This window comes from Duganella sp. GW821-FHT01E12, assembly GCF_059422325.1.
In genome coordinates this window covers 1-56,347 of the sequence record NZ_JBWKWR010000011.1, presented here as the reverse complement: position 1 = coordinate 56,347, position 56,347 = coordinate 1, and the positions used below count along the sequence as shown (strand labels likewise).

Annotated in this window: 56 protein-coding genes (1 of these 56 cut by a window edge); 33 read left to right on the top strand and 23 right to left on the bottom strand. The window is 64.2% G+C overall.

The features are described from left to right. The 9 genes from dnaJ to AC07WS_RS24660 all read right to left on the bottom strand — a co-directional run. A protein-coding gene (gene dnaJ, locus AC07WS_RS24700; protein ID WP_494731621.1) for a molecular chaperone DnaJ crosses the window boundary here: on the bottom strand, positions 1-1,106 show its 5' portion. It extends 22 nt beyond the left edge of the window; 1,106 of the gene's 1,128 nt are visible here — the first part of the coding sequence; the start codon lies at positions 1,104-1,106; the stop codon falls past the left edge of the window. A 122-nt stretch (positions 1,107-1,228) separates the two neighbouring features. Continuing rightward, the gene (gene dnaK / locus AC07WS_RS24695; protein ID WP_117014048.1) at positions 1,229-3,181 is read right to left on the bottom strand and encodes a molecular chaperone DnaK; all 1,953 of its coding nucleotides are present in this window, start codon (positions 3,179-3,181) and stop codon (positions 1,229-1,231) included. 91 nt (positions 3,182-3,272) lie between these two features. Continuing rightward, positions 3,273-3,815: a nucleotide exchange factor GrpE gene (gene grpE / locus AC07WS_RS24690; protein WP_020700874.1), complete on the bottom strand. Its 543-nt coding sequence runs from the start codon at positions 3,813-3,815 to the stop codon at positions 3,273-3,275. A gap of 414 nt (positions 3,816-4,229) precedes the next feature. Next, positions 4,230-5,339, bottom strand: coding sequence for a ferrochelatase (hemH, locus tag AC07WS_RS24685; RefSeq protein WP_494731620.1), 1,110 nt, complete (start codon positions 5,337-5,339; stop codon positions 4,230-4,232). A 47-nt stretch (positions 5,340-5,386) separates the two neighbouring features. After that, positions 5,387-6,253, bottom strand: coding sequence for a polysaccharide deacetylase family protein (locus AC07WS_RS24680; protein ID WP_494731619.1), 867 nt, complete (start codon positions 6,251-6,253; stop codon positions 5,387-5,389). 13 nt (positions 6,254-6,266) lie between these two features. Beyond that, a complete protein-coding gene (locus AC07WS_RS24675) occupies positions 6,267-6,590 on the bottom strand; it encodes a DUF3592 domain-containing protein (RefSeq protein ID WP_494731618.1) in 324 nt (107 codons plus the stop codon). A gap of 2 nt (positions 6,591-6,592) precedes the next feature. Continuing rightward, on the bottom strand, positions 6,593-8,245 hold the full coding sequence (recN, locus tag AC07WS_RS24670; protein WP_494731617.1) for a DNA repair protein RecN: 1,653 nt from the start codon (positions 8,243-8,245) through the stop codon (positions 6,593-6,595). Positions 8,246-8,260: 15 nt separating this feature from the next. Further along, positions 8,261-9,169: an NAD kinase gene (locus AC07WS_RS24665; protein ID WP_494731616.1), complete on the bottom strand. Its 909-nt coding sequence runs from the start codon at positions 9,167-9,169 to the stop codon at positions 8,261-8,263. Between the two features lie 158 nt (positions 9,170-9,327). Beyond that, complete coding sequence (locus AC07WS_RS24660) at positions 9,328-10,371, bottom strand: DUF3667 domain-containing protein (RefSeq protein WP_494731615.1); 1,044 nt, start codon at positions 10,369-10,371, stop codon at positions 9,328-9,330. Positions 10,372-10,550: 179 nt separating this feature from the next. On the opposite strand from AC07WS_RS24660, the gene AC07WS_RS24655 reads away from it, so the two are divergent. From AC07WS_RS24655 to AC07WS_RS24540, 24 genes are all read left to right on the top strand, one after another. Further along, entirely contained in the window at positions 10,551-10,982 is a 432-nt protein-coding gene (locus AC07WS_RS24655) for an OsmC family protein (RefSeq protein WP_494731614.1), read from the top strand. A 58-nt stretch (positions 10,983-11,040) separates the two neighbouring features. Beyond that, the gene (gloA, locus tag AC07WS_RS24650) at positions 11,041-11,448 is read left to right on the top strand and encodes a lactoylglutathione lyase (protein ID WP_494731613.1); all 408 of its coding nucleotides are present in this window, start codon (positions 11,041-11,043) and stop codon (positions 11,446-11,448) included. Between the two features lie 195 nt (positions 11,449-11,643). Then, complete coding sequence (locus AC07WS_RS24645) at positions 11,644-12,036, top strand: DUF2141 domain-containing protein (protein WP_494731612.1); 393 nt, start codon at positions 11,644-11,646, stop codon at positions 12,034-12,036. Between the two features lie 6 nt (positions 12,037-12,042). Then, positions 12,043-13,512 (top strand): carotenoid oxygenase family protein, encoded by a 1,470-nt coding sequence (locus AC07WS_RS24640; protein WP_494731611.1) that lies wholly within the window; start codon positions 12,043-12,045, stop codon positions 13,510-13,512. Between the two features lie 54 nt (positions 13,513-13,566). Continuing rightward, complete coding sequence (locus AC07WS_RS24635) at positions 13,567-14,715, top strand: sensor histidine kinase (protein WP_494731610.1); 1,149 nt, start codon at positions 13,567-13,569, stop codon at positions 14,713-14,715. A 15-nt stretch (positions 14,716-14,730) separates the two neighbouring features. After that, positions 14,731-15,498 (top strand): LytR/AlgR family response regulator transcription factor, encoded by a 768-nt coding sequence (locus tag AC07WS_RS24630; RefSeq protein WP_494731609.1) that lies wholly within the window; start codon positions 14,731-14,733, stop codon positions 15,496-15,498. A gap of 549 nt (positions 15,499-16,047) precedes the next feature. Next, on the top strand, positions 16,048-17,313 hold the full coding sequence (locus AC07WS_RS24625; protein ID WP_494731608.1) for a hypothetical protein: 1,266 nt from the start codon (positions 16,048-16,050) through the stop codon (positions 17,311-17,313). Continuing rightward, positions 17,310-18,575: an arginase family protein gene (locus AC07WS_RS24620; RefSeq protein WP_494731607.1), complete on the top strand. Its 1,266-nt coding sequence runs from the start codon at positions 17,310-17,312 to the stop codon at positions 18,573-18,575. The genes AC07WS_RS24625 and AC07WS_RS24620 overlap by 4 nt, the downstream gene beginning before the upstream one ends. Position 18,576: 1 nt before the next feature. Further along, entirely contained in the window at positions 18,577-19,761 is a 1,185-nt protein-coding gene (locus AC07WS_RS24615; protein WP_494731606.1) for a lysophospholipid acyltransferase family protein, read from the top strand. Between the two features lie 124 nt (positions 19,762-19,885). Continuing rightward, complete coding sequence (locus AC07WS_RS24610; protein WP_494731605.1) at positions 19,886-20,029, top strand: hypothetical protein; 144 nt, start codon at positions 19,886-19,888, stop codon at positions 20,027-20,029. A 91-nt stretch (positions 20,030-20,120) separates the two neighbouring features. Then, positions 20,121-20,849, top strand: a complete 729-nt coding sequence (gene fabG, locus AC07WS_RS24605; RefSeq protein WP_494731604.1) for a 3-oxoacyl-ACP reductase FabG — start codon at positions 20,121-20,123, stop codon at positions 20,847-20,849. 18 nt (positions 20,850-20,867) lie between these two features. Continuing rightward, the gene (locus AC07WS_RS24600) at positions 20,868-21,131 is read left to right on the top strand and encodes an acyl carrier protein (protein ID WP_494731603.1); all 264 of its coding nucleotides are present in this window, start codon (positions 20,868-20,870) and stop codon (positions 21,129-21,131) included. Positions 21,132-21,136: 5 nt separating this feature from the next. Next, positions 21,137-21,631 (top strand): ApeP family dehydratase, encoded by a 495-nt coding sequence (locus AC07WS_RS24595; RefSeq protein ID WP_494731602.1) that lies wholly within the window; start codon positions 21,137-21,139, stop codon positions 21,629-21,631. 13 nt (positions 21,632-21,644) lie between these two features. Further along, a complete protein-coding gene (locus tag AC07WS_RS24590; RefSeq protein WP_494731601.1) occupies positions 21,645-22,856 on the top strand; it encodes a beta-ketoacyl synthase N-terminal-like domain-containing protein in 1,212 nt (403 codons plus the stop codon). Then, positions 22,853-23,794, top strand: a complete 942-nt coding sequence (locus AC07WS_RS24585; RefSeq protein WP_494731600.1) for a hypothetical protein — start codon at positions 22,853-22,855, stop codon at positions 23,792-23,794. Before AC07WS_RS24590 ends, AC07WS_RS24585 begins: the two co-directional genes overlap by 4 nt. Positions 23,795-23,811: 17 nt before the next feature. Next, positions 23,812-24,801 carry a tetratricopeptide repeat protein gene (locus AC07WS_RS24580; protein WP_494731599.1) on the top strand — a complete coding sequence of 330 codons (990 nt, stop codon included), beginning with the start codon at positions 23,812-23,814 and terminating at the stop codon, positions 24,799-24,801. A 58-nt stretch (positions 24,802-24,859) separates the two neighbouring features. Next, complete coding sequence (locus AC07WS_RS24575) at positions 24,860-26,638, top strand: non-ribosomal peptide synthetase (RefSeq protein ID WP_494731598.1); 1,779 nt, start codon at positions 24,860-24,862, stop codon at positions 26,636-26,638. Positions 26,639-26,658: 20 nt separating this feature from the next. After that, positions 26,659-27,864 carry an alpha/beta fold hydrolase gene (locus tag AC07WS_RS24570; RefSeq protein ID WP_494731597.1) on the top strand — a complete coding sequence of 402 codons (1,206 nt, stop codon included), beginning with the start codon at positions 26,659-26,661 and terminating at the stop codon, positions 27,862-27,864. A 4-nt stretch (positions 27,865-27,868) separates the two neighbouring features. Continuing rightward, a complete protein-coding gene (locus tag AC07WS_RS24565; protein ID WP_494731596.1) occupies positions 27,869-28,528 on the top strand; it encodes a hypothetical protein in 660 nt (219 codons plus the stop codon). Between the two features lies 1 nt (position 28,529). Next, complete coding sequence (locus AC07WS_RS24560; RefSeq protein WP_494731595.1) at positions 28,530-29,243, top strand: ABC transporter ATP-binding protein; 714 nt, start codon at positions 28,530-28,532, stop codon at positions 29,241-29,243. After that, positions 29,231-30,499, top strand: a complete 1,269-nt coding sequence (locus AC07WS_RS24555) for an ABC transporter permease (RefSeq protein ID WP_494731594.1) — start codon at positions 29,231-29,233, stop codon at positions 30,497-30,499. Before AC07WS_RS24560 ends, AC07WS_RS24555 begins: the two co-directional genes overlap by 13 nt. Positions 30,500-30,526: 27 nt before the next feature. Continuing rightward, on the top strand, positions 30,527-31,255 hold the full coding sequence (locus tag AC07WS_RS24550; protein WP_494731593.1) for an outer membrane lipoprotein-sorting protein: 729 nt from the start codon (positions 30,527-30,529) through the stop codon (positions 31,253-31,255). Position 31,256: 1 nt separating this feature from the next. Beyond that, positions 31,257-32,498, top strand: a complete 1,242-nt coding sequence (locus AC07WS_RS24545; protein ID WP_494731592.1) for a hypothetical protein — start codon at positions 31,257-31,259, stop codon at positions 32,496-32,498. 33 nt (positions 32,499-32,531) lie between these two features. Further along, a complete protein-coding gene (locus AC07WS_RS24540; protein WP_494731591.1) occupies positions 32,532-33,224 on the top strand; it encodes a 4'-phosphopantetheinyl transferase family protein in 693 nt (230 codons plus the stop codon). A gap of 17 nt (positions 33,225-33,241) precedes the next feature. Here the strand turns inward: AC07WS_RS24540 and AC07WS_RS24535 are convergent, their stop codons facing one another. From AC07WS_RS24535 to AC07WS_RS24510, 6 genes are all read right to left on the bottom strand, one after another. Beyond that, entirely contained in the window at positions 33,242-34,558 is a 1,317-nt protein-coding gene (locus AC07WS_RS24535; RefSeq protein WP_494731590.1) for a TolC family outer membrane protein, read from the bottom strand. An 87-nt stretch (positions 34,559-34,645) separates the two neighbouring features. Continuing rightward, positions 34,646-34,969: a rhodanese-like domain-containing protein gene (locus AC07WS_RS24530; RefSeq protein ID WP_008452670.1), complete on the bottom strand. Its 324-nt coding sequence runs from the start codon at positions 34,967-34,969 to the stop codon at positions 34,646-34,648. Between the two features lie 15 nt (positions 34,970-34,984). Continuing rightward, positions 34,985-35,638, bottom strand: a complete 654-nt coding sequence (locus AC07WS_RS24525; protein WP_494731589.1) for a protein-L-isoaspartate O-methyltransferase family protein — start codon at positions 35,636-35,638, stop codon at positions 34,985-34,987. Between the two features lie 170 nt (positions 35,639-35,808). Continuing rightward, positions 35,809-36,453 (bottom strand): TetR/AcrR family transcriptional regulator, encoded by a 645-nt coding sequence (locus AC07WS_RS24520; protein ID WP_494731588.1) that lies wholly within the window; start codon positions 36,451-36,453, stop codon positions 35,809-35,811. Positions 36,454-36,578: 125 nt separating this feature from the next. Continuing rightward, positions 36,579-38,864 carry a hypothetical protein gene (locus AC07WS_RS24515; protein WP_494731587.1) on the bottom strand — a complete coding sequence of 762 codons (2,286 nt, stop codon included), beginning with the start codon at positions 38,862-38,864 and terminating at the stop codon, positions 36,579-36,581. Continuing rightward, positions 38,861-40,099: a hypothetical protein gene (locus tag AC07WS_RS24510; protein WP_494731586.1), complete on the bottom strand. Its 1,239-nt coding sequence runs from the start codon at positions 40,097-40,099 to the stop codon at positions 38,861-38,863. The genes AC07WS_RS24515 and AC07WS_RS24510 overlap by 4 nt, the downstream gene beginning before the upstream one ends. A gap of 357 nt (positions 40,100-40,456) precedes the next feature. On the opposite strand from AC07WS_RS24510, the gene AC07WS_RS24505 reads away from it, so the two are divergent. Beyond that, positions 40,457-41,758, top strand: coding sequence for a hypothetical protein (locus AC07WS_RS24505; RefSeq protein ID WP_494731585.1), 1,302 nt, complete (start codon positions 40,457-40,459; stop codon positions 41,756-41,758). 368 nt (positions 41,759-42,126) lie between these two features. Here AC07WS_RS24505 and AC07WS_RS24500 read toward each other — a convergent pair whose 3' ends face one another. Beyond that, a complete protein-coding gene (locus AC07WS_RS24500; RefSeq protein ID WP_494731584.1) occupies positions 42,127-42,990 on the bottom strand; it encodes a restriction endonuclease in 864 nt (287 codons plus the stop codon). Between the two features lie 307 nt (positions 42,991-43,297). Here AC07WS_RS24500 and AC07WS_RS24495 point away from each other — a divergent pair, with 307 nt between their 5' ends. Together AC07WS_RS24495 and AC07WS_RS24490 are read left to right on the top strand one after the other, a co-directional pair. After that, positions 43,298-44,041 (top strand): substrate-binding periplasmic protein, encoded by a 744-nt coding sequence (locus AC07WS_RS24495; protein WP_494731583.1) that lies wholly within the window; start codon positions 43,298-43,300, stop codon positions 44,039-44,041. 103 nt (positions 44,042-44,144) lie between these two features. Beyond that, positions 44,145-44,615 (top strand): cache domain-containing protein, encoded by a 471-nt coding sequence (locus tag AC07WS_RS24490; RefSeq protein ID WP_494731582.1) that lies wholly within the window; start codon positions 44,145-44,147, stop codon positions 44,613-44,615. Between the two features lie 48 nt (positions 44,616-44,663). On the opposite strand, the gene AC07WS_RS24485 is transcribed toward AC07WS_RS24490, so the two are convergent. Both AC07WS_RS24485 and AC07WS_RS24480 read right to left on the bottom strand, forming a co-directional pair. Continuing rightward, positions 44,664-45,236 (bottom strand): flavodoxin family protein, encoded by a 573-nt coding sequence (locus AC07WS_RS24485; RefSeq protein ID WP_494731581.1) that lies wholly within the window; start codon positions 45,234-45,236, stop codon positions 44,664-44,666. 16 nt (positions 45,237-45,252) lie between these two features. Next, on the bottom strand, positions 45,253-45,690 hold the full coding sequence (locus AC07WS_RS24480) for an ester cyclase (protein WP_494731580.1): 438 nt from the start codon (positions 45,688-45,690) through the stop codon (positions 45,253-45,255). A gap of 95 nt (positions 45,691-45,785) precedes the next feature. Between AC07WS_RS24480 and AC07WS_RS24475 the strand changes: the two genes are divergently transcribed. Further along, positions 45,786-46,721 (top strand): LysR family transcriptional regulator, encoded by a 936-nt coding sequence (locus AC07WS_RS24475; protein WP_494731579.1) that lies wholly within the window; start codon positions 45,786-45,788, stop codon positions 46,719-46,721. Here the strand turns inward: AC07WS_RS24475 and AC07WS_RS24470 are convergent. Both AC07WS_RS24470 and AC07WS_RS24465 read right to left on the bottom strand, forming a co-directional pair. Continuing rightward, positions 46,705-47,508, bottom strand: coding sequence for a DUF2145 domain-containing protein (locus AC07WS_RS24470; RefSeq protein WP_494731578.1), 804 nt, complete (start codon positions 47,506-47,508; stop codon positions 46,705-46,707). The two genes, AC07WS_RS24475 and AC07WS_RS24470, sit on opposite strands and share 17 nt — an antisense overlap. Continuing rightward, positions 47,505-47,987: a hypothetical protein gene (locus AC07WS_RS24465; protein WP_494731577.1), complete on the bottom strand. Its 483-nt coding sequence runs from the start codon at positions 47,985-47,987 to the stop codon at positions 47,505-47,507. The genes AC07WS_RS24470 and AC07WS_RS24465 overlap by 4 nt, the downstream gene beginning before the upstream one ends. A gap of 135 nt (positions 47,988-48,122) precedes the next feature. Between AC07WS_RS24465 and AC07WS_RS24460 the strand changes: the two genes are divergently transcribed. The 3 genes from AC07WS_RS24460 to AC07WS_RS24450 are packed head-to-tail and all read left to right on the top strand — an operon-like array spanning position 48,123 to position 50,203. After that, complete coding sequence (locus tag AC07WS_RS24460) at positions 48,123-49,139, top strand: M14 family zinc carboxypeptidase (protein WP_494731576.1); 1,017 nt, start codon at positions 48,123-48,125, stop codon at positions 49,137-49,139. Beyond that, positions 49,136-49,900, top strand: a complete 765-nt coding sequence (locus tag AC07WS_RS24455) for an alpha/beta fold hydrolase (protein ID WP_494731575.1) — start codon at positions 49,136-49,138, stop codon at positions 49,898-49,900. Before AC07WS_RS24460 ends, AC07WS_RS24455 begins: the two co-directional genes overlap by 4 nt. A gap of 12 nt (positions 49,901-49,912) precedes the next feature. Then, complete coding sequence (locus AC07WS_RS24450) at positions 49,913-50,203, top strand: YkgJ family cysteine cluster protein (RefSeq protein WP_494731574.1); 291 nt, start codon at positions 49,913-49,915, stop codon at positions 50,201-50,203. Here the strand turns inward: AC07WS_RS24450 and AC07WS_RS24445 are convergent. Beyond that, positions 50,188-51,795: a M64 family metallopeptidase gene (locus AC07WS_RS24445; RefSeq protein WP_494731573.1), complete on the bottom strand. Its 1,608-nt coding sequence runs from the start codon at positions 51,793-51,795 to the stop codon at positions 50,188-50,190. The two genes, AC07WS_RS24450 and AC07WS_RS24445, sit on opposite strands and share 16 nt — an antisense overlap. A 136-nt stretch (positions 51,796-51,931) precedes the next feature. Then, entirely contained in the window at positions 51,932-52,057 is a 126-nt protein-coding gene (locus tag AC07WS_RS24440) for a hypothetical protein (protein WP_494731572.1), read from the bottom strand. 144 nt (positions 52,058-52,201) lie between these two features. Between AC07WS_RS24440 and AC07WS_RS24435 the strand changes: the two genes are divergently transcribed. After that, positions 52,202-53,098: a LysR substrate-binding domain-containing protein gene (locus tag AC07WS_RS24435; protein ID WP_494731571.1), complete on the top strand. Its 897-nt coding sequence runs from the start codon at positions 52,202-52,204 to the stop codon at positions 53,096-53,098. Between the two features lie 6 nt (positions 53,099-53,104). Here the strand turns inward: AC07WS_RS24435 and AC07WS_RS24430 are convergent, their stop codons facing one another. After that, complete coding sequence (locus tag AC07WS_RS24430) at positions 53,105-55,339, bottom strand: glycoside hydrolase family 3 N-terminal domain-containing protein (RefSeq protein WP_494731570.1); 2,235 nt, start codon at positions 55,337-55,339, stop codon at positions 53,105-53,107. Positions 55,340-55,433: 94 nt separating this feature from the next. Here AC07WS_RS24430 and AC07WS_RS24425 point away from each other — a divergent pair, with 94 nt between their 5' ends. Next, positions 55,434-56,255: an NAD-dependent epimerase/dehydratase family protein gene (locus AC07WS_RS24425; protein ID WP_494731569.1), complete on the top strand. Its 822-nt coding sequence runs from the start codon at positions 55,434-55,436 to the stop codon at positions 56,253-56,255. The last annotated feature ends 92 nt before the right edge of the window (positions 56,256-56,347 follow it).

Sequence of the window (56,347 nt, the reverse complement as noted above, 5' to 3'; positions counted from 1 at the left end):
TTGTCGCGCCAGGTCTTGCTTTGCGGGCTGTGCTTGGCGCCGCCCTCGGTGGTGAGCTTTTCGAAATCGCGCAGCATGTCCTTTTGCTTCTCGGTCAGCTTGACCGGGGTCTCGACCGCCACGTGGCAGAACAGGTCGCCAGCGAAGCCGGAACGCACGCCCTTGATGCCCTTGCCCTTGAGGCGGAAGGTCTTGCCCGACTGGGTGCCTTCGGGGATCGTGAACGACACTTTACCAGACAATGTCGGCACCTCGATGTCGCCGCCCAGCGCCGCCTTGGCGAAGGAGATCGGCATCTCGCAATGCAGGTCGTCGCCCTCGCGCTGGAACACCGAGTGCGGCTTGATGTGGATCTCCACATACAGATCGCCCGACGGCCCGCCGTTGGTGCCCGGCTCGCCGTTGCCGGACGAGCGGATGCGCATGCCGTTGTCGATGCCGACCGGGATCTTCACCTCCAGCGTCTTGTTGCGCTTGATGCGGCCCTGGCCCGAGCATGCCGCGCATGGCTCGGGAATGATCTTGCCGGTGCCGTGGCACTTCGGGCAGGTCTGCTGGATGCTGAAGAAGCCCTGCTGCATGCGCACCTGGCCGTGGCCGGCGCAGGTCGAGCACGTGACCGGCGACGTGCCGGGCTTGGCGCCCGAGCCGTGGCAGGTGTCGCACTTGTCCCAGGACGGCACGCGGATGGTGGTGTCGAAGCCGTGCGCGGCCTGTTCCAGCGTGATCTCCAGGTTGTAGCGCAGGTCGGCGCCGCGGTACACCTGCGGGCCCTGGCTGCGGCCGCGGCCGCCACCGAAGATGTCGCCGAAGATGTCGCCGAAGGCGTCGCCGAAACCGCCGGCGCCGCCGCCGAAGCCGCCACCGCCGCCCATGTTCGGATCGACGCCGGCGTGGCCGTAGCGGTCATACGCCTCGCGCTTCTCCGGATTGGTCAGCATCTCGTAGGCTTCTTTGACTTCCTTGAATTTTTCTTCCGACTCTTTGCTATCCGGATTGCGGTCCGGATGGTATTTCATCGCCAGTTTGCGATACGACTTCTTGATCTCGTCTTCCGACGCGTTTTTGGCGACACCAAGTGTCTCGTAGAAATCTCGCTTTGCCATATTGTCGGCACCTTGCTGTATTTATACTGATGTACTGTTTATGCTAAAAAGCCGAGCCGGTGCCGTTTGCACGGCCGCACGGCTCGGCTGGTCGTTCCCGCGCAAGCGGGAATGACGCCGGATTACTTGCTGTCTTTGACTTCTTTGAAGTCGGCGTCGACCACGTCGTCCTGCGGCTTGGCCTGCTCGGCGCCCGCGCCCTGGTGGCCTGCGCCGCCTTCGGCGCCGCCGCCGGCCGCAGCTTGCTGCGCCTGCATGTCAGCGTACATCTTCTCGCCCAGCTTCTGCGAAGCGGTCGACAGCGCGGCCACCTTGGCGTCGATCTCGGCCTTGTCGCCGGCCTTGATCGAACCTTCCAGGTCGGTGATCGCCGCTTCGATCTTTTCCTTCTCGCCCGCTTCCAGCTTGTCGCCGTATTCGGTCAGCGACTTGCGGGTCGAGTGCACCAGCGCGTCGGCCTGGTTGCGCGACTCGGCCAGCTCCTTCACTTTCTTGTCTTCCTCGGCGTTGACTTCGGCGTCCTTCACCATCTTCTGGATCTCGGCTTCGGTCAGGCCGGAGTTGGCCTTGATCGTGATCTTGTTCTCTTTGCCGGTGGCCTTGTCTTTCGCGCCGACGTGCAGAATGCCGTTGGCGTCGATGTCGAAGGTCACTTCGATCTGTGGCGTGCCGCGTGCTGCCGGCGGGATGCCTTCCAGATTGAATTCGCCCAGGCCCTTGTTGCCGGCCGCGATTTCACGCTCGCCCTGGTAGACCTTGATGGTCACCGCAGGCTGGTTGTCGTCGGCGGTCGAGAACACTTGCGAGAACTTGGTAGGAATCGTGGTGTTCTTGTGGATCATCTTGGTCATCACGCCACCCAGGGTTTCGATACCCAGCGACAGAGGGGTCACGTCCAGCAGCAGCAAGTCCTTGCGCTCGCCCGACAGCACGGAGCCCTGGATCGCGGCGCCGACAGCGACGGCTTCGTCCGGGTTCACGTCCTTGCGCGGGTCCTTGCCGAAGAACTCCTTGACCTTTTCCTGCACCTTGGGCATGCGGGTCATGCCGCCGACCAGGATGATGTCGTCGATGTCGGAGACCTTGACGCCGGCGTCCTTGATCGCGGTGCGGCATGGCTCGATGGTGGCGTTGATCAGCTCTTCCACCAGCGATTCCAGCTTGGCGCGGGTCATCTTCAGGGTCAGGTGGACCGGCGCGCCGTTCGCCATGGCGATGTACGGCTCGTTGATCTCGGTCTGCTGCGACGACGACAGTTCGATCTTCGCGCGCTCGGCCGAGGCCTTGATGCGCTGCAGGGCGATCGGATCTTTTTTCAGGTCCAGGCCGTTGATCTTCTTGAACTCGTCGATGATGTAATCGATGATGCGCTGGTCGAAGTCTTCGCCGCCCAGGAAGGTGTCGCCGTTGGTCGACAGCACTTCGAATTGTTTTTCGCCATCGACGTCGGCGATCTCGATGATCGACACGTCGAAGGTACCGCCGCCCAGGTCATACACGGCGATCTTGCGGTCGCCCTTGTCGGTCTTGTCCAGGCCGAAAGCCAGCGCGGCAGCGGTCGGTTCGTTGATGATGCGCTTGACGTCCAGGCCGGCGATGCGGCCGGCGTCCTTGGTGGCCTGACGCTGCGAGTCGTTGAAGTACGCAGGCACGGTGATGACCGCCTCGGTGACTTCCTCGCCGAGGTAGTCTTCCGCCGTCTTCTTCATCTTGCGCAGCACTTCGGCCGAGATTTGCGGCGGAGCCAGTTTCTTGTCGCGTACGCCGATCCATGCGTCGCCGTTGTCGGCTTTCATGATCGAGTAAGGCATCAGGCCGATGTCCTTCTGCACTTCTTTTTCGTCGAACTTGCGGCCGATGAGGCGCTTGACGGCGAACAGCGTGTTTTTCGGATTGGTCACCGCCTGGCGCTTGGCCGGCGAACCGACCAGGATTTCACCATCTTCTTGGTAAGCAATGATCGAGGGCGTCGTACGCGCGCCTTCGGCGTTTTCGATTACCTTTGGCTGACCGTTTTCCATGATGGAAACGCAGGAATTCGTGGTTCCCAGATCGATACCGATAATTCTACCCATGATTTTTCTTCCTTATTTGCTAAAGTTCAGATGGTACTAATATGTGGAAAAGCTTTATGTTTTCAAGTGCTTAGTTCGGCGAATCCGCAAATTACTTTGCCTGCGCCGCAGTCACGATGGCGGGACGCAGCAGGCGATCCGCGATCATATAGCCCTTTTGCAGTACGGAAACTACCGTATTGGCTTCCTGGTCGGCAGGCACCACGGCGACCGCCTGGTGCTTGTTCGGGTCCAGCTTCTCGCCTTGGGCCGGCAAGATTTCCAGCAGACGGTTCTTCTCGAACGCCGACGACAGCTGCTTGAGCGTCATTTCCACGCCCTCCTTCAGCGATTCGATCGACGGGGTTTCCACCTTGAGCGCCATTTCCAGGCTGTCCTTGACCGGCACCATGGCTTCGGCGAAGCTCTCGACGGCGAATTTGTGGGCCTTGGCCACATCTTCCTGGGCGCGGCGACGGATGTTTTCGCCGTCGGCCTTGGCGCGCATGAAGGCGTCGTGCATCTCGGCCAGTTTCGCTTCGGTGGCCGACAGCTGTTCCTCCAGCGTAGGCTGGTCAGGATTCGATGGCGGGGCCGACGCAGCGGCAGCTGCCGCCTCTGGATTAGGTACGGCTTGGTTTTCCTGATCTTGCATCTATAGACTCCTACTATCGTATTTGTTTGACATTACTTTTCATACTGCACCAGCAGCAAATGGGGCGATATCCTACGTTTTCAAGGGTTATTCCGAGCGCCATTTTCCGCCGCTGCCCCGCAAACGGCCTGATGTATCAAGCGTTACAAAACTTCGTCTGTGCAGGCTCTACAATTTTGCAGCGCAGCGTCTAAGATGAACTAAAGACAACCATCGCGGCAGGTTTTCAGGGAGCGCATTCATCATGAAGTTGCCACTGATCGCAGCATCCATCCTGGTGTACATCGTCCTGGCGACGGCATGGATATGCTACGCCGCGGATCCCTTCAGCCGGCTATTTTAACAGGCTGGCACTCGTCACCCGCAAGTGCTGATGACGACGTGGGGACGGAGTTGTGGCGAGATTGCCTCTTTTCAGTCGGCGGCGCCCAGTTTGAGGGCGGCTGCGCGGCCGGTTTCCGCGTCTTTCCTTAATTCATCGTGCTGGGCCGGCGCCAGCTGGGTCGGCCAGCCGATCATGTGCTGTTCGGCAATTTCCGCCAGCGCGGCGATCCAGGCCGGGGTTTCGTTCAGGCAGGGGATGTAGTGGAAATCCTTGCCGCCGGCCTGCTCGAAGTCGTGCCGCACCTCCATCGCGATTTCCTCCAGCGTCTCCAGGCAGTCGCTGGTGAAGCCGGGGCACAGCACGTCCACGCGCCGGACGCCGTCGCGCGCCAGCTGGGCCACGGTGGGCGCGGTGTAGGGCTGCAGCCACTCGGCCTTGCCGAAGCGCGACTGGAAGGTGACCACGTACTGGTCCGGCGTCAGCTTCAGCGCGGCGGCCAGCAGGCGCGCGGTCTTCAGGCATTCGCAGTGGTAGGGGTCGCCCAGCAGCAGCGTGCGCTTGGGCACGCCGTGAAAGCTCAGCACCAGCTTGTCCGGCCGGCCGTGGGCGTCCCAGTGCGCCTGCACCGACTGGCGCAGCGCGCGGATGTAGCCGTCGTGGTCGTGGTAGTTGCGCACGAAGCGCAGCTCGGGGATGTTGCGCACCGCGCGGTAGTGGTCGAACACGGCGTCGTAGATGGAGCCGGTGGTGGTGCCGGAATACTGCGGATAGGCGGGCAGCACGGCGATGCGCTCGACGCCGTCGGCCTTGAGCTTGGCCAGCACCTCGGGCAGCGACGGCGAGCCGTAGCGCATGGCCATGGCCACGGTCAGGTTCTGGTGGCCGCGTTCGCCGAGCGCGCCGAGCAGCAGCAGCGCCTGGGCGGCGGTGTGCACCTTCAGCGGCGAGCCGTCGCGGGTCCAGATCGACGCGTATTTTTTGGCCGACTGGCCGGAGCGGAACGGCAGGATGATCAGGTTGAGGATGAACCACCAGACTGCGCGCGGAATCTCCACCACGCGCGGATCGGACAGGAACTCCTTCAGGTAGCGCCGCACCGCCGGACGGGTGGGCGCGTCGGGCGTGCCCAGGTTGACCAGCACGATGGCGCTACGGCCAACGGTGCCGTGCTTGTGGGGAGGTTCTTTTAGGAAGGTCATGTCGGCCGATGGCAGCGTGTATAGGACAGCTTGCCATTATAGATAGCCTAGCGCAGCGATGGTTGGAAATCGGCGTCGGTGACCATGCCGAATTCGAAACCGCCCGCCAGCAGGCCGGCCACGATGGTGTCCAGGCTCTTGAGCGTGTTCGGGTGGATCTCGTGCATCAGGATGATGCCGCCCCGGCGCGCCCTGGCGGCGGCCAGCACGTGGCCCACGTAATCGCTCTGGAACTGATGCGGCACGCCGCAGGAAATCGCCTCGCGCGCGTCGATGGCGCCGGTGCGGTCGTAGGCCCAGTCGCAGGAATCGATATGCCAGCCGACGATCTTGTAGCCATGCTCGCGCACCAGCTGGTTGGTCTCGCAGGTCGAATTGCCGTAGGGGTAGCGGAACAACTTGGGGCCGTCCGCGCCGGTCAGGCTGTCGGTGCGCAGCACTTCGCCGGCCTGGCGGGCGGCGTCGATGTCGTGGAAGTTGGGATGGCTCCACGAATGGTTGGCCACCACGTCATGCCCGGCCGCGCGCACCTTGGCCACCAGCTCGGGATACTGCTGCGCCTTCTCGCCGATCATGAAGAAGGTCGCGTGGATCTTGTACTTCTTCAGCACCTCGAGGATGTATTCGGTGCCGGGCGCGGTGGGGCCGTCGTCGAAGGTCAGCGCGACGCGGTTCAGCGGCGGCGGCGTGGCGATGTCGGACTCGTAGCGGCAACGGCCTTCCAGCACCGCCGGCTCCACGGTCAGGCGCTCGTTGAGGCGCTTGAAATGATGGTGGCGTATCGCCGCCGCTTCGTCCTGTGGCGCGGCGGCCGCCGGCTGGATTGGTTCGGTCGCCAGCGCGCATTGGCTGGCTGCGGCCAGCAGGATGAACTGTCGCGCCGCGCGTTTGCAAGAGAGTTTGAAAGAGGTCATGCCGCTATTATAGTCAGGCCGGCGCCCAGGGAATGGTCAGGCATGCGGCGCGCGGCCGGGCGGGCAAATACAGGATCTTGACGCGGGAGCCGACGGCGGGACCGGGATCCGGATGATAGAACACGATGCTGTCGCTGCATTTGATCGCCTTCGCGGCGCCCGCCGGCGTGTAGCTGAAATCCACCATCCAGCCATCATCGGTCTGATACAGGCGCGTGACGGTTGCCTCCGCGGCGACGCCGTCCCGCTCCAAGCTGGCCCGTTTTAGCGCCAGCATCACGCCGTACCAGGCCAATCCCAGCGGCGCGGCGATGAACAATGGCAGCCACCAGGGCATCGTCAGGATGCCAGCAGCTCGCGCGCGTGCTTGCGGGTGGTGGCGGTGATTTCAAGGCCGCCCAGCATCCGCGCCACTTCCTCGACGCGGGCCTTGGCGTCCAGCACGTCAATGCGCGAGGCGGTCTTGCCGTTTTCCAGCGTGCCCTTGGCCACCTGGAAGTGCTGGCCGGCCTGGCTGGCCACCTGCGGCAGGTGCGTCACGCACAGCACCTGGCGCTCCTGACCCAGGCGGCGCAGCAGGCGCCCCACCACCTCGGCCACGCCGCCGCCGATGCCGCTGTCGACTTCATCGAAGATCAGCGTCGGCGTGGTGGTGGCGTTCGAGGTGATCACGGAAATGGCCAGCGAGATGCGCGCCAGCTCGCCGCCCGACGCCACCTTGGCCAGCGAGCGAGGCGCCACGCCGGCGTGGCCGGCCACCAGGAACTCGACCTGCTCCAGCCCATGCGCGCCAGGCTCGCCGGCGTTGAGCGCGACCTCGAAGCGGCCGCCCGTCATGTTCAGCTCCTGCATCGCCTTGGTGACGGCGTCGCTCAGCTGGCGGGCCGCCGTGGCGCGGGTGCCGGACAGGCGCCGCGCCTGCTCCATGTACGCGGCCTTGAGCTTTTCCTCCTGCTTGCGCAAGCCGTCGATGTCGCTGGCGTCGGCGATTTGCGACAGGCGCTCGGCCAGCTTGGCGTGTTCCTCCGGCAGCTGCTCCTCGGCGACGCGGAACTTGCGCGCCGCCGAATGGATCGCGTCCATGCGCGCCTCCACGCTGCGCAGCCGCGCGGGATCGAGGTCGACCCGGTCCAGGTAGTCGTTGAGCGCATACACGGCCTCCTGCAGCTGGATGCGCGCCGGCTCGATCAGATCGACGATGGCCTGCAGGCCGGTGTCGATGCCGGCCAGCTTGCCCAGCTTCTGGTTCAGCGACGACAGCTGCGACAGGATGGGATGCTCCTCCGCCTCCGAGATCACCGCCAGCGCCTCCTGCGCGCCCTCCAGCAGGCTGGCCGCGTGCGACAGGCGGCTCTGCTCATTGGTCACCTCGGCCCACTCGCCCGGCTTGACGGCCAGCTTTTCCAGCTCGTTGACCTGCCACTCCAGCCGCTCGCGCTCATACAGCACGTTGGCGGCGTTGGTCTCGAACTCCTCCAGCTGCCGCGCCAGCGCGCGCCAGGCCTTGTACGCCAGCGTCACCGCCTTGACGTCGCCGCCGGCGCCGGCCTGGCCGTCGAGCAGCACGCGCTGCGCCTCGGTCTTCATCAGCGACTGGTGCGCGTGCTGGCCGTGGATGTCGACCAGCATGTCGCCGATCTCGCGCAGCTGCGCCGCCGTCGCCGCGATGCCGTTGATGTAGGCTTTGCTGCGGCCGGCGTTGTCGATCACGCGGCGCAGCAGCGCGCCGCCCTCCTCCGCCGCGAACTCGTTGGCGGCCAGCCAGTCGCGCGCCTGCTCGCTGGGCGCGAAGTCCGCCGTGATGTCGGCCTTGGCCGCGCCCTCGCGCACCACGCTGGCGTCGCCGCGCCCGCCCAGCGCCAGCGTCAGCGCGTCGATCAGGATCGATTTGCCGGCGCCGGTCTCGCCGGTGAAGACGGTGAAGCCTGCGGAGAATTCCAGTTCGATGGTGTCGACGATGACGAAATCGCGGATGGACAGGGTGCGGAGCATGGAGGCCTGGTGAGGTTAATTGAGTTTGCCTTCAACGGAAGGATGTTCGTTCCAGTGCAGCTTTTCGCGCAGCGTGTTGTAGTAGCTCCAGCCTTCCGGGTGCAGGAAGGTGATCGAGTGCGGCGAACGCTGGATGATGATCCGGTCCTGCGCCGTCAGGCTGGCGAAGGTCTGCATGTCGAAGTTGACGCTGATGTCGCGCCCGCGCACGATCTCCACCACAATCTCGCTGGACTCGGGTAGCACGATGGGCCGGTTCGACAGCGCGTGCGGCGCGATCGGCACCAGCACCACGCCGCCCAGGCTGGGGTGCAGCAGCGGCCCGCCGGCCGACAGCGCGTACGCGGTGGAGCCGGTGGGTGTGGAGATGATCAAGCCGTCGGAGCGCTGGTTGTACATGAAGTGGCCGTCGACGTCGACCCGCAGCTCGGCCATGCCGGCGCCGGCGCCGCGCGAGACCACGACGTCGTTGACGGCCAGGCCGACGTGGATGGTGGCGCCGTCGCGCACCACGCGCCCTTCGAGCAGCGTGCGGCGCTCGGCCTTGCAGCGGCCGGCCAGGATCTTGGGCAGCACGTCGAGCATGGCGTCGAGCGGGATGTCGGTCATGAAGCCCAGGCGGCCCTGGTTGATGCCGATCAGCGGCACGTCGAACGGCGCCAGCTGGCGCGCGATGCCCAGCATGGTGCCGTCGCCGCCCATGACGATGGCGGCGTCGCAGTGGGCGCCGATGTCGGTGGCGCTCATCACCCGCACCCGGTCCAGCGCGAAGCCGAGATGGGCGGCGGTCTGCTCTTCGAACACCGCCGTGTAGCCGTCCCGCTGCAGCAGATCGACCACGCTGCGCACCGATTCGGCGATGCCGTCGGTGTTCTGGCGCACGACCAGTGCGATGGTTTGATATACGGCGTGCGTGGCGGTCATAAAAATCTCGGCTAAGGGGTGAGGTCGGCGACACGCAGCAGGGTAACCCATAACGCAGGCTTCTGCCATCACCCGCCCGCCTCACGACTGTACGTTTAAACAGTATTTTGCGCAGTATAGTGTGCGGGCCGCCAGACTGCAAGGACCCCGGTGGCCGCTCAGTGGCCGCCGACGCTCATGATCCCGGCCAGCATCGACAGGAACACCGCCACGCCGATCGCCACCGAATAAAAGGTCATCAGGGTGCCCCAGCGGAAGAACACGCCCCAGCGGCTGCCGCCGTACACGCGCCGCATGGCCCACGGCAGGTAGCCCAGCAGCCAGCACCACAGCACGAAGTTGACGACGCCGAGCGGTATCACCAGCATCACGCTGTAGATGAAAAAGGCGAAGGCGTTGGTGTGCAGCGCGAACAGCAGGTGCTCGCCGAAGCGCTTGCCCGAGCCCAGGTACAGCACCTTGAGCATCAGCGCGAACACCGGCATCAGGCAGAAGATCGCATACGGCGCGTAGTGATAGAAGCCCTCCGAGAAGACCTTGCCTTTTTCGTCGCCCGGCAGGTCTTCGAAGGCCTGCCATTTGTGCCTGAGCGTCGGCCAGCGCTTGAGGAAGTCGCCGTCCTTGTCCATCAGGCTGAAGTCGACATTGTTCTTGCTCTTGCTGCGCTCCGCGGCGACGGCGGCGTCCTCCTGCTTGAAGTCTTCCTGCATGGCGCCGATCGCCGCCTCGGCGGCGGCCTTGCCGCGCTGCTCTTCCGGCGTGAGCGGCTTGAGCGGCGCGGCCGCCTTGGCGGCCTGGCGCGCCGCGTCCGCCGCCGAGGTCGCCGCAAGCTCGGGCTTCTTTTCCTTGTCGTCCGCGACCGGATCGAAGCCGCTGGTGAACTTCATCAGCGCGAAGAACACCAGGCTCAGCGTGAGATACAGGCGCAGCGGCTGCACGAAGCGCACGCGGCGGCCCCGGATGTATTCCAGGGTCAGCGCGCCGGGCCGGAACAGCAGGCGCATCACCGTGCCCCACAGCTTGCCCTCGAGCGCGACGTAGTGGCCGACGAACTCGTGCAGGAACTCGCGCGTGCTGGCGTGGTGCAGGATGGCTTCCTGGCCGCAGTTCGCGCAGAAGTGGCCGCCGAGCGGCGCCTCGCAATTGGGGCAATGGTCCGGCGGCGCGTGGGCCTCGTGTTCCTGGGTGACGGCAGTGCTCATGCAAACATCCTGATCGTTAAGGGCATGGAAAAAGTGTCCAAATGATAAACGAGTTCATCCGATAGTTGTCGGAATTCAATGTAGCGCCCGTGAAAAAAACAACTGGTTAAGATGGTTGCAGCCACAGGATCGGCAAGCCTTCCGCCACCACAACCGCAGGCAAATAAGGAGTCAACATCATGAGCAGCAAACACACGGGTTCGGCAGTATGGAGCGGCGGCCTGAAAGACGGCGGCGGCAAGATTTCCACGCAGAGCGGCGCCATGGACAACGTCCAGTACGGATTCCACGCCCGCTTCGAAGACGGCCCCGGCACCAATCCGGAGGAACTGATCGGCGCCGCGCACGCGGGCTGCTTCACGATGGCCCTGTCCGGCATCCTGGCCGAGGCCGGCCTGACGGCGCAAAACCTCAGCACCACGGCCACCGTCACGCTCGACAAGGTGGACGGCAACTTCGCCATCACCGAGGTCCACCTGAACCTGGTGGCCAGGATCGCCGGCGCCGACCAGCAGAAATTCGAGGAGGCGGCCCTCAAGGCCAAGCAGAACTGCCCGGTGTCCAAACTGCTGAACACCCACATCACGCTGGACGCGCGGCTCGAGCGCTGAGCGCGGTTGCGGCAAAACGCATAGAATTCTGGTTTATCCGTTCCCACGAAAGACCACGATGCGTATTCTGCACACCATGCTGCGGGTCGGCGACCTCCAGCGCTCGATCGATTTCTACACCAAGGTGCTCGGCATGAAGCTGCTGCGCACCAGCGACAATCCCGAGTACCGGTACACGCTGGCCTTCCTCGGCTACGGCGCCAACCCGGAGCACGCCGAGCTGGAGCTGACCTACAACTACGGCCAGAGCAGCTACGAGCTGGGCACGGCCTACGGCCATATCGCCATCTCGGCCGACGACATCGTCAGCGCCTGCGACGCCGTCAAGGCCAACGGCGGCGCCGTCACCCGCGAACCGGGCCCGGTCAAGGGCGGCTCGACGGTGATCGCCTTCGTCACCGATCCGGACGGCTACAAGATCGAATTGATCGAACGGCGTTTCGACGGCCAGGGCGCGGGGCTTTAATAAGCCGCGCCGGGCGGCGCCGGCAAAACCGGCGGCGCCATCGGCCGTTCGCGCAGCGGAAAGCGCCATTCGCGCACCCAGGACGTCGCTTCGTCCGATACCCAAGCAGACCTCGGGCTGGTGGGGCAAGATGCGGCCATCGCAATCGGCGATCAACTGAGGGGACGCAGCATGACACGGTTTTTTCAATCTGTAATGGCCATCGCATTGGCCGCCGGCGGGCTGGCACAGGCGGCCGACCTGACCGTCGAGGTCGCCGGACTGAAGGATGGCAAGGGCCAGGTGCTGGTCGCCGTCTACGACAAGGCCGAGGACTTTCTCAAGCGCCCCATGCGCACGGCGGCGGTGGCGGCGCAACCGGACAAGGTGCGGCTGGTCATCGCCGGCCTGCCGCCCGGCGACTACGCGCTCAGCGTTTTCCAGGACAGGAACGGCAACGGCGACCTGGACGTGAACCCGGTGGGCATGCCGATCGAACCCTACGGCTTCAGCAACGATGCGGCGGGCCGCTACGGGCCGCCGGATTTCCAGCAGTCGCTCGCGCCCCTGGCGGCGGCCGGCGGCACCATCGCCATCACCCTGCGCTGAACCGCCATGCACCGGCGTGATTTCCTGCGCGGCGTGACCGCGGGCGGCGCGCTGCTGGCGTTGCCGGACTGGGCCAGGGCAGACGAGACCCGGGACAGCTATCTCAGCAAGCTGCCGGCCCACCCCCGGCTGGCTGCGCTGCGCAACTGCGCGGCCGAGCGCCTGGGCGGCAACGCGGTCGTGGAAGGCCGCTGGCCCGCCGAACTCAGCGGCACCTTCTACCGCAACGGCCCGGCGCGTTTCGAGCTGGGCGACGAGCGCTACCGCCACTGGTTCGATGGCGACGGCATGGTGCACGCGTGGCGCATCCAAGGCGGCAGCGTCCGGCACGAAGCGTGTTTTGTGCAGACCAACAAGTACGTGGAAGAATCGGCCGCCAGCCGGTTCCTGTATCCGGCCTTCGGCACCGATATCATGCGCCAGCCGGTGGGCAACAACGACACGGTCAACGCCGCCAACACCAACGCCGTGCCGCACGCGGGCAAGCTGTACGCGCTGTGGGAAGGGGGCTCGGCCACCGAACTCGACCCGTCCAGCCTGGCGACCCGCGGGATACGGACCTGGCGCGACGATCTGGCCGCCCTGCCCTTTTCCGCCCATCCCAAGATCACCCCCGACGGCACGCTGTGGAATTTCGGCGTGGTCCCGGGAGCGAATAAGCTGGTGCTGTGGCGCGTCGCCCCGGATGGCAGCCTGGGCAAATTCGGCCTGCTCGACGTGCCGCACCTGTCCATGGTGCACGATTTCGTGGTCACCGCACACTACATGGTCTTCCTGGTGCCGCCTTTCGACCGGCACGGCGCGCCGCACACCAGCTACCTGGGAACGCATGTGTGGAATGGCAAGCGACCCCTGCGCGCGCTGGTGATCGACCGCGCCGACTTCACGCTGCGGCGCGTATTCGAAATGCCGGCCAGCATGGCGCTTCACCTGGGCAATGGCTGGGATGAGGGCGAGGTGCTGCGTTTCGATGCGTGCATGGCCGCCGACGACAGCAATCTGCGCGCCCTCGGCGGTGTGATGCGCGGCGAGTCCTGGCACGAGACCAGCACCGACAGCGTGCTCATCACGCTGAACCTGGCCAGCGGCAGCGCCCGCAGCGAGCCGCTGTTGCGCGGCACCGAGTTTCCCCGTGTCGCCAGCGCCGACATCGGCGGCCGCTACCGCCAACTGTTCGTCACCACCAGCCACAGCACCTCGGAATTCGGCATGACCGGTCTGGCCTGCCTGGACGTGGAAAGCGGCAGGGTCGAGCGCTTCGAATATGGCCCGGGCTGGCTTGTGGAGGAGCACATCCCGGTGGCGAAAGCCTCGGGACGGGGCCAGTGGCTGCTGGGCGTGGCATACGACGTGCGCCGGCAGCAGAGCGTGCTGACGGTCTTCGATGGCGCCCATCTATCGCACGGGCCGCTGGCGCGGGCGCGCCTGCCCTACGCGGCGCCGCTCTGTTTCCACGGTAACTTCCTGGCGGCCTAAGGCGGTCGACGGCTTGTTTGGCGCCCCCCGCTCCCGCATAATCGGATATTCACCTTGGCACTGACCCACTTTATGTCGACCGACCACCCGCTTGACCTGATCCCGCTGTTCCGCCGCGTCCCGGCGGGACTGCTACGCGACCTGGCGTACACCTTCCTGCTCGGTATCGCGGGCTGGCTGCTGTTCTTCGGCCTGTTTGCGTACGACTTGCCGCGCGGGCGCCTGATGGAACAGCTGGGCAGCGACTTCGTCATCGCGATGGCGATCGCCTACACCGTGCATGGGCTTTACGCGCTCGGCAACATGGTGCTGACCCCATGGCAGCACCATATGCACGGCTGGCTGCGCGGGGGGTACAACGTGGCGCTCTCCACCTGCGGCGTGTTTGCCGGCTACTTCATCGGCCTCACGCTGCTGAACCCGGCGGCGGCCCACCACGAAATCTTCACACCCGGCATAGTCCTGAGCTTTGCCATTGTGTCGATGCTGGTCTCGTTCGCGCTCCTGTTCTCGTATCTGGCGCGCGAACGCGAAGTGCAGGCCAAGGAGCGCCTCGCGGCCGAGCAGCGCCGCGCGCTGGAGGCCGAACGCCGCGCGCTCGAAGCCCAGCTGCGGATGCTGCAGGCACAGATAGAACCGCATTTCCTGTATAACACGCTGGCCAATGCGGTCGGCCTGATCCAGCCGGCCCCCGAACGCGCCCGGCTGCTGCTGGAACGCCTGATCGACTACCTGCGCGTCACGCTGGTGGCCAGCCGGGCCAGCGCCGCCCCCTTGCAACGGGAAATCGACACCATCACCGCCTATCTGGAATTGATGAAATTGAGGATGGGCGAGCGCCTGCGCTACCGGATCGAGCTGGGCGGCGACGCCGCGCGCGTCCCGCTGCCGCCGATGCTGCTGCAACCGGTGGTGGAAAACGCCATCAGCCACGGACTGGAGCCGAAAGTGGCGGGCGGCGAAATCGTGCTGACCGCCGACATCGAGCGGCAGCATTTGCGCATCCTGATCCGGGACAGCGGCGTCGGTTTCCGCTCCACGGCTCCGGGCAAGGTCGCCGGCGGGGTGGGCTTGTCCAACCTGCGCGAGCGCATCGCCGCCCTGTACGGTGACGATGGCAGCCTGAGCATCACCGACAATGCGGCGGGCGGCGTCAGCGTGACCTTGCGCATTCCCCTACCGTCGTCCACCCCCACTGCCTGAAGCGCCACAACCGCCATGCCTACCGCACTGATTGCCGACGACGAGCCAGTTCTCGTCGACTTCCTCCAAGCCGAACTGGCCGCGCTGTGGCCTGAGCTGGCCATCGTGGCCACCGCCAGCAATGGCCTGGACGCCTTGCGGCTCATCGACGAGCTGTCGCCGTCCATCGCCTTCCTGGACATCCGCATGCCCGGGCTGACCGGACTCGAGGTGGCGAGCCGGCTGCAGGCCCTGCGCGCCGTGCCGCGCGTGGTCTTCGTCACCGCCCACGATCAGTATGCGGTCGACGCATTCGAGCGCGAAGCGGCCGATTATCTGCTCAAGCCGCCCACGCGCGAACGCCTGGGCCGCGCGGTGGAACGGCTCAAGCGGCAGCTGGCCGGCAGCGACAGCGCGCCGCCCGCCGCCGATGTGCTGGCCCGGCTGGTGGCGACCTTGGCGCAGCCGCCGGCCAGCTCCCCGCTGGAGTGGATACTGGCAGCGCACGGCAACGAGACGCGCATGATCGCCCTGGACGAAGTGATTTATTTTGAGGCCAACAACAAATATGTGTCGGTGTTTACCGAAGAGGGGGAATCGCTGATCCGCATGCCCCTCGCGGAAGTTATCGACGGCCTCGATGCCAGGCACTTCTGGCAGGTTCACCGCGGCACGGTGGTGGCAGTGAAACACATGGCCGGCACCAAGCGCGATTTCCGCGGCCGCACGCTGGTCAAATTGAAGAAGCGGCCAGAGGAGTTGCTGGTCAGCCGCGCCTACCTCCATCTGTTCCGGCAACTATAAGTCCGCGCCGTCCAGCGCCAGGTGGACGCAGAACTGTTGCATGGTCACAACGACAACGTTGTCTATTTTTCGCACCGGGCGCGCCGTCCGGAACGGCTGCAGGCTGGCGTTCCGGATCGCCATTCAGCCCCCCTGAGCGCGGCCGCCCGACCTGTGCGCCGCGGAAATAGCGCTTCAAATAAGACCTTTTTACCAGGAACACCCTATTTCTAGCAAAAAAGTACAATTGTTTTTTAAGAAACTCACACATTATTGCATACCATGCCGGCGCTCAGCCCTAACCCTCCTCTCCGATTCGCATCTGTCGCACATCTATATTCGGCAGAAATTTCTGCAAATAAGAGCTTGACATTCGTAAATTTCTAATTGTACTATCTTTTTTGGCAACTAATTAATGCACCGGATTCAAGCTGTGTACGGGAAGTGCCAAACGCCGATATGCCAGAATTATTTAAGCTAAAAATGGCTTGACAGGCGGCAATCGATGTTTGTAACATGTTTGAAACATTTGTCTTTTATTAATTCATCTCGAATAATATTGGTCCAGGCATGCCTCAAGATTATTGTTTAAACCCGACAGTCAGGCTCGAGCCAACCAATAATCCGGGGTCCGTCAAACGCCAGTATCTATTGAGCACGAATAGCCGCCAGTATTATGTGGATGCCGCGGTGGGCGATATTGTGGCGGGACTGCAAGCCAACCATGATGCGGATCAAATATTTGAAAATATCGCGAAAAAATTCAGCATCACACGGGAAGCCTTTGAAGAGCTCTTAAGCGTCAAGCTGCCGGCCATGGGCGTGCTGCTGCCCCGCCATGCCGAGGAGCAATCCGGCCCGGGGCTGGCCGATCCGGATTCCATCACCTTCCTGTTCCCACTGATGCCGCGCCTGGTGGCCAGCCATATCGCCGGCCGTGCAGCCATCATGTTTTCCCGGCCGGCGGTCGCCGTGACGCTGGTGCTGATGCTGAGCGTGCTGATGGGCGCCATCTTTTTCGGCAATTTCACCTACGTCACTCTGGAGCGCCTGATCCATGCCCCGGCCAGCTTCTCCGCGGCGCAATATGGCAAGCTATACCTGCTGACGTTTGCCGTGGCAGTGATCCACGAGCTGGGCCATTTAGCCGCAGCCAGACGCTTCAATTGCGAGATAGACCGTATCAACGTCGGCGCGTATCTTATTTTCCCGGTGTTTTATGTGAATATGTCCAACACATGGAAACTTTCCGCCTCGCAGCGCATCGTGGTAAATCTTGGCGGCGTGTATTTCCAGTTTATCGCGACTATTGGCTTATTGCTGATAGCACAGCTGAGGTCGTCTGAATTAATTCTGTACGCATTTTACGTATCGCTTTATATTATTTTCGCCAATTTGAACCCGTTCCTGAAATTTGACGGGTATTGGGTGTACGGCGACTATTTCGATATTATAAATTTACGCAAGCAGCATTTAAAACTGCTGGGCAGGATTTTACGCACTTCGCCGCTCAAATGGGCCACCGTATATGGCGCCGCCTGGCGGGAAAATGCCGGACTGGCCGCCTATGTCGTGGGCGCCACGATATTCCTGCTTTATTTCGGCTATCTACTGATTAAGTTATTAATTGAATTCGTCAAGATTTTGCCCGGCAAATTAAGCGAGCTGACCGATGCCATAGCGCATAGCGAAACTTTATGGGGCACCGTGGACATCTCCGCCCACATCGCCTATCAGTTCTTCCTGCTGTTTGCCTTTGTCATGATCGGCCGCCGCACGATTTCGTTCGGCATGTCCGCCTGGCGCTCCGGCCGGGCCGAGGCGGGCCAGGCATGAACACTACGGTCGACGGCGGCGCGCTCAGCATGGATGCGCTGTGCCAGTACAAACTGTCCGAGGCTGCGCGCCTGAGCCCGCAGCCCGATGGCGGCGTGGTGGTCAAACATCTGATCAGCAAACGCTCCTACAAACTGGGCAGCAAGGAGCACCAGGTCCTTCAGGCGCTGCAGGCTGGCGCCGGGTGCGGCCCGGACGGCAGCGACGGCATCGATACGCAGTTCGCGTCCAGTGTGCTGCACTTCTTGCGCGACAAGAACATCGTGGTCGGCAAGGATCACGCCATCGCCCGGGACTATCTGCTGATCGAGCCGGCCATGCCATTGTGGGGCCAGTTTGCCGCGCTCGCGGCCTGCCAGCGCGGCGACATATGCTATGTCGGCGTGCCATATGGCGCGGGCAATGGCGTGTCCAGCGCCACCAGGGACGCGCCGGGGGCGCTGCGCCAGTGGCTCGGGACGCATCGCATGAGCCGCGACAACATCCTGCGTGAAGCCAATATCGCCAGCTATTTTCCGGCGCAGTTGGCGCAGCGCGCGCAAGCCCTGCAGTCGCTGCACCGGCAAGAGCGGGTCAAAGACCTGGGCGACCTCTACATCTACCCCTACGAAAATCCGACCGCGATCTTCGAGCGGCTGGAAAAACTTGCCGCGGAGATGGCGCGGCGCGGCCTGGTCCCCATCTTCATCGGCGGCGACCACTCGATCACCTGCCCCGTGCTCAAGGGCTTGAGCGCGCAACTGCCGGAACTGTGCGTGCTGCACTTCGATGCCCACAACGACTGCTATCAGACCGCGGTGGACAAGCTGTTCAAGACAGTCGCCAACAACCATCACGGCAACTTCCTGTCCAGCGCCCTGGCCGAGTGCGCGGGCATACGCCACGCCTATCAATGGGGTGTGCGCGGCATCAACAACCTTGGCTCGGTCCTGCCGCCGCGGGTCATCAGCCGCAATGCCGCCGAGCTGATCCACGGCTTGCAGAGCGGGCAGCTGGCGGCGATTCCGGACGATCTGCCGATTTACGTGACGATCGACATCGACGTGCTGGACCCGGCCATCGCCCCCGGCACCGGCAGCCCTATCCCAGGCGGCATCAGCTGGGAGCAGCTGTTCCTGGCGCTGACGGCGCTGCTGCGCAACAAGCGCGTGGTCGGCATCGATGTGGTCGAGCTCGATCCAGGCGCCGACATCAAGGGGGTGACCATGCAAGGCGCCGCCCATCTTTTATCGCTACTTCCCGCTTTTGCTGAGGCGCTCTGACGTGCAACTATCCGACTACATCCAGCAGCGCGACGCCGCCGTGGCGCGCAAGACGCCGACCAAATACACGGCCGTGGCGGGCGATCCGCAGATGCGCACCAGGCTGGAGCGCCTGACCGGGCTGATGCTTGAACACTTTCTGCCGGAGCTGCGCGGGCGCGACCTGCGCAGTATCGTCGACGGCGTCTTCCGCAACCAGGAGTGTGCCGCCTACGAATCGTCGCCCGAGCTGGGCAACGGCTACCGGGATTTGCTGGACCAGCTGATCCAGGTGGAATCGGCCGAGCGGCTGAGCAAGTCGTTGAGCAAGCGCTCGCTGTACTGCGCCTTCCACCTCGACTCCTACCGCCTGATCATTGCCTACCTGCGCAACCAGTGCGAGCGGCCGGTGGGGCTGCTGGTGACGCCGGACGTGATCGCGGCGCAGCAGGCGCAGATCAACGCGCTGGGCGCCTCGGCCGTGCCCGGCATGCAGGAGCGCACCGACATCCAGTTGTTCGATGCGGAATCGTTCGAGGGCCTGGGCGAGGCCATCCGTTTTCTCGGCCGGGGCGGCCTGCTGGTGATCTATATCGACGGCAACTCGGGCTTCGGCGGCATGGCGGCACGCCACAAGAGCATGATCCAGATCCCCTTCCTGGGCGGGCACATCATGGTGCGCGGCGGCGTCGCGCAGTTGGCGTCGCGCTTGAACCTGCCCATCGTTCCCTTGTACGTGGAGAACCTGGACAACGGCCGCCGCCTGCTGCACTGCCTGCCAGAGCTGGCGCCGCCGGCGCAGGGCCAGCGCGCGGCGCAGATAGAGACCACGCGCCAGCTGTACGCCATTCTGGAAGAGCGGATCCGGCGCAAGCCCGAAAGCTGGGAGGGCTGGCTCTACCTCAACCGCTTTATCGGCGCCGCCGACGCTGCCGAGCCGGTGGCCAGTGCCGGCCCGGCAGCGCCGGCCGGCGACCATTTGACGTTTGCCCACCAGGCTTACACCCTGCTGCCGTATCCGAACCAGACCGCGCTGATGTGCAAACGCCGGCTGAGTTACCAGCTGCTGTCGCCGGTGGCGCTGCAGGTACTGGAGCAGGCCTTCCATGGGCCGGTCGAGGCGGCCACGGTGGCGCCGCCCCATATTGTTGCCGAGCTGGTCAAGCTCGGCGCGCTGGTGCCGTTTCCCGCCGCGGCGGCAGGCTGACAGCAACACCGATTACCGGTCGGGCGCGCCCCGTGCGGCGCGCGTCCGACCCCAAGAATTTGCCCGGCAATGAACGGGTGGATGCCTGCCACGGCTGGTGGTGTTTATTCACGAGGAGATTGTAATGAAAGAAGTTTCGATCGTAGAAGTCAAAGCTGAGCAAACCGTATCGGAAATCCTGTCGATCGAAGAGCTGGAGACCCGTCTGGAAATGGTTTCCGCCAGCACCAGCAGCCGTTGCACCGCGTCGAACAACGCAGAAGAGTAATCAATATCTGACTGATATTGCTATTTGCTGAGTTGGGCGCCGCCGTTCAGACGGCGGCGCCCAATGTTACAGAACATGATGGGGAGATGCCATGTCGGCACGTTGTTGTCTGGTGGTCGGTGCCAGCGGAAATATCGGGGAACAGATTGCGCTGGAGTTGCTGCAAAGCGGCCGCAGCGTGGCCATGACCCATTCACACCGGTCCCGGGCGCCGTCCGGCATACCGGCCGACACCCCGAACGCCCGCTGGTATGCGGTGGATGTCTGCGACAGCGCGGCCGTCACCGCGCTGGTGGCGCAAGTCGAGCGCGATTTCGGCACGGCGCCCGACCTGGTGTACTGCGCCGGCATTACCCGCGACCACGCCATTGCGCTGCTGTCCGACGAGGACTGGTCGCAGGTCCTGCAAACCAATCTGACCGGCGCCTTCCATTTTGTGCGGGCGCTGTCGCGGCCGTTAATGACGGCCGGCAATGGACGCATCATCCTGATCGGCTCCGTCACCGGCGTCAAGGGAAATCCGGGGCAGATCGCCTACGCGGCGGCCAAGGCTGGCCTGGAAGGCATGTGCCGGGTCGCGGCGGTCGAACTCGGCCGCTTCGGCGTCAACTGCAACGTGGTGTCGCCGGGTGTGATCGAAAGCCGGATGGTCGAGGCGACGGCGTCGGCGTCGATCGGCAAGCTGGTGGGCAACACGCCGCTGCGGCGCCTGGGCAAGCCGGCCGAGGTGGCGCGCCTCGTCAGTTTTTTGCTGGGCGAAGGCGGCAATTTTATAACCGGCCAAACAATTCAAATCGACGGCGGCCTGACGGCGCATTAAATAGAGGTGGGGAAAGAAATGCAACTTACAACTGCTGAAATTAAAGAAATCGTGGAATACGCCCTGGACCGTGAACTGGAAGAGTTTTCCATGACGGCCAATTTCTACGAAGAATACATGATGGATTCGCTGGGCGCCGTGGCGCTGGTGGTCGAGGTGCAAAAGCGCTACGACGTGCGCCTGCCCGACGACCGCATGCCCGAGGTCCGCACCGGCGAACAGCTGCGGGACATCATCCTCGAACTGGACAGCCTGCGGGAAGCGCAGAAAGCCGAGGCATAAGAGTCATGGAAAGCAGATTCCCACAAGCGCTGGAATATCACCAGATCGTCAGCCTGGTGCCCTACCGCTCGCCCTGGCTGCTGCTGGACCGGGTACTGGCATGGGGTGAAAAGCACATCGTCGTGCAGAAGGCGATCTCCGGGGCGGACCCGATGATGGCGGCCCACCTGTCCGAGGGACCGTCCATCATGCCGGGCGTGCTGTTCATCGAACTGGTCGGCCAGGCCGCCATGCTGCTGGGCGTGCTGACCGCCGCCGGCGAAGCCGGCACCGGGTCCGGCGGCGGCAACGCCGAGCTGACCGATGTGCTGGCGCGCTGCAAGGGTGATTTCCTGTCGCCGGCCTACATCGGCGAAGTCATCACCGCGGAAGTGACGATCAGCGACAAGATCGCCGGCAAGACGCTGTATGAGGGCGTGGTCAAGGCCGGCGACCGTCTGGTGTGCAAGGTGTCGGGCATCGGCGCTTCGCTGAGCAAGCCTGCCGTCTCTCTAGCTTAACAAGGAAACCGTCGTGATTGAACCGTACCGTGAAGAAATCGCCATCGCGCGTCAATGCTACGCCATCGCCAATATCGCCAGCTCGTGGCCCGACTGCTGGCAGGCTTTGTTGGCGGGCGAGCGGGTATTCTCCTTCGGCAAAGACATCTTCGAGCAATGGCCGGACACGCCGCCCCTGGCGGCCATCGCGCCCTTCCCCGGCACCGACGGCCAGCCGCAGTACGAGGACCGCGCCGTGGCGCTGGCCAGGCTGGTGGGCCAGCAGATGAAAGCCGTGGTCGACGACTTCTTCGCGCATCAGCCGCAGGCCACGCTGACGCTGATCACGGCCAGCTCCCATTTCGATCCCGGTCCGCTGTCGACCATCGTCGACCGCCAGCATGCCAGCCCGGACGACGACGGCATTGCGGCGCGCACCTGGGAAGGCGTGCTGACCGGCCGCCTGACGGACGCCATCAACGCCGGACTGGAGCGCCAGCTGCTGGGCATCGACGTGTCCGCGGCCTGCGCTTCCACGCTGGTCGCCCTGTCCTACGCGGCCGACCGCATCAACGCCGGCCTGTGCGACGCGGTGCTGCTGGTCGGCATGGACGTGCTGTCGCGCGTGGCCTCGGTCGGCTTCAGCAATCTGGGCGCGATGTCGGCCAAAGGCTGCACCCCCTACGACGTCGACCGCGACGGCACCACCGTCGGCGAAGGCGCGGTGGCCATGCTGGTGGCGCGCCGCAGCCTGCTGGCGCCGGCCGAGGTGCAGGGCCTGGTGGCCGGCACCGCCACCTATTGCGACGCGGCGCACATGGTCGAACCGAATCCGCAGGGGGTGTCGCGCGCCATCTGGTCCGCCATGGAGCAGGCGCGGCTGCAGCCATCCGACCTGCGCGGCATTTTCTGGCACGGCACCGGCACCCGGCAAAACGACAAGACCGAGGCGGCGGTGGCGCAGCTGGTGTTCGGCGACAAATCGCCGCCCTGCACATCGACCAAGGGCTCGCTGGGCCACACCATGGGCGCCTCCAGCGGCTTCAACGTGCTGGCCGCCTGCGAGGCCAACCGCCAGGGCCTGCTGCCCCACGTGGCCGGCACCGTCAAGTCCGAGTACGCCAACCTGTCGCTCGTGCTGGGCGCCCCGCAAACCATCGAACCGGGCCCCATGCTCATTACCGCATTGGGCTTCGGCGGCATCAACGCCGCCGCGGTTATCTTTCCCGTCCAGGAGCGTGTATGAAGGCACAACTGTTGCGCAACGGCCCTTACCTGCATAGTCTGGGATGGCTCAATCACGACTACAGCGTGACCGCCGCGCCCCTCTCATCCGCGTGGCAGGGCGCCGCCGGCCCGGTCCACTTCGACGGCGCGGGCGGCTATGCGCTGCGCGGCGACAGCCTGCCCGACGAACTGCCGGTGGCCATCGGCCGCGGCAGCGGCGTGGCGCGGGCCCGCTCGGCGGCCAAGAGCACGGTCTATGCGGCGCTGCTGGGCAAGAGCCTGCTGAAGACCCTGCCCGAGGGACAGATTCCCGGCGAGCGGCTGGGCGTGGCGATCGCGTCGGCGTCCGACACCACCGGCATCTCGCATGAATTCGAGACGTGCGGCGTGCGGGCCGGCTGGTCGAAGACCGACACCATGCTGCTGCCAAGCTCGATACCGAGCGCGATTACCACCCAGACCTCGGCCGTGTTCGACACGCACGCCGCCGCCATCGCCTTCGGCAACGCCGCGCTGGGGATATGCGCCGCGCTGGAATACGTGTATTTGTCCTTCATCCACGGGCGCTCCGATGCGTTTGTGGTGATCGGCGCCGACGAAAGCTGCAGCGTTCAAACCCAGGCGCTGGCCGCGCTGGGCGACCGGCGCCCCAAGGTCAGCGGCGCCGCCGGCCTGGTCCTGACCCGAACCGCCCCCGCCGCCTCCGGCAACTGGCAGCTGGCGATCTGCGCGCAGGCGGCCTATGGCGACACGATCGAATTGCCGGAGCCGTGGCAGGACGCGACGCGGCTGGAGCTCGACATCGCCAACCTGCTGCACATCTATACCGCCGCCCTGATACCGCTGGCCGTGCATCAGTTGCTGGGCGATGCGGACACGCGCGCCCTGCTGCGCTTCACCATGCACAGCGACGCCGGCCAGAGCAGCTTTGTCCTCGGCTTCCAACGCAGCGCCTAAACATCGGGATCATCATCATGAAGCGTCATCATCTACCGTGCTTATTGCTGGCCGCAGCCGGCGCTGCGGCCCATGCCCAGGTATCGGAGTTCGCCAATCCGCAATGGCAGTCGCTCTACGAAGCGCGCCAGTATCCCCAGCTGGAACAGCAGGCCCAGAGCCATCTGCAGTCGCACCCGCGCGATCCGCAGGCCGTGCTGGCGCTGGCCCTGGCGGCCAGCGCGGACCCCGACAAAGGCCGCGCGGTGCTGGCGCAAGCGCAGGACTGCGCGGAACGCGACGACAAGGCCACGCTCTGCCATTTTGCCAGCGGCATGCTGATGAGCCAGCAGATCGCCAGCGGCGGCCCGCTGACCGCCATGCGCTATGGCGCCTCGATCGGCAAGGCGTTCGAGCGGGCCGTGCAATTGCAGCCGGCGTATTTCCCGGCCCGCTCGGCCCTGCTCCAGTTCTACCTGGGCGCGCCGCGCCTGGTGGGCGGCGGCATCGACAAGGCGCGCGCGACGGAAAAGGCGACCCCGGCCGAACAGGCCGAATACGCCAGGCTGCTGCGCGGCCAGATCGCCATGGCGGAGGACAAGATCGAGCTGGCGGTCAAGGAGTTCCGCGCCGTCAGCGTCGGCGGCGACGAGCAGCTGGCGCGCCGGCTGCGCATGGTGCGCATGGATCTGGGCCAGGACCTGGTCAAGGACAAGCAGGCCGACAAGGCGCAGGCCATCTTCGACGAGCTGCGCAAGGACTACCCGGAGCGCGCCGAGGGCTACTACGGCCTGGGCCGCTGCGCGCTGCAGAAGAACGAGTTCAGCGGCGCCATCGCGCAACTGGAAAAGGCCCAGGGCCTCAAGGGCAGCGAGCTGTTGCCGGTGGACCAGCGCCTGGCCGAAGCCTACGCCGCCAAGGGCGACAAGCAGAAGGCCAAGGCCCTGCTGGAGCGCTTCCTGAAGCAGCCGGGCATGTTGAAGGGGAATGTGGACACCGCCAAAAAAATGCTGGCCGAACTGAGCTAGCCCGCCAGCGCCAGCCGTGTCAGCGATTCATCCCAGCCGTTGTTGAAAGAGGTAGTTTGTGGAACCCGTCCGTATCATCGAGTCGAAGTATCAGAACACCGGGCAGCATGACGCCCAGTCCGTCGAGGCCTGCTTTGCGCGCTGCGCCGCGGCCCGGCCGCAGGCGATCGCCGTGGTGCAGGACCAGCACGCCGTCAGCTACGGCGAGCTGGCGCTGCGCGCCGAACGCCTGGCCGGCGAGCTGGAGCAGGCGGGCGTGCGGCGCGGCGATTTCGTCGCCCTGCTGCTCGAACGCGGCATCGACCTGATCGTCGCCATGCTGGCCACGCTGCGCGCCGGCGCGGCCTATGTGCCGATCGATCCGCGCTATCCGGCCAGCCGGCGCGACTTCATCCGCGACGATAGCCGCGCGGTGGCGGCCATCGTCGGCCAGGGCGGCGGCGTCGCCGTCGAGCGCCTGCATCCGGCCGCCCGCCCGGAGCTGCCGGCCGGCAGCGGACGCCTGCTGTACGTCATGTACACCTCGGGCTCGACCGGCAATCCCAAGGGCGTGATGGTCACCCACGACAACCTGCTGCGGCTGTTCGCGTCGACCCGCGACGAATTCGGCCTGTCGGCCGACGACGTCTGGTGCGGCTTCCATTCGCCATCGTTCGACTTGTCGGGATGGGAAATCTGGGGCGCGCTGCTGCACGGCGGACGCCATGTGGTGGTGTCGCGGGAGCTGGCGCGCGATCCGGAGCGCTTTGCCGGGCTGCTGCGCCAGCAACAGGTCACGCAGCTGATCCAGACGCCGTCGGCCTTCCGCAACCTGATGCCGGCGCTGCTGGCGCAAGGCTGTCCGGCCAGCCTGCGCATGATCGTCTTCTGCGGCGAAAAGCTGGACTACCAGGCGCTGCGCCCCTGGGCCGAGCAGGTCGGCCTGCAGCGGCCGGCGCTGGTGAACATGTTCGGGCCGACGGAAACGACCATCGTCGCCACGCACCACCGGGTGACGGCCGCAGCAATAAGCGGCGACGGGCCCAATTCGATCGGCGCGCCGATCCGCGATCTGCAGCTGCGCATCGTGCTGGAGGACGGCAGCCCCGCGCCGCAGGGCACGGCCGGCCTGATCCATGTCGGCGGTCCCGGCGTGAGCGCCGGCTACCTGGGCGCCGCCGCGCTGACGGCCCGCCACTTCTATACCGCCGCCGACGGGGTACGCTGGTACAACTCCGGCGACCTCGGCATGCAGATCGGCGCCAACGAGTTTGCCTATATTTCACGCGCCGACCGCCAGTTGAAAATTCGCGGCTACCGCATCGAGCCGGGCGAGGTCGAGGCCGCGCTGCGCGCCTGTCCCGGCGTGCTCGACTGCATCGCCACCGCGGCGGACTACGGCGACCATGACCAACGCCTGGTCGCCTGCGTGATCGCCACCGAGGAGGCGCTGCGGGACGCGGGCGCCACCGAGCGGCGCCTGCGCGCCAGCCTGGCCGCCACGCTGCCGCACTATCTGCTGCCGTCCAACTACTTCCTGGTCAGGCAGTTCCCCATGAATGAAAACGGCAAGCTCGACCTCTCGGCCTGCGTGCAGCCCGCCCCTCAGGCCGGCGTTGCGGACGACGCCATGCACACGGCGCTGCGCGCCATCTGGTCGCAGCTGCTGGCCTGCCAGCAGGTCGGCGACGACGACGATTTCTTCCAGCTCGGCGGCACCTCCATCACGCTGGTGAAGATGCTCAGCGCGGTCCAGGCGATCTACGACGTCAGGCTGATCCTGGACGTGCAGGAGACCGGCGTGACGATCAATGTGGTGGCCGAGGCGATACGCGAACAGCGCGTCGACGCCGGCTGAGCACGGGGGAGCACAAGAGCATGGCTGACTTATCCACGTCGGACGCCGGGCCGGCGCCGGACCAGCTGCTGCGCCTGATACAGGCGCTGGAGGACTGCCGCGGCTTTCTGGCCTCGTGCGCCACGGCGCCCCGGGTGTTTGCGCGCGCCCCCCTCGACCCGCCGGCGTTCGAGGGCGTGCGGCGCCTGCTGGCCGCGCTGGCCGGCGCGCTGGCGCTGGCGCCGTTCGAATGCTGCGCGCGCCGCCCGGCCGACGTCAACAGTCTGGACCTGGCGCTGAGCCGCTATCTGGCGCCCGCCCCGGCGCTGGCATCCGTCGACCCGGCCGCCGTGCCGGCCCTGCTGGAACGCTGGTACGCCGGCCGGCGCCGCCCCGCCGTCCAGACCGTCGCCGCCGGCAACGGCGGGCAGCTGCGGATTGAAACCTGGACCTCGCCGGACGCGCCGCAGGACGCGCCCACGGTGCTGTTGCTGCCCATCTGCGGCGTGCCGCTGGCGGCCATGCGTCCCCTGCTGGGCGAGCTGGCGCGCGGCCACACCGCCGTGTGCTGGGACTCGTCGCTGCTGTCCGGCGCCGATCCCATGCCCGCCATCGACGGCGATCCCATCCTGGCGCTGGCCGGCGAGGTGGCCGACGTGATGCGCGCCTGCCGGTTGGAGCGCGTGCACCTGGTGGGCATCTGCGTGGCCACCGCGCCGGCGCTGCTGGCGGCGGACATGCTGGGCGAGCGGGTGCAGTCGCTGAGCATCTGCCACGCCGCCGTCAAGGTCGGCGACGAGCAGCCGGCCACCGCCTTCGAACAGCAATACAACGCCATGCTGGCCCAGGTGTGCGGCAGCGAAGAGCAGGCGCGCGAGGTCTACCGCACGCTGCTCGAACCCGGCTTCGCCATGAGCGTGCCGACCGCGCTGGCGCCCTTCATCCTGGACCCGTACACCCGCCTGTCGCGCCTGCGCCGCCATGCGCTGGTGCATGGCGCCGCCGCGGCCTTCGACGCCAGGGCCAGCGCCGCGCGCATCGCCTGCCCCGCGCTGGTGCTCACCACCGGCGCCGACCGCATGGTGCATCCGGAACAGTCGCGCCAGCTGGCGGCGCTGTTGGGCCATGCGCGCCTGCACCAGCTCGACGACGGCAACCACCTCGATGTGCTGCTGGAGGGGAACGCCTTCCTGCCGCTGGTCTCGTCCTTTATTTCGCAACCGAACCCACCTTTCACTGAAGGCTAACGCTATGTCATTCCGTTTCCCCGCGCGGCGCAAGCTGCTTTCCACCGCCCTGCTGGCCATCGCCCTCGGCGCCATCATGCACAGCGGCCAGGCCGCCACCGAGGCCCAGTACCAGGCGGCGCTCAAGCACTTTGTGGCCGCCGACAAGGACAAGTCGGAAATCAAAAAGGCCTACCAGGCGTTCGACGCGCTGCGCGCGGCCGAGCCGGCCGATCCCGTGCTGCTGGCGTACACCGGCGCCGCCCATGCCTGGATGGCCACCACGGCCAGCGATCCGATGGCCATGCTGACGCTGGTCGACGACGGTGTCGCCCAGCTGGAGAAGGCGCTGGCGCTGCTGACGCCGGCCAACGACGCGGTCAGCTACGACGGCGAACCGGGCAGCCTGATGGTGCGCTTCACCGCCGCCAGCACCTTCCTCAGCCTGCCGGAGATTTTCCACAAGGGGCCGCGCGCCGCCAAGCTGCTCGACGAGACGATCGCCAGCCCCGCCTTCGCCAAGGCCACGCCTGCGTTCCAGGGCAATGTGCTGATGCGCGCAGCCCAGCGCGCCAGGAAGGCCAAGCAGGCCGACCAGGCCAGGCAGTACGCCAAGGCCGTCATCAGCAAGAAGCTGCCGCAGGCGGGCGAGGCGCAAGCGCTGCTGAACAAACTGGGCAGTTGAGATGGACGCCCAGCGACTGCCCCTGAGCCTGAGCCAGGTGCACAAGACCTACCGCATGGGGCAGCATCTGATCCCGGCGCTGCAAGGGGTGGACCTGCAGGTGCGCCAGGGCGAGCTGCTGGCGCTGACCGGGCCGTCGGGCAGCGGCAAGAGCACCCTGCTCAATATCTGCGGCCTGATCGACGCCGCCGACGCCGGCGAGGTGCTGTTCCAGGGCGAGCGGGTGGACGTCCAGGACGTCGTCGCGGCCACGCTGCGGCGGCGCGACGGCATCGGCTTCATCTTCCAGAGCTTTAACCTGGTGCCGGTGATGACGGTGTTTGAAAACGTCGAATATCCGCTGTTCGTGGCGGGCGTGGCGGCCGCCGAACGCCGCGCCCGGGTCCTGAAGATCCTGGAGGAAGTGGGTTTGAGCGAGCACGTCAGGCACCGTCCGGACGCCCTGTCGGGCGGCCAGCGGCAGCGGGTGGCGATCGCCCGCGCGCTGATCAAGCACCCGGCGCTGGTGATCGCCGACGAGCCGACCGCCAGCCTCGACTCGACCACCGCGGGCCAGATGCTGGACCTGATGCGGGCCAGCGCGCACAAGCACGGCGCCGCGTTCCTGATCGCCAGCCACGACGAGCGCCTGACGCGCCGGGCCGACCGCGTGATCGCGCTGCGCGACGGCGTCATCCTGCCAACCGACGAGGAGCAACGGTCATGCACAGCGTGAATCAAGCAGCGGCCGACGCCGGGCTGCAGTCCTGGCTGAAATGGCTGCGCTTTGCCGCCGCCAACACCCTGCGCAACAAACGCCGCTCGTTCACCACGCTGGGCATCACGGCGCTGGGCGCGTGCGCGATCCTGGTGTCGGCCGGCTTCGCGCTGTTCACCTACCACGGACTGGCCGAGACCAGCGCCCGCAGCACCGGCCACCTGATCCTGGCCAAGACGGCGGCGTTCGACAGCGAGGAGGACCTGCCCCTGCAAACCGGCCTCGACAACTGGGACGCGCTGCGCAAGGTCTTGCTCGGCGACGAGCATGTGCGCAATGTGCTGCCCAAGATCGAATTTACCGGACTCATCAGCAATGGCGACAAATCGGCCGTGATGCTGGCGGTCGGCATCGATCCCGACGCCGAGTTCGCGGTGCGCGGGCCCTTCCTGCGGGTGCGCCAGGGCGAGGTCATTTCCGGCAACGACAGCAACGAGGTGGTGATCGGCGAAGCGCTGGCGCGCACCCTCAAGGCCAGGGTCGGCGGTCAGCTGACCTTGCTGGCCACCACCACCGAAGGCGCATTCAACGCGGTCGACGTGACCGTGCGCGGCATCGTCAGCTCCGGCGTGACCGAGCTTGACCGCCGCCTGGTGTACTGCGACCTCGGCACGGCGCAGCGCCTGCTGGCGACCCAACGCGTCAGCAACGTCGGCGTGTATCTGGACCAGATGGACGGGGTGGCGGCGGCGCAGCAGCGCTTCACCCAACTGCCCATCGTCCGCGAGCAGGGCTTGACGGTCAAGACCTGGCTGGACTTCTCCGATGTCTACCGCAGCGTCAAGGGCCTGTACGACATCATTTTCGGCTCGCTGGGCACGGTCATCACGCTGATCGTGTTCATCGTGGTGGCCAACGCCATGGCCATGGCGGTGGTCGAACGCACCCGCGAAATCGGCACCCTGCGCGCCATGGGCACCCTGCCGTCGCAGCTGACCAAGATGTTTGGCCTGGAGGCCCTGCTGCTGGGCGGCGGCGGCGCCCTGCTGGGCGCCTTGCTGGCGGTGCTGGTGGCCGGCCTGCTGGTCATGCTCAACCTGCAGATGCCGCCGCCGCCCGGCAATACCTACGGCTATCCGCTGCTGATCGCGCTGAGCTGGCAGATGACGGTGCTGGTGCTCACCGTGTTCCCCGTGCTGTGCGCGATGGCCAGTATCTTCGTCACCCGCCGCAGCCTCAATCAAAGCGTGGTCGATGCGCTGGCCCATGTCTGAAGCACAACCGCTATTCCTGGAGACACCTTGAAATTATTATTGATTGCACTGCTGGGCCTGAACGCAGGCCAGGCGCTGGCCGAGGCGCCCGACGCCCAGGAACTGATCAAGAAGGCCGACTACTACCGCTCCAACACCGCCAATGTGCAGGTGCAGACGCGCATCGAGGTGTACGCCCGCGATGGCGCCATGGAGAAGCGCCGCGACTACCTGGTCCTGGCGGAAGCCGGCCACAAGACGCTGGTGCTGATGCAAAGCCCGTCGGAGAAGGGGCAGAAGGTGCTGATGCTGGGGGACGACTTCTGGATGTTCCTGCCGTCCAGCCAGCGCCCCATCCGCATCACCCCCACCCAGAAATTGCTGGGCGAGGCCTCGACCGGCGATATCTCCACGCTGGCCTGGTCCGAGGACTACAACGGCGAGATCGTCGGCGAGGAGCCCTGCGGCGCGCAGGCCTGCCTGCATCTCACCCTGAACGGCAAGCGCAAGGGCCTGACCTATCAGCGCATCGAACTGTGGCTGGGCAAGGCCAGGAAGGAGCCGGTCAAGGCCGAGCTGTACGTGCAGTCGGAGAAGCTGGCCAAGACCGCGACCTTTGCCATGGAAAACGGCATGGTCAGCTATATGGACTTGCAGGATCTGGTGTCCAACCACAAGATGACGCGGGTCACCTATGTGTCGCGCAAGAACCGTGCGATCCCGCCGGAGTGGCTCAATCCCATGTTCCTCGCCCGCACCCCCGATCTGGAGCAGTGACTTGCGCATCGCCTTGCTCGCCCTCTGCCTGCTGGCCGGCGCGGCCGCCCAGGCGGAAGAGGACCAGCCCGCGGTCGACGTCAGCGGCCGGGTACGCCTGCGTGTTGACAACCTGCAGCCGCAGCCCGCCTCCACGCTGGCCCTGGCCCGGCAATTGGGGCTGCCGGGCCTGCAGGAGGCGCCGTCCAGCGCGCTGCTGAAAACCGAGCTCAGGCTGGCCGCCGGGCCGCTTGCCGGGTCGGCCACGCTGAGCCAGACCAAGGCCCAGGGCCAGGCCTGGTCCGGCGACGCCCGCATCAACGAACTCAGCACCTCCGGCTCGGCGCTGGGCTGGTATTACACCGTCGGGCGCAAGATCGTGTCCTGGGACGTGGGCTGGGGCTTTCGTCCCAACGATTTGATCCAGCAGGAAGCGCGCCTGGTGGTGAACGACACCACGCTGCAGGGACGGCCGCTGCTGATGGCGGAGAAATTCGACGACGAGGCGGCCCTGTCGCTGGTCGCCGTCAATCCCACCCGGGCAGCGCACAGCTTCGGCGGCGACGAGCCGGCCCTGGCCGCGCGCTATTTCCGCCATCTGGGCGCGGTCGACCTGTATGGATTTGGCCGCTGGGGTGCGCGCACCCACGGCGGCGTCGGCGCCGCGCTCTCCTGGGTCGCGACCGAAAGCAGCGAGCTGCACGCATCGTGGAACCGCGCACAGGCGCTCGACACGCTGTGTGTGGACGCGGTGCAGGGGCTGGTCAGCGTGGCGCCGGCGCACAACTGCGCCATCGGCCCGGCGCAGCGCGTATTGCTCGGCAATACCTGGTCCAGCGCCAGCAATCTGACGCTGATCACCGAATGGTGGTGGGACGGCGGCGCCCCGGACGAGGCGAGCTGGCGCGACTGGCACGCGCGCAACCGCGCCTTGTCGCACATGGCGGCGCACGTCCCGCCGGCCGAGCAGATGCCGCTCGCGGCCAATCTGGCGTGGCAGAGCAACGCCCTGTTGCAGACCAATCTGCACCGCAGCACCGTCCTGGCCTCGGTTAACTGGGCGTACGACAGATATGCCTTCAGCGTGTATGGACTGTGGCATCCGGCCGATGCCGGCCGCATCCTGACCGCCACGCTGACGTGGTCCAGTTCGGCTTGGGAGCTGAACGCGGGCGTGCGCGTCTATGGCGGCCCCAGCGGCAGTGTGACGGCGCAGCTGCCTACCCGACGCCAGGTGTATGCCGGCGCCAGCTTGAAGTTTTAAACGGAGCCTGAGCTGGAAACCCACAAGCACGCCGTGCGCCTGATCCACCACCAGGCGGGAGGCACGACGATCCCGGTGCACCTGCTGGGTTTCGACCGGGCGCGGTTCGCGTTCGACCAGTTCACGCAGGCAGGCATCGCCTGCCCGGCCGGCATCGCGGGCAGCGTGCCCAAACGCCAGGCCGAGTATTTCTTTGGACGGTTGGCGGCGCGCGCGGCGCTGGCCCACGCGGGATGGCCGGCGGTACAGCTTGGAACCGGCGCCCGCCGCCAGCCCTTGTGGCCAGACGGCGCCATCGGCGCCATCACCCACAACAACACGCGGGCGGCGGCCTGCGTCATGCGGGCGGGCCCGCTGCGCGGCGTGGGCATCGATATCGAGACGCTGCTGGACGCCGACGCCGTCGCCAGTGTCGAAAAGGAAGTGGTGTCGGCGGCGGAACTGCGCATGCTGCGGACCTTGCATCCGCAGCCAGCCTGGCCTTATGCCATGCTGCTGACCGCCGTCTTCTCCGCCAAGGAAAGCTTTTACAAAGCCCTGTCTCCGACGCTGGGCCGCTATTTCGGTTTCGACGCGATTCAAATCGACGCGGTCGACACCGCGGCCGGCAGCCTGCGGTTCACCAGCCGGCAGCCACTCTGTCCGGAGTGGCCCGCCGGCCGCCAGGGCCGGATCGATTTCAGCTTGCTTGACGCCGAAACCGTGCTGACCGCGTTCGCCTTCTGAGCGCGGCCCGGTGCAGCTTAGTGCGCCAGCAGGGCGTTGATCGGCGCCAGGTCGTCTTCCTTCAGCGAACCGGCGGCCGACTTCAGGCGCAGGCCGTTCATGATGGTGTCGTAACGGGCCTTGGCCAGGTCTTTCTGGGTCGAGTACAGCAGCTTCTGGGCGTTCAGCACGTCGATGTTGATGCGCACGCCGACCTGGTAGCCCAGCTTGTTCGAATCGAGCGAGGACTTGCTCGACACCTCGGCCGCTTCCAGCGCCTTGACCTGCGCCAGGCCGCTGTTCATGCCCAGATAGGCCGAGCGGGCGTTCTGCGAGGCGGCGCGCTTGGTCGCTTCCAGGTCGTTGCGGGCCTTGTCTTCCAGCGCGATGGTCTCGCGCACCTTGCTGGTGACGGCGAAGCCGCTGAAGATGGGCACGCTCCAGCTGACGCCGATGGCGTTGTTGTTGGTGCGCTGCTGGCCGGTGGTGGTCTGGTGCGTGGTGCTGGCGATCAGGTTGGCGGTCGGCAGGTGGTTGGCGCGGTTGCGCTCGATTTCGCGCTTGGCGATTTCCACGTTCAGCTTGGCGGCGACCACGGCGTAGTTCTGGTTCTCGGCCGAGCTGACCCACGGTTCCACCGCGGCCGGCGACGGCGCGCTGATGGTCACGCCGGTGCGCAGCGGCGCCAGTTCGCCCGGCGCCTGGCCGATGATCACCTGCAGCGCGGTGCGCTTGTTGTCCAGGTCGTTGATGGCGGCGAACTCCTGCGCCACCACCAGGTCATACGCGGCCTGCGCCTCGTGGGTGTCGGTGATGGTCTGGGTGCCGACCTCGAAGTTGCGCTTGGCCGAGGCCAGCTGCTCGGTGGTCGCCACCTTCTGCGCCTGGGTCGAGGTCAGGTTGTCCTGCGCCGTCAGCACGTCGAAGTAGGCCTGCGCCACGCGCGTGATCAGGTCCTGCTGGGCCTGGGCGAAGGTGGCCTCGGCCGTGGCCTGCGCCAGCTTGCTCTGCTGGTAGGTCTGCCAGTTGCCCCAGTTGAACAGCGGCTGGCTCAGTTGCACGGTGTAGGAGTTGCTGTGGCTGTCGATGTCGGCCTTCGGCGTGTAGCTGCCGCCGATCACCTGGGACGCGTCGCCGCTGTTGCGCGTGTTGCTGCCATTGGCGGAGATGGACGGCAGCAAGCCGGAGCGCCCCTGGATGATCCGTTCCTGCCCCGCGGTCAGCGACGAGCGGGCGCCGGCATACGTGGCGTCGTTGGCCAGCGCCTGCTGATATACCTGGATCAGGTCGGCCGCCTGTGCGTTGAGCGTCAAGAAGGCGCTGGTGATCAGCACGGCGATAAGGGGTCTCTGCATTGCATTCTCCGTTGGAGTCATCAAAAAAGTTGATCAAATCAAAAACACACTACCTTAGCGCCGCGCCCGTCTTCAGCGTCGCGACACTCAATACTTGGCCATCGTGCTGTCGACTTGCAGCGCCCAGGCGTGGATGCCGCCGGTCAGGTTGACCATCTTGCCGAAGCCGTTACGCTCCAGGAAGGCGGCCACCTGCAGGCTGCGCGCGCCGTGATGGCAGATGCAGACGATGGCCGCATCCTCATCCAGGTCGTCGATGCGCGCCGGTATGGTGTTCATCGGGATCTGCACCGAACCGTCGATGCGGCAGGTCTCGAATTCCCAGTTTTCGCGCACGTCCAGCAACATCGGGCTGGGCCGCGCGTCGTCCGCCAGCCAGTCGGCCAGTTCCAGAGCGGTGATCTGCTGCATGCTGGTCCGTCCGGCTTAAAACTTGAACTGCGACGGCTGCACGGCCGAGGCCAGCGGCTTGACGTCGGTCTCGAACAGCGTGCGCGTGTCGTAGCCGGCCTCGCCGGTGCGGGTGATCAGCTGCGCCTTCATCGCCGGCGACTGGCCGATGATGGCCGCCAGACGGCCGCCCACCTTCAATTGCTGCAACAACGCTTCCGGCAGCACCGGCAGCGAACCGGTGACGACGATGACGTCGAACGGCGCGCCCTTGCTCCAGCCCTGGGCGCCGTCGCCCAGTTCCACCGTCACGTTGGTGACGCCGTTGTCGGCCAAATTCTTTTCCGCCAGCGCCTTGAGCTCGGGCGACACTTCCACCGCCGTCACGTGGCGGCCCTTGTGGGCCAGCAGCGCCGCCAGGTAGCCGGAGCCGGCGCCGATTTCCAGCACGCTCTCATGCTTCTTGACGTTGACGTCCTGCAGCAGGCGGGCTTCCACCTTCGGGTTCAGCATGGCGACGCCGCCCGGCAGCGGGATTTCCGTGTCGGCAAACGCCAGCGCCTTGTGGGCGGCCGGCACGAAATTCTCGCGCTTGACCACCAGCAGCAGGTCCAGCACACTCGTGTCGAGGACGTCCCAAGGACGGATTTGCTGTTCGATCATGTTGAAGCGGGCTTGTTCGATATTCATCTTATGACTCGGGTCGGGATTAAATAATCCGTCATTTTATCGTTGAACTGGCATCGAGGCACATATTAACGATATGACGGCGGGTTCGCGGGAAATTGCGACAGTCTGCAGTTTAAGGGGGTTGAACCTACCAAATCGGCAAGTTTGACGCATGGCGCGGGGCGGGCGGCTCACGGCGCGGGCACTTCCAGGCCGCGCAGGGTGACGTCGATCAGCGTCTCCATGAAGGCGCCCGGGTCGATCGCCGGCATCTCGCAGGTGGGCATGAAGGAGTGGGTCCACATCATCAGCATCAGCACCGGGGCCACCAGCACCGGCGTCATCACGGCCGGATCGACCGGGCGGAACTCGCCGCGCTCGATGCCGCGCACCAGCACGCTGGCGATCAGGCCGTTGCCGCGGGCGACCACGTCGTTGTTGTAGAACTGCGCCAGCTCGGGGAAGTTGTTGCCCTCGGCGAGCATGAGCTTGGTGATGCCGGCCAGGTGGGTGGCGCAGATCTGGTGCCACCACTTCATCAGGATGGCGCGCAGCAGCTCGGCGCTGGGGCCGTCGAAGCCGGCCGCCTCCTGCTCGGCCTCGCCGATGGCGTGCACGATGTTCTCGCGCACCACGGCCTTGAACAGTTCTTCCTTGTTGGCGAAATACAGGTACAGCGTGCCCTTGGACACGCCGGCCCGCTTGGCCACGTCCTCCAGGCGCGTGCCGGCATAGCCGCGCTCGACGAACTGGTCCAGCGCCGCCGCCAGCAATTCCTGCGGCCGCGCATCCTTGCGCCGCTCCCAGCGTGGCTTGGTATCTTGAGGGGCTTGCATGGGTGTACCCGATTTAACTTACTTATAAGTCATTAATATAAGCGCAAGGGCGTGCAACGTCAAGGCGCGTGGCTTCGTCGCTGGCCATCGTCAAAGTTAAGCGCACAAATCATCAAAGTTAGCGACTAACTTTGACGAAACCCGCATGAAGTCACGGGACTTGCCAAACTCGCGACGATAAATTGTGCAATGGTTGTCATCACTGGCGACTCCGAATTATCAATAACCGCTGTCAGAAATTCCCGCGTATGCTCTTCGTGAAGTGTCAGCCGACCAATCAACAGCGCAATGAGATACTCAATCAGTGCTGGGCCTCCACCGTGTTTTGTCGCAGCAAGTTCGCCCATAAGAAACACGAACATTCGCTCGCTGACTGTCTTCTCGCAATTGGCGTATGCGATCTCTCCGCCTCGCGCTGCTCGGAGGAAGGACGCTTGAAGGACGCCATCACTAAACCGTTGGAAGCATTCGGGAGCTATTACAGTTCGCTCATAGTTGCGTGATACAAGCTTTGGCTTCTTCTTCACACCTTGCCGGTATTTGTGAAATAGCGAGGTAACAATCGCGAAAATGTCTGCTTGAGATATCTCACGGGATCCGTCTCGCGTCGGGATGATTGTGAAGTCGGAAGCAATGTTCAGTTGAGTGCCCGCTGGAGTAGGCCAATACACGTTATTTACCAAGCCGATGGCAGGCGCGTTGCGCAAAGCCGTGATGCGGCCACTGATCGGCGTAGGCACTTCTATATCGTTCAAATCGCACCAATGCTGAACCTCAAGCAGGTGATCGTACTCTAAGCTCCATGCGTGATTTGACTCACACGATGGCAGGTCAATCGTGAGCACGTTAAACAGCGAAAATGTCTTGGGGCCTTGGTCACCGAATGTTAGATTGGACTCAACCCGCTTGCGTTCCGACTCAGAACTCGCCCGGAAGACCGGGCTGACATAAGTGATATTGCCCCCTGGCTGGACCGTACGCAGATCTCTGCTGACGCCCATCAGCTCATAAGTATCGTCCATACATCCTGACACAACTAAAGTTGCGGTTTCCGCATCCTCAGGCCGAGGCAATAAATTCTCCGAGAGGAGCACTTCAACGCTTGACTGTACTGCACAAGGAAGAGTCTCCAGCGCTTGCCTAGCGAAGCGTTCTGCCCCTGGATATTTCGTCGGAACGATACGCCGAAGATGAGTAGGCATTCCACGGCGCAAAAGCCTCGCAAATCGCATTTGAATGTCATGAATGGAAGCCGTACCATCAACGTCATTGGTCTCGCCATAAACCAACTGCTCCACATCAATGTACAGCTCCATTTGGCGAACACCGTTCGAACGAAACACTTTGAATGCGCCCGTGCTGACCAGTCTATTAAGAGTCAGGCGTGTAGCCTCATCAAAGTCACTAAGAAGAATATTCAGTTCCTCGACCTTTGCCGGCTCTGTACGAAATTGATCCCCCACAATAGGAATTGGGTAAGAGTGCATCTTACAATCCGGACAGTTTTCTGTGCTGTGATTGTCTATGACTGGGATGCCCTCGAAGCCAACACGCCTGTCATCCTTGAGCTCGCATATGACAGTTCCATCTGTGGAAGAACCTAAGAAGAAGAGCGTAAAAATGTTTTCAGCCAGAGCCCCTTTGCTCATCAGCTTTGACGCAAGGTTGCCCGAGGTCGACGCTGAAATGAGAAAGATTGTCTGATCAGGATCCGCAATGGTTAAGGAATCCAAGCCGCCATAGGATGCATGGGACTCTATACTCGGAAGCTCCGAATCAATGCCTCTCCGCAGCCGTTCATATGCCAGTATAAATGCGACAGGGGCGATTCCCGACGTGTCTACGATCAGTCTGCGAAACTTCCGTTGACTGAGGCTTGGATAAAGCCAAAATGCCAGCTGATGACTAGCGGCGCGTCTTTCGAGCAGGTTCGCCGCTCGAAGAAATCGCTGAGAGTGCGTGCCAGATGGCTTTGTAAAATGAGTACCGGTAGCGGCAGTAACTACACCACCATTCTTCAAAAACGCATCGCTTAATGAGAAACGTCGCTCAAGGTCTGCGATACTTTTGTCTAACGAGCTACCATCTAACGTCTCCGCTTCGATAGTGTCATTTGAAGGTAGACTCCATTTGATAAGTACGACATCACGATCAACGTTTGCGAGCACATTCTGTAAGCGAGCGCGAGGTGAAGATTTCGCTTTGAGGATTTCGCGGACACACGCGATATCCTCCGGCGCTCCCGATATGTGCACGTAATCAGCCGGCTCGCCGCTCCCTAGGAATGGCGCTATCGCTTCGTCGAAGAGCTCTTCATTGAGAGATACGGGCGGAAGAAAAATTGACAGCACGCGCTTGGTTTGCCCATCACCCTGAGTAGACACAAATTTACATAATGTGATGGGGTTCATAGGTTGTCCCCCAGAGGAATCAGAACTGTGACGTGCGCACCTCGCATATCGCCATAGTCGTCTGAGATCTTTTGCGTAATTCCTCGACGCCAGTCCATCATCCTTTCCTCAGGCGCTACTATGTCCGACTGCATGAACATATCGGTATACCAAGCGAAGTCGCGATAGACGTGAATACGATTTGTTCGAACTCGAATAAACCCCTTCAGTTCGCGTAGGTCGCGCAAGACTTTCCAAAGGCCATAACCGCGGCTGGGATCACTTGTTGATGATCTGCCCGTGCTGAAGCAACCCAGGACTGCATCAAACTGATCCTGAACTGAAGAACCTGGAAATTTGCCCTTCAAATATGTAGCGGCAAATCCAGGTCCGGTATCGAATACAGACAGCTCGAGGAGTCCGAAAAAACGGGGTGGTTCACCTGCTTTCACGCGCCTGGCGGGCGCCACTTTTTCGCGGACAAAATACGACGCATAACGCTCTGCCTGATTGATATCTGGAAAAATCTCGTTACCTTCTTTGTCTTCTTTTTTCGGCGGCGCCGTGTAAGCCAGCTCTTCCGCAGTGTAAAACCGAGCATAGGGGCCTCTGATAGAAAGAGGTAACGCTCGCATATCAACGGTCGTTCTGGCGTGATCGTGGGTATTTTTAAACAGTTCGTGAAGTATCGTTGTGAGGCGGTCGCGATGATCATTAATTGCACCGCGTATGTTCTCTTCTGCAGTCACTGCACGGATAAGTTTGTCAACCAAATTCTCAAATTGTTCGCGGCTAGCCACTCGATTGGCCTGTCCACTCGGGTACAGCTGCAAAGGAAGACCGATGGTCGGCGGTACATTATCTAGACAGAGCAAGGAGGCCCGGTCTTGGACGTTCAAATCTGGCCAAAACCTCTGCTGCTTGAAAAAAGCATCCTTGTAACGGGCGAGTGCCGATCGAGGTATGTCTATCAACGCTTGATCATCCAGCATGCCAAGCAGTGCGCCAGGCAGCGTCATCGATATTCGCTTAAGAGTATCACTTGCCGAGTCTGGGGCAGACGGCTCGATTAGAACGCGGCCGTCGAGGCCCTGAGTCCATGTGGCTAACCATTGCACTATTGAGGCTTCGGCAAGAAGCTTTTCACCGCCAGTTCGAGCAAAGCTCGCATCAAATACCAGTGTCCGCCCCTCCAATGGAGGTGGGGCTAAGATGAGTGACTCCATCTCTTCAAGCGTTTGCGGAAACTTAAGCATTCTGTACTGGCCTTAGGTTGGTCATGCAGTTAGGAAATTATCCCATATAGTTGCACAGAAATAATCTCAAATTCTCACCACTATGGTGAGCATAGGCTGCTCGCACAACGGACTTCTAATTTTGACGATTTCGAGAGCAAAGCGGCGAATTAAAAAGCGTACAGCTTCCGATCCGCATGCTTGAGATCGTCTTTATGTTAAAACGATAAGATTGCTGGGAATTAAGTTTTCGGATGTGCAAGTTTCTAGTAGCATCATAGAATTTTCCAATGCAACCCATGATTTCAGCCGTCCGGGTTGGGGTTGGGTTTGATAGAGCTTCTGCTTCCAAATTGGTTCTAACCTACGGGATGATGTATGAACAACACAGTATTTTGGTCGTGGCAAAGCGATCTCCCCCCTTCAACTACCAAGGACTTCATCAAGGGTGCACTTGTCCAAGCATTAACCAAGCTGACTGAAGAGCTCGAACTCGAGATGGCTAACCGCCTGGAACTAGACCACGACACTAAAGGTGAGGCGGGACTTGTCGAGATTGTGACTACAATATTCAGGAAAATTGACGACTGCGAAGTATTTGTTGCCGACATCACGCCAGTTGCCGAAGTATCAACCAAAACGGGGACAAAGAAGGTTCCGAATCCAAATGTGATGATCGAACTTGGTTATGCACTTCGTGAAGTGGGGCACCAGCGGATTATTACCGTTGCAAACTTGGCCTTTGGTGGCAAGCCTGAGGAATTGCCCTTCGACTTGAGACATCGACGCGGCGCAATTACTTACCATCTAGACAATGCTAACGGTCTATCTACAGAGAAAGTCAGAAGGGAGCTGATCAATCAACTTGTGGCCGCGCTGAAGACAAATTTAGCGGCGCCAAGAGAAGATAAATTGATCCGCAATCCAATGCCGTTGCTGTCAGTTGAGACGAGCGATGAAATGCTCAAAATCCTTGAAGTCCAGCAGGGTGTTCAGTTGGAAGGCGTGTCGTCGCTAGATGAAGTAATGTCCCAAACGCCGATAAAGACACGAGCGGACCAGCAAGCCCCAACCTTCGGCTTCGACGAGCAAAGTATGCGCCCGTTTGACCTATTCAGTCGTCAGCGTATAACGCCATTCAGAGAATGGACTGGAGAGGAACTCGACGGATATAACCAACGCGTGCGTTGGTACTATGACAGCTACAAGAAATATCTTGTAAAGGTTGAGGAGTACAGGCTGCTGCTTCGACGTTCTGCGAACATGCGTCTAGTCCTAGTGAATCGTGGGACTCGGCCAGCGACGGACGTCTGGGCAAAAATCACTTTCCCAGAAGGTTTTCTCGTCTACGAAGACGACGACTTGCCACCACCGCCCGAGGCGCCCACACCTCCCGCATTTGCACCCAATGGAATCGGCAGTCCGACAGTTCGAATGGTGCCGCATTCTGTGGACTTCTTGCGTAAGCCTCGTCGTATTACAGAGGACCGCAGGTCGCTAACTTTTAGCTCTGAAAAAATACAACATGGTTTTCAGGTTTCTATTAAACCGTTCAGGGTGCTGATGAGCACCAAAGAGGAGATACGTTCCTTCGCAGCTGCCTACCAAGTCAGTTCGGACGAATTGCCACGACAAATAACTGACGAGTTGCATTTTGAAGTAAAACTAGTTGATGAGTAAGCGGGTTCTGCACTGATCTTACTGCGCCCTGTAAGTGTGATCAGATACGCGCCGGGACGCACAGCGTCCACGCCCCACTATTGAGTCGGAAAACTGCAGCTGCTGCACGAACTGAACCTGCAGGCGCGGCGCGGGACGCCGTTACCCTGCCGCCGGGCTTGAAACCGCAGGTGGCAGCGTAACGGTGCGTAGGCACTAGGCAAAATTACGCCGTAGACAATAGCCCATAAAGTCCATCATTGAGTGCGTGCAACTTTGACGATTTTTGAAAAATCGGAGTTGAAGATTAGCCGCGTAAGTCTTTGTTCCCAATGATTTATGGCGTTAGCTTAACTTTGACGATGGCCAGTCGTTGTCCATCGTCAAAGTTATCTGCGAAACTTCGCTTCATTCATCGCCTTCCTCTCCCTTACGGAAGGCGCGATATTTCGCTCTGCCGAAATGGGGATCGAGTCAACATAGTATTCCGCAATCAAGTTTTCCCTTGGTATCTCGAAGCCTCCCCATACTTCGCGGCCATTTTCAATCGACGGCGTTGCAAGCGTAAATAGCCCATCTAAAGCATCGACGCAGTGAATGAAGCTCCTGAAGTGTGTTTGCGACATGCCACGCACAACCCAACCCTTCTCAAGCTCGAAGTCCCGCATGAACTGCTGCGCATGAACTTTCGAAAAGAAGAGTACCGATAAAAGCAGTCCATTTTTGCAGGTGCCATAAGGTGCATTTGTTTCGGTCTCAAATATGGTCCAGAAAGGAGCTCCGACGCTCTTTTCGTCTGGCATTGTCACGTGCTCCAGCACCATTCCGAGGAGCTGAGAAATTGTCGGCAAGTCTTCCAATTTGAGCAACAAGATTCCGTTCTCATCCGCGAATTCTTGAGCACCACTCTGATAACCTGCTGCGGAAATCATCACTGCGGTCATGCCCGGAAATTGGTCTATTGCGCTCTTAAACGAGCCAACTTTGGATCGTTCAACCGGGCGCTTTGTATTCTTGCATTCAAAGGCAACGCGGTGACGGATTCCAGCCTTCTCGAATTCGTAGTAGACATCGATCTCGTACATTGCGCCGGTTTTTCCGCGCAACTGGACATTTCGACCAACGACGACATTCTCGCCGTCAAGGCTCAACAAGAATTCGTAGACCTTCTTTACATGATCTTCGAGCTCACTCCAACTCATCTTAGGTGAATGGACATTATGACTCTTCAGTATTTCAATTAGTGCTGCCATCGAGGGTTTTCGCATACTCTGCTTTTATCGCTCCACGAGCGTCATCAAGAAATGCCTGATTATGCGTCGTTTCCTCAAGGAAATGTCGATTGATGCGTGGTGGTCGGATGGCAATAAATGTCGTGGCTGGAACTAGGTGCCTGATTTTGCTATATGCCGCATGTCAAACTATCTGTCGCGCGACGGGCTGGTTATCGGGCCGTGCAAGCGGTTGCCGTCGCATGTTGCAGCAATTAAACCTGCGTATAATGGCCTCCAGGCGTGCAAGTCCTTGACGCCGGACCAGGGGGACTACCAGGGAATGAAAATGCTGCGCTTGCTGCTCTGGGTGGGGCTGATATTGGCGTCGGCCACCGCGCATGCCACCGACACCGTCACCTGCGTCACCGAGGAAAACCGCCCCGTCAATTTTTGGGAGAACGGCAAGGTCACCGGCTTCAGCACCGAGGTCGTCGAGGCCGTCCTCAAGGAAATCGACGTGCAGGCCGACATCCAGATCATGCCCTGGGCGCGCGCCTACGCGACGGCTTTGCACAAGGAAAACGTGCTGATCTTCTCGATCATGCGCACGCCCGAGCGCGAGCACCTGTTCAAATGGGTCGGCGTGGTTTCCCCGCCCGACAGCTCCTATCTGTACGCCCTGCGCGAGCGCCACATCAAGCTCGACCATCTTGGCGACGCCCTGCGCTACAAGATCGCCACCATCAACGGCGACGCGCGCGAGCAATATCTGGAGTCGAAGGGCTTCGTCAAGGGCCGCCAGCTGCATGGCAACGCCCAGCCCAAAACCAACTACGAAAAACTGAAACTGGGACGGGTCGACCTGTGGGCGATGAGCGACCTGGTGGCGGCGGACATCGTGCGGCGCGATGGCGGCGAGCTGTCCAAGACGCTGGAGCGGGCGCTGCAGTTGACCGAGCTGGGCAGCGGCGGCAGCTACATGGCGTTCGGGCCGCAGACCGACGATGTGCTGGTCGAGCGGTTTCGCAAGGGGCTGGACGCCATCAAGGCCAACGGCACGTTTGCAGCGCTGCAAAAGAAATGGTTCTGAGGACTAACTTGAATAGATGAAGCCGTTTTTGATCTGGATCAAGGGTTTTTCGGATCGCAATTCATAGTATCGTTCCTGACAGAAACCTATGACGGAGATCGCAATGAAACAGTTTATTTCTAAAGTTTTGCTGCTGGTGATGGCCGCGCTGCTGGCCACGGGCGCCCACGCCGCCAACGACCGCGCCAACGCGGAAGACTGCGTCGCGCTGGTCAAGAAGGCCGTCGCCTACATCAAGGCGAACGGCAAGGAAAAGGCGTTTGCCGAATTTAACAATTCCAAGGGCCAGTTCACCGACCGCAACCTGTATATCTTTGTCTACGACCTGAACGGCGTCAACCTGGCCATCGGCAACGGCAACGCCTCCAAGATGGTCGGCAAGAACCTGATCGATATGCGCGACGCGGAAGGCACCTACATCATCAAGGGCCTGATCCAGACCGTCAAGAGCAAGAACCAGGGATGGTTCGACTACAAATGGCCCAACCCGGTCACCAAGGGCATAGAAGAGAAATCGAGCTATGTCGAGAAGGTGGACGACTACCTGGTGGGCGCCGGGATCTACAAACAATAAGCCGCGCGGACGTGCAACGCCCGCGCGGTCGCTTCGCGGGCCAGCCTGTCAGGCCAGGCGCGCCGCCAGTTCGGCCACGCGCTTGCCCAGCAGGCGCGCGGTCTCCAGGTCGCCGCTGCGCGGCGCTTCCTCGGGCGAGGCGTCCGACGGCGAGATCGACAGCGCGCCGGCAAAGCCGGCGGTCCAGTTGACGTCGGCCGGGCCGTGTTCCTTTTTATTCGACGGCAGCAGGCCGGTGCCGACCCATATCTGGCTGTGCTGCATGGCCAGCGTCCAGAAATACTGGATGGTGGAGAACTTGTCGCCGTTGGTCGAGGCCGAGTTGGTGAAGCCGGCGGCGACCTTGTTCTTCCAGTTCTGGCCGAACCACGCGGCCGAGGACTTGTCGGCGAACTTCTTGAACTGCCAGGCCGGCCCGCCCATGTAGGTCGGGCTGCCGTAGATGATGGCGTCGGCCTTGGCGATGGCGGCCAGCGCATCCTCGGACAGATCGCCGTTCTGGTCGATCCGGTACAGCGTCGCCTCGGCGCCGGCCACGCCGGCGGCGCCCGCCTGCACGGCCTCGGCTTGTTTGACGGTGTGGCCGTAGCCGCTGAAGTACACGATCGCGATAGTGGTCATAAATTTCCCAAAAAAGTTATTGAACAGGAGGCCAGGCGCCGATCTGGTTCAGCATGCCGAACCAGTCTTCCAGGTGCCAGGTATGGGTGATGCGGTCTGCCCCCAGATAATGAAACTCATGGATGGCAATTGCAATAGGCTTGTTGGTGGGGGCGATGCCGAAAAACTCGCCGCGATGGGTGCCGGTGATCTGCGCACGCACGGCGGCGCGGCCGTCGCGGCCGAAGAGGTCGAGGATGGCGATGCGCGCGTCCGGGAAGGCGGCGCCGAACATGGCGACCACCGGCTTCATGCCGGCCAGGCCGGGCTGCTGGCCGGGGCCGAGCGGCGTGTCCTGCCAGTCCGGCGCCAGCGCGTAGTCGAGCAGGTCGGGATCGCCCTCGTTGAAGGCGCGGTACAGGGTTTCGATGGCTTGCTGCTGGGCCGTGGTCAGGCCGTTGTCCTGCATGGTCATGGTGGGCTTTCTGTATCGGTGGATGGCACGGCCACTGTAGCAATCCGCCCCCACGCAAGTCCAATCGATAATGGATATGCGGTATCATCCACCGCATGGATTTACATGGCATAGACCTCAACCTGCTGGTGGCCTTCGACGCGCTGATCTGCGAGCGCAACGTCACGCGCGCCGGCGTGCGGATCGGCCGCACCCAGCCCGCCATGAGCGCGGCGCTGGCGCGCCTGCGCCTGCTGCTGAAGGACGAGCTGTTCGTGCGCAGCGCCAGCGGCCTGCAGCCGACGCCGCGCGCGCTGGAACTGGCGGCGCCGCTGGGCGAGGCCTTGGCCAGCATCCAGCGCACGCTGGCGTTCACGCAGGCCTTCGAGCCGTCGCGCGCGGCGGTGCGCTACACGCTGGCCCTGTCCGACCATCCGGCCTGCGTCATGCTGCCGGCCTTGCTGGCGCGGCTGGCGCGGCAGGCGCCCGGCGTTACGCTGCGCATCAAGTCCTTCAGCGCGCGCGAGGATGCGCTGGCGCTGCTCGATGCCGGCGAGGCCGACGCGGCGGTCGGCGTGCCGGGCGGCAGCACGCCGCGCATCCCCACCCTGCCGCTGTTCGAGGAACGCTTCGTGTGCGTGGCGCGCAAGGGCCATGCGCTGGCCGGCAAGCGGCTGACGCTGAAGCGCTTCCTGGACTGCCGGCACCTGCTGGTGTCGCCCGAGGGCGACGGCGTCGGCCACGTCGACGTCCGGCTGGCGCAGCTGCAGCGCCGGCGCCAGATCGCCGTGACGCTGCCGCAGATGTACGCGGCGCCGGCCATCGTCGCCGGCGGCGATCTGCTGGCCACGCTGATGGAGGGCGTGGTGCGCGCCAGCGGCCTGGCGCGCGCGCTGGCGGTGCTGCCGCTGCCGCCGGAGCTGGACCTGGCGCCGGTGCCCTTCGTGCTGCACTGGCACCGCCGCAACGATGCGCATCCGGCCCAGCGCTGGCTGCGCGATCAGGTCGCGCTGGTGTGCCGCGAGCTGTATGGCGTCAGCGGCGGCCCTTGAGCTCCTGCACGCGCCAGCCGTCCTCGCGCCCGCGCAGGAAGGCCAGCATCGAGTCGACCGTCACCGCGTTGATGCGGTCGGAGAAGCGCAGCGCGTTCGGATGGTCGTCGAAGGCGATGTTGGCCTTGAACACGCGCCCGCCCAGCCGCGTCATCGGGCCGATGTGCATCTCGGTCGGCGTGTAGCCGGCCATCTTCAGCCACGACTGCGCCTGCTCGCGCGTGCGGATACGGAAGTCCGTGGCCTCGGCCGAGGCCAGCACCTCCAGCACCCACTGGTTGGAGTTCTGGTACTTGGTCGAGAACGGATAGGCCACCATGCTGTAGCGGCTGCCGTGGAAGGCGTGCAGCGTGGCCGGATCGCGCAGGATCTCACCCAGCTTGGCGGCCATCTTAGGCGGCGGCACGATCACCAGCGCGTCCAGCGTGAACGGGTTCTCCAGGAAGAAGTTCGCCAGGCCGTCGACCCACAACGCGGAATCGGCGGTGCCGCATTCGTTGAGCAGTTCGTACACGCGCCACGGCTGCCCCGGCGCGCTGCGGAAGGCCAGGCCGGCGTGGCTGTACTTCAAGCCGTACTTGGACAAGTCCTGGCCCTGGCGCGCGATCATCGCCACCTCGCTGCCGCTGGCGTCCAGCGCGGCCTGCAGCGACTGGCCGGTGGCCAGCGCGTCGGACAGCGCGGCCTGCGTCACCGGATGTTCTTCGCACGAGCGTCCGGCCTGCGCCGGCGCGGCGGCCAGCATGGCGATCACGCCGGCCGCGCCCAGCAGGGAACGCGCGCTCATTGCGGCGGCAGGCGTTTTTGCGACAACAGCGCCTCGCCCAGTGCGTTGGGAATGAAGGCCACCACCTTGCCCGAGGCGACCAGCAGGGTGCCGGTGGTTTCCGACACCACCTGCACCGTGGTGCCCACCGACAGGCCGATCGCGTCGACCGTCTTGCCGGCCAGCTTGACCGACAGCTTGGCCGCCGAGCCGACCGAGGTCAGCACCACCTCGACGCCGTCCGCCACGCTCTGCCCGATGCCGCTGACGACGTAGGCGCCGCCGGCCACCACCGCGACCGAGCCGGCCGCCGGGCCGGAATCGCCATGGCCGGACGCGGCCACGCTGACCACCGGCGCGGCCAGGATGGACATGGTGCCGACCGAGATCTTCTCGGACGGCGTGAAGTTGGACACGCCGTTCTGCGCCAGCGCCGCGGCGCTGCCCAGCGCCAGCACGGCGCCGGCGATGGTGGTACGAATTGCTGCACTTGCTGTCATGCGTAAGTCTCCCGATCCGATCTGATGTCACAATGTTCCCGTAGCATAACATTAAATACAAAACAACATTTAACCCGTCGCCAAGCGTGTGCGAGTGGGCTACACTGTCGGTCACACCTATCCGCGTCCGCTTCCATGCCCGAGAAGAACCTGCCTGAACTGATCACCCTGAAGCGCCTGATCGACGAAGGCGGGCGGCATCTGGAGGTCGGCACTTCCTGCACGGTGGCGATGGACGGCCGCCAGTTCCCGGTCTACACCATCGCGCTGGGCAACCCCAGCCCGGACGTGCCGGCGCTGGGCTTCTTCGGCGGCATCCACGGACTCGAGCGCATCGGCACCCAGGTCATCCTGTCGTTCATGGAAAGCCTGCTGGCGCGGCTGCGCTGGGACAGCACGCTGCACCAGCAGCTCGAATCGATGCGGCTGGTGTTCATGCCGCTGGTGAACCCGGGCGGCATGTGGCAGGCCACGCGCTGCAATCCGCAGGGCGTGGACCTGATGCGCAACGCGCCGCTGAGCGCGGTCGACAAGGTGCCCTTCATGCTGGGCGGGCAGCGCTACAGCCATCACCTGCCGTGGTATCGCGGCAAGGCCGGCGCGCCGATGGAGCAGGAAAGCCGCGCCGTGTGCGAACTGGTCGAACGGGAACTGCTGACGCGCCAGTTCAGCATGGCGCTCGACTGCCACTCGGGCTTCGGCCTGCGCGACCGCATCTGGTTCCCGCATGCGCACACCACCGCGCCCATCCCGCACCTGGCCGACATCGGCGCGCTGGAGCAGCTGTTCAGCCAGAGCTACCCCAACCACAACTACGTGTTCGAGCCGCAGAGCCGCCAGTACCGCACGCACGGCGACCTGTGGGACTACCTGTACCTGAACGGCACCAGCTACAGCGAGCGCGTGTTCCTGCCGCTGACGCTGGAGATGGGCTCGTGGCTGTGGGTGAAAAAGAATCCGCGCCAGATCTTCGACCGCATCGCCATCTTCAACCCGACCGCCAAGCACCGCCTGCAGCGGGTGCTGCGGCGCCACCTGATCTGGTTCGACTTCCTGATGCGCGCGGCCAACAGCCACGGACGCTGGATGCCGGAGGGGATGGCGCGCAAGGTCCAGCACCGGCGCGCGCTGGCGCAGTGGTACGACGCATGAGCCGCTGGGTCCTGCTGCGCGGCCTGATGCGCGAACAGCGCCACTGGGGACGCTTCCCCGGCCAGCTGGCCGCCGCGCTGCCGGACGCCGCCATCGTCACGCCCGACCTGCCCGGCAACGGCGAGCGCCACGCGCTGCGCAGCGCCACGCGGGTGGCGCAGATGGTGGAGTTCTGCCGCGCCGATCTGCGGGCGCGCGGCGTCGAACCGCCCTACTCGCTGCTGGCGCTGTCGCTGGGCGGCATGGCGGCGGTGGAGTGGTGCAGCCGCTATCCGGCGGAGGTGGAGCGTTGCGTGCTGATCAACACCAGCATGCGGCCGTACAGCCGTTTCCACCAGCGGCTGCGCTGGCAGAACTATCCGTCCATCGTCGACCTGATGCTGCGCGGCGGCGTCGAGCGGCAGGAGCGCCTGATCCTGCGCCTGACCAGCCGGGGCGGCAACGCCGCCGGGCGCGAGGAATTGCTGCAGCGCTGGCTGGCCTACCAGCGCGAGTTCCCGGTCACGCGCGCCAACGCGCTGCGCCAGCTGTGGTCCGCCGCCCGCTTCCGCGCGCCGGCCGCGCGGCCCGCCGTGCCGCTGCTGATCCTGGCCGGCGCCGGCGACCAGCTGGTGGACCACCGCTGCTCGCTGCGGCTGGCGCAGGCATGGGACGCGCCGCTGATGGTGCACCCCGGCGCCGGCCACGACCTGCCGCTGGACGACGGCCCGTGGGTGGCGGCGGCGATCGCGAAATGGCTGGCGGCGGAAAAAGGGGCGTAAAATAACGCCCCTATGAAAACCACACCGCCCGCCCTGGACTGCCGTCCCAACTGCGGCGCCTGCTGCACGGCGCCCTCGATCACCAGCCCCATCCCCGGCATGCCCGACGGCAAACCGGCCGGCGTGCGCTGCATCCAGCTGGCCGACGACAACCGCTGCAAGATCTTCGGCCGCCCCGAACGTCCGGCCTTCTGCGGCGGCCTGCAGCCGTCGGCCGAAATGTGCGGCGCCGACCGCGAATCGGCCATCCTGTGGCTGGCCGACCTGGAACGTGCGACCGCTCCCCGCTACGGCTTGGTGTAGCTATAGGTCAGCGAGTAGGCGCCGCTGCCGGTCGCCGCGCTGATCATCGCGTAGTAGTAGCCGGCCGGGGCGTTGTAGGTCAGCGTCTTGTTCGGCGCCGTGCCCTGGCTGGCGGCCACCTGCGCCCAGCCGTTGGCGCCCCACTGATACAGCGAGACCCGGAAGTCGGTGCCCACTTTTCCGCTCAGGTTCAGCGTGATGGGGCCGGCCCCCGCCTGCACCCATCCCGGCGATGCGCTCGGTGCGTAGGCGGTGCCGCCGCTGGCGAGCACGCCGGTCTGCGTGACGCCGCCGCCACTGCCGGTGTACTGCGCGAACACCTTGCGCGCCGCCCCCTCGTTGACCGCGTGCCACGGATAACCCAGCATGCGCATGCGCGAGTTCTCGGTCGGACGGTATTTGCCGCTGGCGCAGTACTGCGCGCCCTGGAATACGCCCACGGTGCCGTTCGGGTACACGCCGGCGGTGGTCGGCACCGGCGTGCTGCCCGCGATCAGGCCGCGCCACTTGACGCTGCGGGTGCCGTTCATCGTCACGTCGGGCTCGCCCGGCTCGCCGTTCAGGCTGCAGGTGCCGTAGTCGTATTCGTCGGCCAGCCCGAACGCGGTGTGGCCGATCTCGTGCAGCGCGATCTCGATCGATTGCGTCGCCATCGACAGCGTGGCGACCTGCCCGCCCGAGCCGCCGTAGCGCGTGGAGTTCGCGACCACGATGATCACGTCCCGTTCGTCCGGCGCCAGCACCGAGCCGACGATGTCCTGCACCTTGTCGTTGTCCACGCACAGCAGCCGGTCGATGTTGTAGCAGTTGAAGGCCGCGTCCATCGCGGTGTCGCGGTAGATGCCCTTGTCCGGTTCGTCCACGCCCGACTGGTTGCTGGCCACGTCCACGCGCCGCACGTTCATGTTGGCGCGGTTGGCGGCGAACAGCGGATCGGCCAGGAAGCCGTCGATGACCTTCTGCGCGTCCGTGTGCCACTTGTCCATTTCGGCCGCCGTGTAGCCGTCGCCGACGAACACGTAGTCCATGCGCGAGGCGGCGGGGCCGGTGCTGAGGATGGTGGTGGCGGTGGCCGCCGGCGTCAGGGCGGCGGCGCGCGCGGCGCGCGATGCGCCGGCCAGCCGGGTCAAGGCGGCGCGGTCGAAACTGGCCAGCGGCGCGGCGGCGACGGCCGCGCTCAGGCCCTTGCCGCCCGCTGCCTGCACCGGCAGCACCTCGATGGTGGCGGTGGCGCTGTCGAAGGGCATCGAGACTTCGAACGAGCCGGATGGCTGGCGCACGGTTTCGGCGATGTCGATGGCGCCGGTGCGCGGGTTGAAGACTTCGACGTGGCGTTGCTGGCTGCCGGCCACCGTGACTTCGTGCAGGATCGCCCCCTGCGCATCGCGCGCGACCACGCGCCATTGCGCGCCGGCCGCCTGGTTGCGCACGTCCGGCGTCAGGGCGAAGCTGCCGATTTCCGCGTGGCGCGCGCTGAACACGGCGCCGTTGCGGCCATCGGCATAGGACAGGCGCAACGAGATATTGTCGGCGCTTGCGGCGCCCGCTGCCAGCAGCGCTGCCAGCGCCGCCGTGATGCGTAGGTAGTTCATGGTGTCCCCTTGTTTTTTGTGGTGGAACACCGATTGTCACGCCGCCGCCCGCCGCACAATTGCGCAATGCCGCGCTACTTGCACAAAACTGCTGCCATCGTCGATGGCTGTTGCGCGGCCGCCGCGCCCGGCCGGATCAGCGCCGCAGCGCCATCTGCGCCAGCATGCGCTTCAGCTCCGCCCAGAATTCCGGCGCCGGCGCGCTGCGTGGCGTGGCCGGCTTGCAGATGCATAACGGGGTGATGGCGTGGGTCTGGAACATGGCAACCTCCTTATCGTATGGTGCGCCGATGACGATAAATTCTTGTGCATGGAGTTTTATCAGCGCATGAGGTATATTTTCCTCCCGCATGCGCTCGTGATCAAACGAGTAATTTTCGAACCATGCATAAGAAAAACTTAGCCTATGACCAAACCGCTGCGCTCACTTTCCGGCCTGATCGACTTCGATTGCGCCGCCCGCTGGGGCAGCTTCAAGCTGGCCGCCCAAGAGCTGCACAAGACGCCGGCGGCCATCAGCCTGCAAGTCAAGCAGCTGGAGGCGGCGGTCGGCTTCGAGCTGTTCACGCGCCATCCGCGCCACATTGCGCTGACCGACAAGGGGCAGGAACTGGCGGTGACGGTGGCGCGCATGCTGGGCGAGCTGCGCGCCAAGGTGACGGCGCTGCAGGACGGCGACGAGGAAAAAATCCTGCGCATCTCCACCACCCATTCGCTGGCGATCAAGTGGCTGGTGCCGCGCATCCACCGCTTCACCAAGCTGTATCCGGAGCTGGACATCCGCATCGATTCCAGCGACCGCCTGGCCGACATGGAGGACGGCAGCACCGACGCCGCTCTGCGCTTCCATGCCATCGAGGACGGCGACCCGGAGCTGCTGTTCCGCGAACGGCTGGTGGCGGTCTACAGCCCGTCGTTGCTGGCGCCCGGCCAAGAGGCGCTGACGCTGGCCGACCTGCAGCGCTTTCCGCTGCTGCATGAGCAAAGCAACGAGGAGTGGATACAGCTGCTGCGCGAGAACCACATCCTCAAGGGGAAATACGATTTCTCCCGCAGCTACAGCAACTTCGCCGTGCTGGCGCAGGCGGCGCTGGCGGGACAGGGCATCAGCCTCGTATCCTACGCCATCGCCTACGAGGACATCCGCACCGGCGCGCTGAAGATGCTCGCCTGCCGCTGCGCGCCCTACCCGCGCGGCTACCGGCTGGTGGTCGGCCGCAGCAAGGAGGGCATGACCAAGATCGCCCGCCTGCGCGCCTGGCTGAAGGACGAAATCGCCGAGATGCAACGCTCGCTGGATTGAAGCCGCTTATCGCAGCAGCTTGAGCGCGCCCTCCAGCCGGATATCGTCGGAGGCGCTGCCGACCATCAGTTTGAAGTCGCCCGCCTCGGCGCCCCACGCCAGCTGGCTGTTGAAGAACGACAGCAGCTCGCGGTCGATGGTGAAGCTCACGCGGCGCTGCTCGCCCGGCCGCAGATGGATTTTCTGGAAGCCCTTCAACTCCTTCATCGGCCGCGCCACCGAGGCCACCATGTCGCGCAGGTACAGCTGCACGATCTCGGTGCCCTCGGCCTTGCCGGTGTTGGCCAGGTCGAACGACAGCGTGACCTTCTGCGACGGCGACATCTCCGCGCTGCTGATGCTCAGGCCCGAATATTTGAAGTCGGTGTAGCTGAGGCCATGGCCGAAGGCGTAGCGCGGGCTGTTGACGGAATCGATATAGCCCGATTTGTAGACCACGTCCTTCTCGTCGGTGACCGGCCTGCCGGTGCTGGGCTGCGCATACGACAGCGGAATCTGGCCGACGCTGCGCGGGAAGGTGATCGGCAATTTGCCGGACGGGTTGTAGTCGCCGAACAGCACATTGGCGACCGCGTTGCCGCCCTCGCTGCCGGGGAACCAGGCGTAGACGATGGCGTCCGCCTGGTCGGCGATGGCGTTGAACACCAGCGGACGGCCGGCCAGCATCACCACCACGACCGGCTTGCCGGTGGCCTTGAGCGCGGCGAACAGCTGCTCCTGATGGCCGGGCAGCGTGATGTCGGTGCGGGACTTGGCCTCGCCGCTCAAGTCCCAGGTTTCGCCGACGGCCAGCACGACGACGTCCGCCTTGGCCGCCGTGGCGACGGCTTCGGCGAAGCCCTCGGTGCTGGTGCAGCCGGCGCCGCAAGCCTGCGCGTAGCTGACCTGCGCCTTGCCGGCGTGACCGCGGATGCCTTCGAGGATGCTGACCACGCGCGCGCGGTCGCCCTCCACCACCCAGCCGCCTTCCAGGTCGCGCTGCGCGTCGGCCAGCGGGCCGATGACGGCGATGCGCCGCGCCTCGCGCGACAGCGGCAGCGCGCCACCCTGGTTCTTCAGCAGCACCAGCGATTTCTGCGCCACGTCCAGCGCGGCGGCGCGGTGCGCCGGATCGGCCAACACGGCCTGCTCACGCGCGGCGTCGGCAAAGCGGTAGGGATCGTCGAACAGGCCAAGCTCGAACTTCTTGTACAGGATGCGGCGCACGGCGTCGTCCAGCGTCTTCATCTTCACCTTGCCGGACTTGATCGCCTGCTCAAGGTGGTTGAGGTGGGCGTAGCTCTCCATGTCCATGTCGCTGCCGGCGTTGATGGCTTTGACCGAGGCGTCGGCCAGGTCGGCGGCGTAGCCGTGCGCCACCATCTCGCGCACCGAGCCCCAGTCGCTGACCACGAAGCCCTTGAAGTTCCAGCTGCCCTTGAGGACATCGCGCTGCAGGAAGCTGTTGCCGGTGGCCGGAACGCCGTTAAGCGTGTTGAAGGAGTTCATAAACGTCGCCGCGCCCGCGTCCAGCGCGGCCTTGAACGGCGGCAGGTAGACTTCGAACAGCTGCTGCTGGCTCATGTCGACCGCGTTGTAGTCGCGCCCCGCGATCGCCGCGCCATAGGCGGCGAAGTGCTTGGCGGTGGCCATCACGGCGTCGGTGGCGCCCAGCCGCTTGCCCTGGAAGCCATGCACCCGCGCGCGGGCGATGGCCGAGCCGAGGAAGGCGTCCTCGCCCGCGCCTTCCATCACGCGGCCCCAGCGCGGATCGCGCGCGATGTCGACCATCGGCGCGAAGGTCCAGTGGATGCCGGCGGCGGAAGCCTCGCGCGCGGCGATGCGGGCCGACTGCTCGATGGCCTCCATGTCCCACGACGCCGACTCGCCCAGCGGCACCGGGAACACGGTGTGGTAGCCGTGGATCACGTCCTGCCCGAACAGCAGCGGAATGCGCAGGCGCGATTGCAGCGCCAATGCCTGCATGGCGCGCGTATCGGCCACGCCTTTCACGTTGAGCATGGAGCCGACCTTACCGAGGCGGATATCGGATTGCGTCCTGGCGTCCTCGCCGCTGGCGGGGCCGGTGTTCAGGCGGCCGGAGATCTGGTGCAGCTGGCCGACTTTTTCGGCCACCGTCATCTTCCGCATCAAGGCGGCGACTTTGCCGTCGATCTGCGCGTCCTGGGCGCCGGCCAGCAACGGCAGCAGCGCCGCTGCCAGGGCCAAGGCCAAGGCCGGTGTGGTCTTCATCATGGTCATTTTGCCTTCCTGTTTAAATTTCAGCGTTCATGTTTGAACCCGCCAATATATCCGCTATACTTCAAGTTAAACGTTTAACTACATTTCTGAAAAAATGACCGAGACCTCCAACGCAAAGCCTTTCAAACGTTTACTCCTCACCGGCGCCGGCGGCGGCCTGGGCACCATCCTGCGCGAACGCGCCAAGGCCTGGGCCGACGTGGTGCGCCTGAACGATGTCAAGGATCTGGGCCCGGCGCGCGAGGGCGAGGAGATCGTCATCGGCGACCTGGGCGACCGCGACGGCGTGCTGAAGATGATGGAAGGCGTGGACGCGGTGCTGCACTTCGGCGGCATCTCGGTCGAGGACAAGTTCGAGCCTATCATGAACGCCAACATCCTCGGCCTGCACCACCTGTACGAGGCGGTGCACAAGTGCGGCGTCAAGCGCGTGATCTACGCCAGCTCCAGCCACGTGGTGGGCTTCTACGAAACCACGCAGGTGGTGGACGCCGGCATGCCGCTGCGGCCCGACGGTTTCTACGGCGTGTCGAAGGCCTTCGGCGAGGCGCTGTCGCGCTACTACTACGACCGCTTCGGCACCGAGACCGTGTGCCTGCGCATCGGTTCCTCCTTCCCGGAGCCGAAGAACAGCCGCATGATGGTCACCTATCTGGCCTACGACGATCTGGTGGAGCTGATACGCTGCTCGCTGTTCACGCCGCGCGTGGGCCACACGATCACCTTCGGCACGTCCAACAATCCGACCAAGTGGTGGGACAACAGGCACGCCGCGCACCTGGGCTATGTGCCCAAGCACAGCTCCAGCGAATTCGCCGCCAACTTCCCGGACAGCGCGGCCTACCCGGCGCCGGGCGACGCGCCCACCATCTACCAGGGCGGCCCGTTCGTCACCGCCGGGCCGATGTACAAATAACGAATGCCGCCCCCTTGAACTGAACCCCTAAAGTTGGACGCCAACTTTAGGGGTTTTTCATTGGCGAAGTACACGACGCAATTCAAGCTGGA

Excerpts from the sequence above, each read along its gene's own strand:
- dnaK (WP_117014048.1), bottom strand. The coding sequence starts at position 3,181 with ATGGGTAGAATTATCGGTATCGATCTGGGAACCACGAATTCCTGCGTT.
- grpE (WP_020700874.1), bottom strand. The coding sequence starts at position 3,815 with ATGCAAGATCAGGAAAACCAAGCCGTACCTAATCCAGAGGCGGCAGCT.
- hemH (WP_494731620.1), bottom strand. The coding sequence starts at position 5,339 with ATGACCTTCCTAAAAGAACCTCCCCACAAGCACGGCACCGTTGGCCGT.
- AC07WS_RS24680 (WP_494731619.1), bottom strand. The coding sequence starts at position 6,253 with ATGACCTCTTTCAAACTCTCTTGCAAACGCGCGGCGCGACAGTTCATC.
- AC07WS_RS24675 (WP_494731618.1), bottom strand. The coding sequence starts at position 6,590 with ATGCCCTGGTGGCTGCCATTGTTCATCGCCGCGCCGCTGGGATTGGCC.
- recN (WP_494731617.1), bottom strand. The coding sequence starts at position 8,245 with ATGCTCCGCACCCTGTCCATCCGCGATTTCGTCATCGTCGACACCATC.
- AC07WS_RS24665 (WP_494731616.1), bottom strand. The coding sequence starts at position 9,169 with ATGACCGCCACGCACGCCGTATATCAAACCATCGCACTGGTCGTGCGC.
- AC07WS_RS24660 (WP_494731615.1), bottom strand. The coding sequence starts at position 10,371 with ATGAGCACTGCCGTCACCCAGGAACACGAGGCCCACGCGCCGCCGGAC.
- AC07WS_RS24655 (WP_494731614.1), top strand. The coding sequence starts at position 10,551 with ATGAGCAGCAAACACACGGGTTCGGCAGTATGGAGCGGCGGCCTGAAA.
- gloA (WP_494731613.1), top strand. The coding sequence starts at position 11,041 with ATGCGTATTCTGCACACCATGCTGCGGGTCGGCGACCTCCAGCGCTCG.
- AC07WS_RS24645 (WP_494731612.1), top strand. The coding sequence starts at position 11,644 with ATGGCCATCGCATTGGCCGCCGGCGGGCTGGCACAGGCGGCCGACCTG.
- AC07WS_RS24640 (WP_494731611.1), top strand. The coding sequence starts at position 12,043 with ATGCACCGGCGTGATTTCCTGCGCGGCGTGACCGCGGGCGGCGCGCTG.
- AC07WS_RS24630 (WP_494731609.1), top strand. The coding sequence starts at position 14,731 with ATGCCTACCGCACTGATTGCCGACGACGAGCCAGTTCTCGTCGACTTC.
- AC07WS_RS24625 (WP_494731608.1), top strand. The coding sequence starts at position 16,048 with ATGCCTCAAGATTATTGTTTAAACCCGACAGTCAGGCTCGAGCCAACC.
- AC07WS_RS24620 (WP_494731607.1), top strand. The coding sequence starts at position 17,310 with ATGAACACTACGGTCGACGGCGGCGCGCTCAGCATGGATGCGCTGTGC.
- AC07WS_RS24610 (WP_494731605.1), top strand. The coding sequence starts at position 19,886 with ATGAAAGAAGTTTCGATCGTAGAAGTCAAAGCTGAGCAAACCGTATCG.
- fabG (WP_494731604.1), top strand. The coding sequence starts at position 20,121 with ATGTCGGCACGTTGTTGTCTGGTGGTCGGTGCCAGCGGAAATATCGGG.
- AC07WS_RS24600 (WP_494731603.1), top strand. The coding sequence starts at position 20,868 with ATGCAACTTACAACTGCTGAAATTAAAGAAATCGTGGAATACGCCCTG.
- AC07WS_RS24595 (WP_494731602.1), top strand. The coding sequence starts at position 21,137 with ATGGAAAGCAGATTCCCACAAGCGCTGGAATATCACCAGATCGTCAGC.
- AC07WS_RS24585 (WP_494731600.1), top strand. The coding sequence starts at position 22,853 with ATGAAGGCACAACTGTTGCGCAACGGCCCTTACCTGCATAGTCTGGGA.
- AC07WS_RS24580 (WP_494731599.1), top strand. The coding sequence starts at position 23,812 with ATGAAGCGTCATCATCTACCGTGCTTATTGCTGGCCGCAGCCGGCGCT.
- AC07WS_RS24570 (WP_494731597.1), top strand. The coding sequence starts at position 26,659 with ATGGCTGACTTATCCACGTCGGACGCCGGGCCGGCGCCGGACCAGCTG.
- AC07WS_RS24565 (WP_494731596.1), top strand. The coding sequence starts at position 27,869 with ATGTCATTCCGTTTCCCCGCGCGGCGCAAGCTGCTTTCCACCGCCCTG.
- AC07WS_RS24560 (WP_494731595.1), top strand. The coding sequence starts at position 28,530 with ATGGACGCCCAGCGACTGCCCCTGAGCCTGAGCCAGGTGCACAAGACC.
- AC07WS_RS24555 (WP_494731594.1), top strand. The coding sequence starts at position 29,231 with ATGCACAGCGTGAATCAAGCAGCGGCCGACGCCGGGCTGCAGTCCTGG.
- AC07WS_RS24535 (WP_494731590.1), bottom strand. The coding sequence starts at position 34,558 with ATGCAGAGACCCCTTATCGCCGTGCTGATCACCAGCGCCTTCTTGACG.
- AC07WS_RS24530 (WP_008452670.1), bottom strand. The coding sequence starts at position 34,969 with ATGCAGCAGATCACCGCTCTGGAACTGGCCGACTGGCTGGCGGACGAC.
- AC07WS_RS24525 (WP_494731589.1), bottom strand. The coding sequence starts at position 35,638 with ATGAATATCGAACAAGCCCGCTTCAACATGATCGAACAGCAAATCCGT.
- AC07WS_RS24520 (WP_494731588.1), bottom strand. The coding sequence starts at position 36,453 with ATGCAAGCCCCTCAAGATACCAAGCCACGCTGGGAGCGGCGCAAGGAT.
- AC07WS_RS24515 (WP_494731587.1), bottom strand. The coding sequence starts at position 38,864 with ATGAACCCCATCACATTATGTAAATTTGTGTCTACTCAGGGTGATGGG.
- AC07WS_RS24510 (WP_494731586.1), bottom strand. The coding sequence starts at position 40,099 with ATGCTTAAGTTTCCGCAAACGCTTGAAGAGATGGAGTCACTCATCTTA.
- AC07WS_RS24505 (WP_494731585.1), top strand. The coding sequence starts at position 40,457 with ATGAACAACACAGTATTTTGGTCGTGGCAAAGCGATCTCCCCCCTTCA.
- AC07WS_RS24500 (WP_494731584.1), bottom strand. The coding sequence starts at position 42,990 with ATGGCAGCACTAATTGAAATACTGAAGAGTCATAATGTCCATTCACCT.
- AC07WS_RS24495 (WP_494731583.1), top strand. The coding sequence starts at position 43,298 with ATGCTGCGCTTGCTGCTCTGGGTGGGGCTGATATTGGCGTCGGCCACC.
- AC07WS_RS24490 (WP_494731582.1), top strand. The coding sequence starts at position 44,145 with ATGAAACAGTTTATTTCTAAAGTTTTGCTGCTGGTGATGGCCGCGCTG.
- AC07WS_RS24485 (WP_494731581.1), bottom strand. The coding sequence starts at position 45,236 with ATGACCACTATCGCGATCGTGTACTTCAGCGGCTACGGCCACACCGTC.
- AC07WS_RS24480 (WP_494731580.1), bottom strand. The coding sequence starts at position 45,690 with ATGACCATGCAGGACAACGGCCTGACCACGGCCCAGCAGCAAGCCATC.
- AC07WS_RS24475 (WP_494731579.1), top strand. The coding sequence starts at position 45,786 with ATGGATTTACATGGCATAGACCTCAACCTGCTGGTGGCCTTCGACGCG.
- AC07WS_RS24470 (WP_494731578.1), bottom strand. The coding sequence starts at position 47,508 with ATGAGCGCGCGTTCCCTGCTGGGCGCGGCCGGCGTGATCGCCATGCTG.
- AC07WS_RS24465 (WP_494731577.1), bottom strand. The coding sequence starts at position 47,987 with ATGACAGCAAGTGCAGCAATTCGTACCACCATCGCCGGCGCCGTGCTG.
- AC07WS_RS24460 (WP_494731576.1), top strand. The coding sequence starts at position 48,123 with ATGCCCGAGAAGAACCTGCCTGAACTGATCACCCTGAAGCGCCTGATC.
- AC07WS_RS24455 (WP_494731575.1), top strand. The coding sequence starts at position 49,136 with ATGAGCCGCTGGGTCCTGCTGCGCGGCCTGATGCGCGAACAGCGCCAC.
- AC07WS_RS24450 (WP_494731574.1), top strand. The coding sequence starts at position 49,913 with ATGAAAACCACACCGCCCGCCCTGGACTGCCGTCCCAACTGCGGCGCC.
- AC07WS_RS24445 (WP_494731573.1), bottom strand. The coding sequence starts at position 51,795 with ATGAACTACCTACGCATCACGGCGGCGCTGGCAGCGCTGCTGGCAGCG.
- AC07WS_RS24440 (WP_494731572.1), bottom strand. The coding sequence starts at position 52,057 with ATGTTCCAGACCCACGCCATCACCCCGTTATGCATCTGCAAGCCGGCC.
- AC07WS_RS24435 (WP_494731571.1), top strand. The coding sequence starts at position 52,202 with ATGACCAAACCGCTGCGCTCACTTTCCGGCCTGATCGACTTCGATTGC.
- AC07WS_RS24430 (WP_494731570.1), bottom strand. The coding sequence starts at position 55,339 with ATGACCATGATGAAGACCACACCGGCCTTGGCCTTGGCCCTGGCAGCG.
- AC07WS_RS24425 (WP_494731569.1), top strand. The coding sequence starts at position 55,434 with ATGACCGAGACCTCCAACGCAAAGCCTTTCAAACGTTTACTCCTCACC.